General features: G+C 40.1%; 43 protein-coding genes, 1 tRNA gene and 4 pseudogenes. 37 read left to right on the forward strand and 11 right to left on the reverse strand.

Annotated features, from left to right (window positions below):
* Both QZ114_RS01290 and QZ114_RS01295 read right to left on the reverse strand, forming a co-directional pair.
* Positions 1-269: pseudogene (locus QZ114_RS01290) on the reverse strand (IS630 family transposase); the annotation flags it as partial.
* Positions 270-379: 110 nt separating this feature from the next.
* Positions 380-2,011 (reverse strand): Na/Pi cotransporter family protein, encoded by a 1,632-nt coding sequence (locus QZ114_RS01295; protein ID WP_295498796.1) that lies wholly within the window; start codon positions 2,009-2,011, stop codon positions 380-382.
* Positions 2,012-2,295: 284 nt separating this feature from the next.
* On the opposite strand from QZ114_RS01295, the gene rpmH reads away from it, so the two are divergent.
* Positions 2,296-2,430: a 50S ribosomal protein L34 gene (gene rpmH / locus QZ114_RS01300; RefSeq protein ID WP_000831905.1), complete on the forward strand. Its 135-nt coding sequence runs from the start codon at positions 2,296-2,298 to the stop codon at positions 2,428-2,430.
* 136 nt (positions 2,431-2,566) lie between these two features.
* Complete coding sequence (locus tag QZ114_RS01305) at positions 2,567-4,531, forward strand: peptide ABC transporter substrate-binding protein (RefSeq protein WP_295498799.1); 1,965 nt, start codon at positions 2,567-2,569, stop codon at positions 4,529-4,531.
* Positions 4,532-4,817: 286 nt separating this feature from the next.
* Here QZ114_RS01305 and QZ114_RS01310 read toward each other — a convergent pair whose 3' ends face one another.
* Positions 4,818-6,662, reverse strand: coding sequence for an APC family permease (locus QZ114_RS01310; RefSeq protein WP_295498802.1), 1,845 nt, complete (start codon positions 6,660-6,662; stop codon positions 4,818-4,820).
* Between the two features lie 157 nt (positions 6,663-6,819).
* Here QZ114_RS01310 and QZ114_RS01315 point away from each other — a divergent pair, with 157 nt between their 5' ends.
* The 17 genes from QZ114_RS01315 (at position 6,820) to QZ114_RS01395 (ending at position 22,736) form a co-directional block, all read left to right on the forward strand.
* Positions 6,820-7,593, forward strand: coding sequence for a TatD family hydrolase (locus QZ114_RS01315; RefSeq protein ID WP_295498805.1), 774 nt, complete (start codon positions 6,820-6,822; stop codon positions 7,591-7,593).
* On the forward strand, positions 7,593-8,159 hold the full coding sequence (gene rnmV, locus QZ114_RS01320; protein ID WP_153192791.1) for a ribonuclease M5: 567 nt from the start codon (positions 7,593-7,595) through the stop codon (positions 8,157-8,159). Before QZ114_RS01315 ends, rnmV begins: the two co-directional genes overlap by 1 nt.
* A 131-nt stretch (positions 8,160-8,290) precedes the next feature.
* On the forward strand, positions 8,291-9,709 hold the full coding sequence (locus tag QZ114_RS01325; protein WP_295498810.1) for a hypothetical protein: 1,419 nt from the start codon (positions 8,291-8,293) through the stop codon (positions 9,707-9,709).
* Positions 9,710-10,010: 301 nt separating this feature from the next.
* Positions 10,011-10,883: a 16S rRNA (adenine(1518)-N(6)/adenine(1519)-N(6))-dimethyltransferase RsmA gene (gene rsmA / locus QZ114_RS01330; protein WP_295498813.1), complete on the forward strand. Its 873-nt coding sequence runs from the start codon at positions 10,011-10,013 to the stop codon at positions 10,881-10,883.
* 1 nt (position 10,884) lies between these two features.
* Positions 10,885-11,763 (forward strand): ribosome small subunit-dependent GTPase A, encoded by an 879-nt coding sequence (gene rsgA / locus QZ114_RS01335; RefSeq protein WP_295498918.1) that lies wholly within the window; start codon positions 10,885-10,887, stop codon positions 11,761-11,763.
* A gap of 10 nt (positions 11,764-11,773) precedes the next feature.
* A complete protein-coding gene (gene rpe, locus QZ114_RS01340; RefSeq protein ID WP_295498816.1) occupies positions 11,774-12,430 on the forward strand; it encodes a ribulose-phosphate 3-epimerase in 657 nt (218 codons plus the stop codon).
* Positions 12,393-13,055 carry a thiamine diphosphokinase gene (locus QZ114_RS01345; RefSeq protein WP_295498819.1) on the forward strand — a complete coding sequence of 221 codons (663 nt, stop codon included), beginning with the start codon at positions 12,393-12,395 and terminating at the stop codon, positions 13,053-13,055. The genes rpe and QZ114_RS01345 overlap by 38 nt, the downstream gene beginning before the upstream one ends.
* A 1-nt stretch (position 13,056) precedes the next feature.
* The gene (locus QZ114_RS01350; protein WP_295498823.1) at positions 13,057-14,313 is read left to right on the forward strand and encodes a DNA recombination protein RmuC; all 1,257 of its coding nucleotides are present in this window, start codon (positions 13,057-13,059) and stop codon (positions 14,311-14,313) included.
* Positions 14,303-15,244 carry a 3'-5' exoribonuclease YhaM family protein gene (locus QZ114_RS01355; RefSeq protein ID WP_295498826.1) on the forward strand — a complete coding sequence of 314 codons (942 nt, stop codon included), beginning with the start codon at positions 14,303-14,305 and terminating at the stop codon, positions 15,242-15,244. Before QZ114_RS01350 ends, QZ114_RS01355 begins: the two co-directional genes overlap by 11 nt.
* A gap of 120 nt (positions 15,245-15,364) precedes the next feature.
* Complete coding sequence (gene purR / locus QZ114_RS01360; RefSeq protein WP_295498829.1) at positions 15,365-16,192, forward strand: pur operon repressor; 828 nt, start codon at positions 15,365-15,367, stop codon at positions 16,190-16,192.
* A gap of 66 nt (positions 16,193-16,258) precedes the next feature.
* A complete protein-coding gene (locus QZ114_RS01365) occupies positions 16,259-17,509 on the forward strand; it encodes a diaminopimelate decarboxylase (protein WP_295498833.1) in 1,251 nt (416 codons plus the stop codon).
* Between the two features lie 125 nt (positions 17,510-17,634).
* Positions 17,635-18,429: a pyruvate formate-lyase-activating protein gene (gene pflA / locus QZ114_RS01370; protein WP_295498837.1), complete on the forward strand. Its 795-nt coding sequence runs from the start codon at positions 17,635-17,637 to the stop codon at positions 18,427-18,429.
* A gap of 282 nt (positions 18,430-18,711) precedes the next feature.
* A complete protein-coding gene (locus QZ114_RS01375; protein ID WP_295498840.1) occupies positions 18,712-19,422 on the forward strand; it encodes an ABC transporter ATP-binding protein in 711 nt (236 codons plus the stop codon).
* A 1-nt stretch (position 19,423) separates the two neighbouring features.
* Positions 19,424-20,209: an ABC transporter permease gene (locus QZ114_RS01380; protein WP_295498843.1), complete on the forward strand. Its 786-nt coding sequence runs from the start codon at positions 19,424-19,426 to the stop codon at positions 20,207-20,209.
* 1 nt (position 20,210) lies between these two features.
* On the forward strand, positions 20,211-20,930 hold the full coding sequence (locus QZ114_RS01385) for an ABC transporter permease (protein ID WP_295498846.1): 720 nt from the start codon (positions 20,211-20,213) through the stop codon (positions 20,928-20,930).
* 61 nt (positions 20,931-20,991) lie between these two features.
* Positions 20,992-21,678: a response regulator transcription factor gene (locus QZ114_RS01390; RefSeq protein ID WP_295498850.1), complete on the forward strand. Its 687-nt coding sequence runs from the start codon at positions 20,992-20,994 to the stop codon at positions 21,676-21,678.
* On the forward strand, positions 21,648-22,736 hold the full coding sequence (locus QZ114_RS01395; protein WP_295498853.1) for a sensor histidine kinase KdpD: 1,089 nt from the start codon (positions 21,648-21,650) through the stop codon (positions 22,734-22,736). Before QZ114_RS01390 ends, QZ114_RS01395 begins: the two co-directional genes overlap by 31 nt.
* Positions 22,737-22,911: 175 nt before the next feature.
* Here the strand turns inward: QZ114_RS01395 and yidC are convergent, their stop codons facing one another.
* Together yidC and QZ114_RS01405 are read right to left on the reverse strand one after the other, a co-directional pair.
* Positions 22,912-23,838: a membrane protein insertase YidC gene (gene yidC / locus QZ114_RS01400; protein ID WP_125409770.1), complete on the reverse strand. Its 927-nt coding sequence runs from the start codon at positions 23,836-23,838 to the stop codon at positions 22,912-22,914.
* A 77-nt stretch (positions 23,839-23,915) separates the two neighbouring features.
* Complete coding sequence (locus QZ114_RS01405; RefSeq protein WP_001174612.1) at positions 23,916-24,194, reverse strand: acylphosphatase; 279 nt, start codon at positions 24,192-24,194, stop codon at positions 23,916-23,918.
* 33 nt (positions 24,195-24,227) lie between these two features.
* On the opposite strand from QZ114_RS01405, the gene QZ114_RS01410 reads away from it, so the two are divergent.
* The 11 genes from QZ114_RS01410 (at position 24,228) to QZ114_RS01460 (ending at position 33,037) form a co-directional block, all read left to right on the forward strand.
* Positions 24,228-24,968, forward strand: a complete 741-nt coding sequence (locus QZ114_RS01410) for an RNA methyltransferase (RefSeq protein WP_295498865.1) — start codon at positions 24,228-24,230, stop codon at positions 24,966-24,968.
* A gap of 54 nt (positions 24,969-25,022) precedes the next feature.
* Complete coding sequence (locus QZ114_RS01415) at positions 25,023-25,706, forward strand: Bax inhibitor-1/YccA family protein (protein WP_295498868.1); 684 nt, start codon at positions 25,023-25,025, stop codon at positions 25,704-25,706.
* A 110-nt stretch (positions 25,707-25,816) separates the two neighbouring features.
* On the forward strand, positions 25,817-26,809 hold the full coding sequence (gene asnA, locus QZ114_RS01420) for an aspartate--ammonia ligase (RefSeq protein ID WP_045612763.1): 993 nt from the start codon (positions 25,817-25,819) through the stop codon (positions 26,807-26,809).
* A gap of 64 nt (positions 26,810-26,873) precedes the next feature.
* A complete protein-coding gene (rsmD, locus tag QZ114_RS01425) occupies positions 26,874-27,413 on the forward strand; it encodes a 16S rRNA (guanine(966)-N(2))-methyltransferase RsmD (RefSeq protein ID WP_295498873.1) in 540 nt (179 codons plus the stop codon).
* Entirely contained in the window at positions 27,403-27,891 is a 489-nt protein-coding gene (gene coaD, locus QZ114_RS01430; RefSeq protein WP_295498876.1) for a pantetheine-phosphate adenylyltransferase, read from the forward strand. The genes rsmD and coaD overlap by 11 nt, the downstream gene beginning before the upstream one ends.
* Positions 27,875-28,912, forward strand: coding sequence for a SepM family pheromone-processing serine protease (locus tag QZ114_RS01435; protein ID WP_295498879.1), 1,038 nt, complete (start codon positions 27,875-27,877; stop codon positions 28,910-28,912). Before coaD ends, QZ114_RS01435 begins: the two co-directional genes overlap by 17 nt.
* 56 nt (positions 28,913-28,968) lie before the next feature.
* Positions 28,969-29,199, forward strand: coding sequence for a DUF1146 family protein (locus tag QZ114_RS01440; RefSeq protein ID WP_295498881.1), 231 nt, complete (start codon positions 28,969-28,971; stop codon positions 29,197-29,199).
* 23 nt (positions 29,200-29,222) lie between these two features.
* The gene (murA, locus tag QZ114_RS01445) at positions 29,223-30,506 is read left to right on the forward strand and encodes a UDP-N-acetylglucosamine 1-carboxyvinyltransferase (protein WP_295498884.1); all 1,284 of its coding nucleotides are present in this window, start codon (positions 29,223-29,225) and stop codon (positions 30,504-30,506) included.
* Positions 30,499-30,687 carry a DNA-directed RNA polymerase subunit beta gene (locus QZ114_RS01450; RefSeq protein WP_295498921.1) on the forward strand — a complete coding sequence of 63 codons (189 nt, stop codon included), beginning with the start codon at positions 30,499-30,501 and terminating at the stop codon, positions 30,685-30,687. The genes murA and QZ114_RS01450 overlap by 8 nt, the downstream gene beginning before the upstream one ends.
* Positions 30,688-30,725: 38 nt before the next feature.
* On the forward strand, positions 30,726-31,550 hold the full coding sequence (locus QZ114_RS01455) for a DNA/RNA non-specific endonuclease (protein WP_295498887.1): 825 nt from the start codon (positions 30,726-30,728) through the stop codon (positions 31,548-31,550).
* 155 nt (positions 31,551-31,705) lie between these two features.
* Positions 31,706-33,037: a hemolysin family protein gene (locus QZ114_RS01460; protein ID WP_295498890.1), complete on the forward strand. Its 1,332-nt coding sequence runs from the start codon at positions 31,706-31,708 to the stop codon at positions 33,035-33,037.
* Between the two features lie 219 nt (positions 33,038-33,256).
* Here the strand turns inward: QZ114_RS01460 and QZ114_RS01465 are convergent.
* Positions 33,257-33,327, reverse strand: a tRNA-Cys gene (locus QZ114_RS01465).
* A gap of 155 nt (positions 33,328-33,482) precedes the next feature.
* On the opposite strand from QZ114_RS01465, the gene QZ114_RS01470 reads away from it, so the two are divergent.
* The 5 genes from QZ114_RS01470 (at position 33,483) to QZ114_RS01490 (ending at position 39,973) form a co-directional block, all read left to right on the forward strand.
* Positions 33,483-35,471 carry a peptide ABC transporter substrate-binding protein gene (locus QZ114_RS01470; RefSeq protein ID WP_295498893.1) on the forward strand — a complete coding sequence of 663 codons (1,989 nt, stop codon included), beginning with the start codon at positions 33,483-33,485 and terminating at the stop codon, positions 35,469-35,471.
* A 66-nt stretch (positions 35,472-35,537) separates the two neighbouring features.
* Positions 35,538-37,034, forward strand: a complete 1,497-nt coding sequence (locus QZ114_RS01475; RefSeq protein ID WP_295498896.1) for an ABC transporter permease — start codon at positions 35,538-35,540, stop codon at positions 37,032-37,034.
* Positions 37,034-37,960 (forward strand): oligopeptide ABC transporter permease OppC, encoded by a 927-nt coding sequence (gene oppC, locus QZ114_RS01480; protein WP_295498898.1) that lies wholly within the window; start codon positions 37,034-37,036, stop codon positions 37,958-37,960. The genes QZ114_RS01475 and oppC overlap by 1 nt, the downstream gene beginning before the upstream one ends.
* 8 nt (positions 37,961-37,968) lie before the next feature.
* Positions 37,969-39,036 carry an ABC transporter ATP-binding protein gene (locus QZ114_RS01485; RefSeq protein ID WP_295498901.1) on the forward strand — a complete coding sequence of 356 codons (1,068 nt, stop codon included), beginning with the start codon at positions 37,969-37,971 and terminating at the stop codon, positions 39,034-39,036.
* A gap of 10 nt (positions 39,037-39,046) precedes the next feature.
* Positions 39,047-39,973: an ATP-binding cassette domain-containing protein gene (locus QZ114_RS01490; RefSeq protein ID WP_295498904.1), complete on the forward strand. Its 927-nt coding sequence runs from the start codon at positions 39,047-39,049 to the stop codon at positions 39,971-39,973.
* A 161-nt stretch (positions 39,974-40,134) separates the two neighbouring features.
* Here QZ114_RS01490 and gatB read toward each other — a convergent pair whose 3' ends face one another.
* From gatB to gatC, 3 genes are read right to left on the reverse strand one after another with little or no spacing between them, the layout of a single operon-like run.
* A complete protein-coding gene (gatB, locus tag QZ114_RS01495; RefSeq protein ID WP_295498907.1) occupies positions 40,135-41,577 on the reverse strand; it encodes an Asp-tRNA(Asn)/Glu-tRNA(Gln) amidotransferase subunit GatB in 1,443 nt (480 codons plus the stop codon).
* Complete coding sequence (gatA, locus tag QZ114_RS01500; protein WP_295498910.1) at positions 41,577-43,043, reverse strand: Asp-tRNA(Asn)/Glu-tRNA(Gln) amidotransferase subunit GatA; 1,467 nt, start codon at positions 43,041-43,043, stop codon at positions 41,577-41,579. Before gatA ends, gatB begins: the two co-directional genes overlap by 1 nt.
* Positions 43,043-43,345, reverse strand: coding sequence for an Asp-tRNA(Asn)/Glu-tRNA(Gln) amidotransferase subunit GatC (gatC, locus tag QZ114_RS01505; protein WP_000705419.1), 303 nt, complete (start codon positions 43,343-43,345; stop codon positions 43,043-43,045). Before gatC ends, gatA begins: the two co-directional genes overlap by 1 nt.
* 212 nt (positions 43,346-43,557) lie before the next feature.
* On the opposite strand from gatC, the gene QZ114_RS01510 reads away from it, so the two are divergent.
* Both QZ114_RS01510 and QZ114_RS01515 read left to right on the forward strand, forming a co-directional pair.
* Complete coding sequence (locus QZ114_RS01510) at positions 43,558-45,102, forward strand: peptide chain release factor 3 (protein ID WP_295498916.1); 1,545 nt, start codon at positions 43,558-43,560, stop codon at positions 45,100-45,102.
* Between the two features lie 82 nt (positions 45,103-45,184).
* Positions 45,185-45,346 (forward strand): annotated as a pseudogene (locus tag QZ114_RS01515) (UDP-galactopyranose mutase); the annotation flags it as partial.
* A gap of 303 nt (positions 45,347-45,649) precedes the next feature.
* Here the strand turns inward: QZ114_RS01515 and QZ114_RS01520 are convergent.
* Positions 45,650-46,683 (reverse strand): annotated as a pseudogene (locus QZ114_RS01520) (IS3 family transposase); the annotation flags it as partial.
* 4 nt (positions 46,684-46,687) lie between these two features.
* Positions 46,688-46,836: pseudogene (locus QZ114_RS01525) on the reverse strand (transposase); the annotation flags it as partial.

The following is a 46,836-nucleotide window of genomic DNA, read 5'->3' on the forward strand; positions in this document are numbered from 1 at the left end:
AGTAGTTGGATGACAGCCAAATTCAGAAGCTATTTCAGTCAAATAAGCGTCTGGATTGTCAGTAAGATAGTTTTTAAGTCTATCTCTATCAACCTTTCTTGGTTTTGTTCCTTTAACTTGATGGTTTAGCTCTCCTGTTTTCTCTTTTAGCTTTAACCAGCCATAAATGGTATTACGTGAAATTTGGAAAAGGTGTGATGCTTCTGTTATACTACCTGTTCGCTCACAATAAGCGAGAACTTTTTACGAAAATCTATTGAATATGCCATAAGAGTATTATACCACATTATGTACTATTTTTGGTTCAGTTTGCTATAGTAAACCAACTCTTGATAAGGAGAAGAAAAAAGCCATCCTATCTAGGATAGCTTCTTGGATATTAGATTTGTTCAGCGATGACCTTTTCAGCTAGATTCATAGCGTGGTCAGACACTCGAGTGTAGTGGGAAATGATGTCGATAAAGTTGACCCCAGCTTGTGTTGAACACTCGCCCTTGTTAAGGCGTTTGATATGGGTCTTTCTGAGAACACGCTCTATATTGTTGATTTCTTTATGGCGTTCAATCAGACTTTGAGCTTTTTCGATATCATTGTTTTCAACGCTATCAAGGGCATCCTTGATAAAGTCAGTGGTTTTTTGATAGATATCAGCCAATTCTTCCAAAGCAGCTTCAGAGAACTCAACATTTTTACGTTGAAGATAGTCAGTCAGGTTGAGAAGGGCTTCTGCGTGGTCCCCAATTCTTTCCAAATCACGGGATGAATCTAGGATATTGGTCAGCACTTCACTTTCTTTCTGACTAAGGGCCTCACTTGAAAGAGTAATCAGGTAACGAGTTAATTTTTCATCAATGGTATTGATGGCTTCTTCTGTCTTGTGTCCTTTTTCAGCAACCTTTTCATTAAGGTCAATGATATAGTTATAAGAAAGGTCAAAGGCTTTAGAAGCATAATTTCCTAAGTGAAGGAGTTCTTTCTTGGCATTTCCGAGAGCGATTGATGGAGCTTGTTTAATCAAATGCTCATCTAGGTAAAGCGGCTCGTACTTCACAACTTCATCTTCACCAGGAATGAGCTTGGTTACAAAGAAAGCCAAGGCTCCGATGAAGGGAAATTGTACAATGGTGTTACTTACGTTAAAGGCACCGTGAGAGAAGGCAATAGTCATCTCAGGTGAGAGATGAAGGAGTGCCTGGAAGTACTCAATCATTGACGTAAATGGGCCTAATAAGATTAAGCAAAGAATAGTTCCTAAAACGTTAAAGGTAACGTGGGTTGCAGCAACGCGCTTCGCAGAGACATTGGCTCCAGCAGCCGCGATGATAACGGTTAAGGTTGTCCCGATATTATCTCCGAAGAGAACTGGCAGAGAACCTTTAAGGTCAAGGAATCCACCTGCATAGAGACCTTGCAAAATCCCGATTGTCGCAGAAGAAGCTTGGATGAGAACGGTAATCACTGCACCAGCAAAAACTCCTAAAATAGGATTTTGTCCCAAGGTTACCATATATTCCTTAAATTGTGGTAAATCTTTAAGAGGGCTCATACCAGCACTGATGAGGTTGAGGGCGTAGAAGATTCCCCCCACACCAAACAGGATGCGTCCGATATTGTTTGCTGTTCTGTTTTTTGTAAAGAAGAGGAACATGGTTCCAAGGAAAATCAGGGGTAAAGCATACTCACCAAGCTTGAAACCGATGATAAAGGAAGTAACAGTGGTTCCGATGTTGGCACCCATGATAATTCCGATAGCCTGTCTAAGGGTTAGAAGGCTAGCGCTGACCAGTCCAACCGTGATAACTGTAACCCCTGTACTTGACTGAATCAGGGCAGTTACGACAATCCCAACTAGAACACCTAAAAATGGATTGCTGGTGTACTTGTCAATGTAAAAACGAAGGCGATCTCCAGCAGCTTGTTGCAAACCGTCTCCCATGGTCTTGATACTATATAAAAATAGTCCCAGACCACCTAAAAAATGAAATAAAATTTCCTGCCAATTAATGGACATTTCTTTTTCCTCCGAAAAATAATAACGGAATATCTCCTATTCTATTTTAAAGTATAAAAGTAAATCTAACAAGTGTTAGGGTAATATTTAGTAAGAAAAATCTTAAGTAGGGAGATATTGTAGTTATTGGTATAGGAGAGGGTTTACATTTGAAAAAGCTGGAAACATTTGCCTAGAGCTATTGACAAAAGTGAAAGAATCAGATAGAATAGTAAAGTATGTTTAGTAACTGATCACTTTATAGCCGGCTAAACGAATACAAAATCTATGAGGAGGTATTCATCGTGAAACGTACTTATCAACCAAGTAAACTTCGTCGTGCGCGCAAACACGGATTCCGTAACCGTATGTCAACTAAAAACGGTCGTCGCGTATTGGCAGCTCGTCGTCGTAAAGGACGCAAAGTTTTGGCTGCATAATCCAAACGAATTCTATCAAAAATCAGTAGGAACTCGAGTCTACTGATTTTTATTTTTGTAAAAAAGTACAAAAAGCTTTATATTTTCGCTTGAATAGTGTATAATATTTCATATACTGTAAAATTGGAGAATAATCATGAAGAAATCAAAAGTTGTGCTGTTTGGAGCTATGGCTTTAACAGCAGGTCTATCTCTAGCAGCTTGTGGCTCATCTCAATCAAGCAATGCGGATAAGACTTACTCTTATATCTTTGTCAATAATCCAGATACCTTGGATTATATTACCTCTACACGAGATTCTACATCTAGTATCACAACCAACTTGATTGATGGTTTGTTGGAAAACGATCAGTATGGCAATCTTATCCCATCTATGGCTGAGTCATGGACAGTGTCAAAAGATGGATTGACCTACACTTATAAAATCCGTCAGGGGGCTAAATGGTACACTTCTGAAGGAGAAGAGTATTCGGATGTAACTGCTCATGACTTTGTGACAGGTCTCAAGTATGCGGCTGATAAAAAAGCTGAAAACTTGTACTTAGTACAAGACTCTATCAAGGGGCTGGCAGACTATGTTGAAGGGAAATCATCTGATTTTGGAACTGTTGGTATTAAAGCGGTGGATGATTACACACTACAATACACCCTCAACCAACCTGAGACTTATTGGAACTCTAAAACAACAGCAAGTATCCTTAGTCCTGTAAACGAAGCTTTCTTGAAGTCTAAGGGAGATGACTTTGGAAGTGTGACACCATCAAGCATCTTGTCAAATGGTCCTTACTTGTTTAAGTCCTTCACATCAAAATCTTTGATTGAATTTGACAAAAATCCTAATTACTGGGATAAGGACAATGTTAAAATCGAGAAAGTGAAGCTCTCTTTCTTTGACGGTTCTGATCAAGATAGTATTACAAGAGGATTTTTGGAAGGCAACTACACAGATGGTCGTATCTTCCCAACAAGTTCAGTATTTGCTGAACTCAAGAAGGGTAATGAGGATAAGATTACCTATACACCACAAAACTCAGTTACTTTCTACTATCTTTTCAACGTTAATCGTCAAAGCTACAAGCAGACTATGAAACAGTCTGATAAGGAAAAGACAGATTCACGCGCAGCTATGCAAAATAAAGATTTCCGTCAGGCTATCAATTTTGCCTTTGACCGTCATGCCTATGCAGCGCAGACAAATGGTGAAGATGGAGCAGACCGTATCTTACGTAACACAGTTACACCAAGTAACTTTGTCCAAGTTGGCGATAAGAACTTCGGTGACATTGTCAATGAGAAAATTGTCAACTACGGCAAAGATTGGGCAAATATCAACCTAAACGATGGTAAGCAAGCCTTCTTGAATCCTGATAAGGCTAAAGAGAAGTTGGCTAAGGCCAAAGAAAGTCTGCAAGCTCAGGGAGTAACCTTCCCAATTCATTTGGATATGCCAGTTGACCAGACTGCTAAGTTGGATGTGCAACAGGCTGGTTCCTTCAAGCAAACAGTAGAAGCTACTCTTGGTAAGGAGAATGTAGTCATCGATATTATCCAACTTTCTCCAGATGAAAAAGACCAAGCAACCTACTTTGCAGATACAGCAGAACAAAAAGACTACGATATTGACGTCTCAGGATGGGGTGGAGACTACTCAGATCCGAAGACTTATCTAGCTATCCTTGACCCAGAGACAGGTTCTCAGTTGAAAAACATGGGCTTGTCTGAAGGAAAAGACAAGGAAGTAAAGGACAAGATTGGTCTTGCTGACTACAAGAAACTCTTGGATCAAGCAGACGCTGAAATCACAGATACTCAGGCTCGCTATGAAAAATATGCTGAAGCCCAAGCTTGGTTGACAGATAGCGCCCTCTTCCTACCAGTTCAAAGTGGCGGAGCCAACCCAATATTCCGTAAGACTGTACCATTTACAGGCCCATTCTCATTTGTTGGTCATAAGGGAAATGCGGACAACTATAAATATGTTGAATTGCAAAAAGAGCCAGTAACTGCTAAACAGTACCAAGAACTCTATGAAAAATGGCTGAAAGAAAAAGCTGAGTCAAATAAAAAAGCTCAGGAAGATTTAGCTAACCACATTCAATGATATTCCTAGTCACGCTTTTCAGTTAATACTCTTCTAAAATCTCTTCAAACCACGTCAGCGTTGCCTTACCGTAGGTATGTTACTGACTTCGTCAGTTCTATCTGCAACCTCAAAACAGTGTTTTGAGCTGACTTCGTCAGTTTCATCTACAACTTCAAAGCAGTGCTTTGAGCAGCCTGTGGCTAGCTTCCTAGTTTGCTATTTGATTTTCATTGAGTATAAGCATAGTGACTGGATTCAGAAAAAGGCCCTACCAGCGCTTCTTGGTTCTGGTAGGGCCTTTTCTTTATTCTTTTAAGTGATAAGAGTAGCTAGCGACAACGACGTCTTGGTGCCAACGAAAGGCGTATTTGAGTTTGAGACTCATCTGATTGTGCAGGATATTTTGCCAGGGTTTATTAGGGATAAACTGAGGGACGAGGACAGTGACTGTATAGTTTTTTTTCTGAGCTTCCTCGGAAATCCGTTTGACATACTTGACAGTAGGGGTGATGATGTCGCGATAGCTGGTCTTGATGTTTTTCAGAGTAATGGTTGGGAAGTAATCGGCAAATTCTTGGAGAATTTCTTGATCTTTTTCTACTGTTTCCTTGGTAGAAATATGCATAGCTAGGACTTCGTCACCGATACTTTGAGCGTAGTTAATGGCTCCGACGCTGACTCGGGTGACATTTCCTACTAGAACCAGAACCAGATTGCCGTCGTAAGTACGTTTTTCGATTCCTTCATAGAGTCGCAGTTGTTGGGCTACTTTTTGGTAATGACTGTGAATTGCCAAAAAGAGTAGGGTGAGTACGAGAATAATCGGGAAGAAAGGCCAGATATCACTGAGACGGAAAAAGAGCAAGATTAGTACAATCGCGTAGCAAATGATTGCCCCAAGGATATTAGCAAGAGCAGGTTTTAAGAAATTTGCTCCTTTTTCCTTTTTCCAATGACGAACCATCCCAGTCTGAGATAGGGCGAAGGGAACGAAGACCCCGATAGTATAAAGAGGAATCAAGCGTTCTGTATTGCCATTAAAAATGAGAAGAAGAATCATAGCCCCAAAAGCCAGAGTTAAAATTCCATTGGAGTAGCCTAGGCGGTCTCCTTTTTCCATAAAGAGATGGGGCATGTATTTGTTTTTAGCCATATTGTAAGCCAGCATAGGGAAGGCCGAAAAGCCAGTATTTGCAGCTACGGCCAAAATCAAGGCTGTGGAGAATTGGAAGGTATAATACCCAAGGTGGCCTAAGAAGGAATTACCAAGGATGCCTTGAGCCATCTGTGAAAGAATAGTTTCTCCGTGTTGAGGCATAATCCCCATCCAGTAGTTTAGGAAGGTGATACCAGCAAAAAGAAAACCTAAAATCAGTGACATAATGGTCAAGGTTTGAGCGGCATTCTTTTCTTTTGGAGCCTTGAAAAATGGAACGGCATTTGAAATAGCTTCAACCCCTGTCAAAGAGGCAGATCCGCTGGTAAAAGCTCTTAGAATGAGAACGATAGACAGGCTCGGAACAGCATGCCCAATAGGTGAAGTAGCCTGATAGCTGAGAGAACCTGTCACTAGCTGAAAGATTCCGTAGAGCAAGAGAAAGATAGTGCTGATGATAAAGAGGTAGACAGGAATCATCAGTGAGCTGGCAGATTCTTTAAGTCCTCGCAGGTTCATGAACATCAGCAAACAAACGAGAAAAATGGAGATGTGAAGATTGTATGGATGAAGGGCAGGGAGGGCAGCTGTAATGGCATCTGCGCCAGATGCTACAGAAACAGCTACGGTCAGCATATAGTCAACCAGAAGGCTGCCTCCAGCAATTAAGCCTAGCTGGGGAGATAGATTTTCTCGGGTTACCATATAGGCCCCTCCCCCTTGAGGGTAAGCATGGATGATTTGACGGTAGGAAACGGTCAGACTAGCTAGGAGCAGGAGGACAAAGAGGCCAATAGGAAGGCTCCACCATATAGCTAGAGGAGAGAGACTAGTCAAGACCAGGACTACTTGCTCAGGTCCATAGGCAATGGAGGACAGAGCGTCGCTTGACAACATGGCTAGTGCCTGCATTTTTCCCAGTAGTCCCCCTTCGCCTTCGGTTAAGGATTTAAGAGGACGACCGATAAAGGTCTGTTTTAATTTTGTAAACATAGTTGTTTCCTTTGTTGAAAAATTCAATAAGTGTTATTATACTGCTTTGGAAAAAGAGCGTCAAGAGATGATGATGGGTTTTAGAATATTTTTTTCAGATGAGGAGAGAGGTCAGTTTTTTTGCTATAATAGTAGATAGAAAACGAGGTTAGAAGAGATGATTTTTGATACACATACACACTTGAATGTAGAAGAATTTGCAGGTCGTGAGGCAGAAGAAATTGCCTTGGCCGCTGAGATGGGTGTGACACAGATGAATATTGTTGGTTTTGATCAACCGACGATTGAGCGCGCCTTGGAGTTGGTGGATGAGTATGACCAACTTTACGCGACTATTGGTTGGCATCCGACAGAAGCTGGAACTTATACAGAGGAAGTCGAGTCTTACTTGCTAGATAAGTTAAAACATCCTAAGATTGTGGCATTAGGTGAGATTGGTTTAGATTACCACTGGATGACAGCGCCAAAAGAAGTGCAGGAGCAGGTTTTTCGTCGTCAGATTCAGCTATCTAAGGACTTGGATTTGCCTTTTGTTGTCCATACCCGTGATGCGCTGGAAGATACCTATGAGATTATCAAAAGTGAGGGCGTTGGTCCTCGAGGTGGTATCATGCATTCATTTTCAGGGACGCTTGAGTGGGCAGAGAAGTTTGTTGCGCTTGGTATGACCATTTCCTTCTCAGGAGTGGTGACTTTCAAGAAGGCAACTGACATCCAAGAAGCAGCTAAAGAGTTACCTTTGGACAAGATTTTGGTGGAAACGGATGCGCCTTACTTAGCACCTGTACCAAAGCGTGGTCGCGAAAATAAAACAGCCTATACTCGCTATGTAGTGGACTTTATAGCTGACTTGCGTGGGATGACGACCGAGGAGTTAGCGGCAGCAACGACTGCAAATGCAGAGCGAATTTTTGGATTGGACAGTAAGTGATGAAAGAAAAAATTTCTCAAGTCATCGTGGTTGAAGGTCGCGATGATACGGCCAATCTCAAACGTTATTTCGATGTAGAGACCTATGAGACACGAGGTTCTGCCATCAATGACCAGGATCTAGAGCGGATTCAGCGCCTGCACCAACGTCATGGAGTCATTGTCTTTACAGACCCAGATTTTAATGGGGAGCGGATTCGTCGCATGATTATGACAGCTATTCCAACAGTTCAGCATGCCTTTCTCAAACGAGATGAAGCTGTTCCCAAGTCCAAGACCAAGGGGCGTTCTTTGGGAATTGAGCATGCCAGCTATGAAGACCTGAAAACGGCTCTAGCTCAGGTGACAGAACAATTTGAACATGAAAGTCAGTTTGACATCAGTCGTAGCGACTTGATTCGCCTTGGTTTTCTAGCAGGGGCAGATAGCCGTAAGCGTAGAGAATATCTGGGAGAGGCTCTCCGAATCGGCTATTCTAACGGTAAGCAACTCCTCAAGCGCCTAGAGTTGTTTGGGGTTACTTTAGCAGAAGTAGAAGAAGCTATGAAATCTTATGAGAATAGCTAAGCAGGCCCCAAATGTAAGGGGAATGTGTTACAATAGAAGTAATATCATAGAATCCTACTATATATGATGGCATGAATTATAAAAAGATAATTGATAAGATTAACAATTGACTGACGATGATGAGGAGAAGTATGGAAATCTTTGATTTTTTAAAAAAAACAAAAGAGACTGAAGAAACAGAAGTAACTAAAGAAATTGAAGAGATTAAAAGTGAAATCTGTTTGGGTGTTTTAGACTTATTTCCGATGAAGGAAAGCAATCAACTATTGATTGTTGGTAGCTTGGAAGGAAGTTTAAAAAGGGGTGATTGTTTGCAGTTTTGCAATCCGGATCAAGGAATGGCCTCCCTTGGAACTCTAGTAGTTAAGAAACTCAGCAGTCAACAAAAGGATAGAGATTTTCTGACGGATGAACCTTTAGCCCATCTAGTGGTGGATATGGATTCTTCCTTGACCAAACTCAAAAAGGGGAGTGTGCTTTATAGCTCAGGTGTTGATGAAGAGAGTCGCTTATCTGCTTATACAGATACTATTTACCGTGCTTTTGTTGCAATCCAAAAGGGACAGTTGACCAATGAAGATTACTTGGCAGCTAGCCTTGAAGACAGTGTTGAGATTATGCGTCTCTTTTTATGGAAATGCCGTCAGGAACAGGAAACTGAAAGCGAAGAAAGCTATCAGATCAATGCACGAAAATTAGAGCGTTTGGCAGAAATTGTTAGGGATAAGTTGTTAGAAGCAGATTCCATTTATGCAGTTTATTCTGAAAAAACGGGCGAACCTTACCTCTTTTCAACTACTTATGACAGAGGAGAAGATGGTTATTTGTGTACAGATCCAATGATCATGCTTTTTACCCCACGTTGGTACCATCAGTTTAAGGAAACGATTGATAGTCGACCAAACTCTACTGTGAAGTTGATTGAAAATACCGCAGATAAAAAAGGCATTGAAAACTTTCTAGGTACAGCCTTTTATTTGAATGGTGCTTTAGGAGTGATCTTTAATACTAAGGAAGTTAGCATCAGTTGTTCTGTCTTGGTTCAAAAACCAGATTTTTCAGGATTACCAGAAACACAAGTGCCTCTGATGAATCCGGAGCTTGTAAGATGGATGCTTTTAATGGGGCAAATGGATAAACCAAGTAAGGAAGATGAGAAGTTGATTTATAGTCTCTATTACAAGTTCTTCTCAATAGCTCTACCCAAAGCAAAATTTTTACTTCCCTTGGATGCAACATCCGGATTTCCAAAAAAAGATCAAGAAATACACTCTTTTGTTTTAGAAAAAGACTCAAATGTCAATATTCCATGTAGAGATGGGGAAAATGGACGAAATTCGGTTCCAGTTTTCACAGATTGGAAACGTTTCAGAATGGTCTTTGATGAAAAGTGGAATGGAATGGTTGAAAAAGCAGGGGCTATGATTGAGGTCTTTGACTACGCCATTAATCCAACCGAATACTTGGAAGCAGGTGCCTATGTTAGCAAAGAATCTTTTGATGAGATGAAAAAACTGACTGATAAGCTTGAAGATAGAGATGAAAAATAAAAATAATTATCGATAGAAGGTCTATCTGTATGAGGATGATGTCTTTACTCATTAAATAGGGCTTGATATTTCAAAGCAGAAGTCAGTTGAGGAATTATGTATTGTTCTTCATATAGATAGTTACTTTACATAGATTGGACAGAATGACTTCTTCGACATGGTGGGCGGGCAATAGCAATAGAAAACGGAAACAAAAGAACTGACGAATTCAAATATCTTTTTAAAAGTGCTCATTTATCAGAGCTCAGGAAACAGTGAGTTTGTATAGATATATCGTCGTTCATATTAGAAAAGAGAATAAATGAGAATTGCAGATTATAGCGTGACCAAGGCAGTGCTGGAGCGTCACGGTTTTACCTTTAAAAAGTCCTTCGGACAAAATTTCTTGACGGATACCAATATCCTACAAAAAATCGTGGATACGGCTGAGATTGATGACCAGGTCAATGTTATCGAAATCGGGCCAGGTATTGGTGCCTTGACGGAGTTTCTGGCTGAGCGTGCGGCTCAAGTCATGGCCTTTGAGATTGACCACCGTTTGGTGCCAATCCTAGCTGATACCCTGCGTGATTTTGATAATGTGACCGTAGTCAACGAGGACATTCTCAAGGTTGATTTGGCGCAACATATCCAGAATTTCAAAAATCCTGATTTGCCAATCAAGGTCGTAGCTAATTTGCCTTACTACATCACGACGCCTATTCTCATGCACTTGATTGAGAGTGGTATTCCTTTTAGTGAGTTTGTAGTCATGATGCAAAAAGAAGTGGCGGACCGCATCTCAGCTCAGCCTAATACAAAGGCTTACGGTAGCTTGTCGATTGCGGTTCAGTATTACATGACCGCCAAGGTTGCCTTTATCGTGCCGCGTACGGTCTTTGTGCCAGCGCCAAATGTGGACTCAGCGATTTTGAAAATGGTGCGTCGATCAGAACCAGCTGTAGCAGTGAAAGACGAGAACTTCTTCTTTAAGGTTTCCAAGGCTAGTTTTACCCATCGCCGCAAGACCTTGTGGAATAACTTGACAGGTTACTTTGGCAAGACTGAAGAAGTTAAGGACAAGCTGACCAAAGCTCTAGACCAAGCGGGCTTGTCACCAAGTGTGCGTGGGGAAGCTCTCAGCTTGGCAGAATTTGCCAGTCTAGCAGATGCACTTAAAGGGCAAGGATTCTAAGATGCAGGGACAAATTATTAAAGCCTTAGCTGGGTTCTACTATGTGGAAAGTGAGGGTCAGGTTTTTCAAACACGCGCGCGTGGGAATTTCCGTAAAAAAGGCCATACCCCTTACGTTGGGGATTGGGTAGATTTCTCTGCCGAGGAAAATTCTGAAGGTTATATCCTCAAGATTTACGAGCGAAAAAACAGCTTGGTCCGTCCGCCCATTGTCAATATCGACCAAGCTGTGGTCATCATGTCGGTCAAGGAACCTGATTTTAACAGCAATTTGCTGGATCGTTTCTTGGTTCTTTTGGAACACAAGGGCATCCATCCCATTATCTATATTTCCAAGATGGACTTGTTAGAGGAGCGAGGAGAGCTAGATTTTTACCAGCATACCTATAGTGCCATTGGCTATGATTTTGTGACCGGTAAAGAGGAACTCCTACCTTTGTTAACAGGCAAGGTTACAGTCTTTATGGGGCAGACTGGTGTTGGGAAGTCAACTCTTCTCAATAAAATCGCACCAGACCTTAATCTTGAAACAGGAGAAATCTCAGACAGTCTGGGTCGTGGGCGCCATACCACTCGAGCAGTTAGTTTTTATAATCTCAATGGAGGTAAAATCGCAGACACACCAGGTTTTTCATCATTGGATTATGAAGTAACAACGGCTGAAGACCTCAATCAGGCTTTTCCAGAAATCGCCACTGTCAGTCGAGAATGTAAATTCCGCACTTGTACCCATACCCATGAGCCGTCCTGTGCAGTGAAGTCAGCAGTGGAAGAAGGGACCATTGCGTCCTTCCGTTTTGACAATTACCTGCAATTCCTCAGTGAGATTGAAAATCGCAGAGAAACCTATAAAAAAGTCAGCAAAAAAATTCCAAAATAAGGAGAAACCTATGTCTCAATACAAGATTGCTCCGTCAATTCTGGCAGCAGATTATGCCAACTTTGAACGTGAAATCAAACGCCTAGAAGCAACTGGGGCAGAGTATGCCCATATCGATATCATGGATGGCCATTTTGTACCGCAAATCAGCTTTGGTGCTGGTGTGGTCGAAAGTCTTCGTCCCCATAGCAAAATGGTCTTTGACTGCCACTTGATGGTGTCAAACCCTGAGCATCATCTAGAGGATTTTGCACGTGCAGGAGCTGATATCATCAGCATTCATGTTGAAGCAACACCTCATATCCACGGGGCTCTTCAAAAGATTCGTTCTTTAGGAGTTAAGCCTTCAGTTGTCATCAATCCTGGCACACCAGTTGAAGCCATCAAGCATGTACTTCATCTAGTTGACCAAGTCTTGGTCATGACGGTCAATCCTGGCTTTGGTGGTCAAGCCTTTCTACCTGAAACCATGGACAAGATTAGCGAGTTGATGACTCTTCGTCAGGAAAAAGGTTTGAACTTTGAGATTGAAGTGGATGGTGGGATTGACGATCAAACCATTTCTCAAGCCAAAGAAGCTGGTGCTACAGTCTTTGTAGCTGGATCCTATGTCTTTAAGGGAGATGTCAATGAACGAGTTCAAACCCTCAGAAAACAACTGGACTAGAGTTGCGGTTTTTGCCGGCGGAGACCGTGGGTATTACAGGACGGATTTTGATTCATTTGTTGGAGTTGACCGTGGATCGCTTTGGGTTTTGGGAGAGGATCTTCCTTTGGCATTAGCAGTTGGTGACTTTGACTCTGTGACGGAAGAAGAGCGTCAGTTGATTCAAGAACACAGTACGGACTTTAAACAAGCTCATCCAGAGAAAGATGATACGGATTTAGAATTGGCTCTCTTAATCGTCTTTGAGAAAAATCCTCAGGCTCGGATTACAATCTTTGGAGCCCTAGGTGGTCGGATTGATCATATGCTGGCCAATGTCTTTCTACCTAGCAATCCCAAGTTGGCTCCCTATATGCGTCAGATAGAGATTGAGGATGGGCAAAATTTGATTGCCTATTGTCCAGAAGGTACCAGTCAGCTACATCCCCGTTCAGACTACGACTATCTTGCCTTTATGCCAGTTCGAGATAGCCAGTTGACCATTCTTGGGGCCAAGTATGAGTTGACAGAGGAAAATTTTTTCTTTAAAAAAGTGTATACTTCTAACGAATATATAGATAGGGAAGTTACCGTGACTTGCCCAGATGGCTATGTGGTCGTGCTGCATAGCAAGGACAGGAGGTAGGATGGAAAGTTTACTTGTTCTATTATTGCTTGTCAACCTAGCTGGCCTCTTTCTGATTTGGCAAAGGCAGGATAAGCAGGAGAAACATCTCGGCAAGAGCTTGGAGGATCAGGCAGATCATCTGTCAGACCAGTTAGATTACCGTTTTGAGCAATCTAGACAAGCTAGTCAACTTGACCAAAAATACCTGGAAGTAGCTGTTAGCGACCGCTTGCAGGAGGTTCGTATTGAACTACATCAAGGTTTGACCCAGATTCGTCAAGAAATGACTGAGAATCTCCTCCAAACCAGAGATAAGACGGACCAACGTCTGCAAGCTTTGCAGGAATCTAATGAGCAACGTTTGGAGCAGATGCGCCAAACTGTCGAGGAAAAGTTGGAAAAAACCTTGCAGACCCGTCTACAGGCTTCCTTTGAGACGGTTTCCAAGCAATTGGAATCGGTCAATCGAGGTCTCGGTGAAATGCAGACAGTTGCGCGTGATGTCGGTGCCCTCAATAAGGTTTTATCTGGTACCAAGACACGCGGAATTCTAGGGGAACTACAATTGGGACAAATCATCGAAGATATCATGACACCTGCCCAGTATGAAAGAGAATTTGTAACAGTCGAAAATTCTAGCGAACGTGTAGAATATGCCATTAAGTTGCCTGGTCAAGGGGACCAAGAATATGTTTACCTACCAATTGATTCCAAGTTTCCGCTGGCAGATTATTACCGCCTAGAAGAAGCTTATGAAGTAGGTGACAAAGAAGAAATTGAACGTTGCCGTAAGTCTCTCTTGGCCAGTGTCAAACGTTTTGCTAGAGATATCAAGAGTAAGTATTTGGCGCCACCAAGAACGACTAATTTTGGAGTTTTGTTTGTACCTACAGAGGGACTTTACTCAGAAATTGTCCGTAATCCAATCTTTTTTGACGATTTGAGACGGGAAGAACAGATTATTGTAGCTGGGCCAAGTACTCTTTCTGCCCTTCTTAATTCCCTATCAGTTGGTTTTAAAACCCTCAATATTCAAAAGAGTGCTGACCATATTAGCAAAACGTTGGTTAGTGTTAAGACTGAGTTTGGCAAGTTTGGGGGGATTTTGATTAAGGCACAAAAACATCTCCAACATGCCTCTGGCAATATTGATGAATTATTAAACCGTCGTACTACAGCTATCGAGCGGACTCTCCGTTACATGGAAATCTCAGAAGGTGAGCCTGCGCTTGATTTACTCCATTTCCAAGAAGATGAGGAAGAATATGAAGATTAGTCACATGAAAAAAGATGAGCATTTCGAAGGCTTTTATCTAATCAAGTCAGCAGAACTTAGACAGACTCGTGCTGGGAAAAATTACTTGGCCTTTACTTTTCAAGACGATAGTGGTGAGATTGAAGGAAAATTATGGGATGCTCAACCTCACAATGTTGCTGCTTTTACTGCAGGGAAGGTTGTTCACATGCAGGGACGCCGAGAAGTATATAACAACACTCCTCAGGTCAATCAAATCACTCTTCGTCTACCACAGGCTGGAGAACCCCATGATCCAGCGGACTTTAAGGTTAAATCACCTGTAGATGTCAAGGAAATCCGTGAGTATATGGCCCAGATGATTTTCAAAATTGAAAATCCTATTTGGCAGCGAATTGTCCGAAGTCTTTATGCCAAGTATGACAAGGAATTTTACTCTTATCCAGCTGCTAAGACTAATCACCATGCTTTTGAGACAGGACTTTCCTACCATACAGCTACTATGGTTCGCTTGGCAGATGCCATTAGTGATATCTATCCTCAGCTAAACAAGAGCTTGCTTTATGCAGGAATCATGTTGCATGATTTGGCTAAAGTTTTAGAACTCAGTGGTCCAGATCAGACTGAGTATACGGTGAGAGGCAATCTCATTGGTCATATCTCTTTGATCGATAGTGAAATTACCAAGACAGTTATGGAACTCGGAATCGATGATACCAAGGAAGAGGTTGTTCTTCTCCGTCATGTCATTTTGAGTCATCACGGTTTGCTAGAATATGGTAGTCCTGTTCGTCCGCGCATTATGGAAGCCGAGATTATTCACATGATTGATAATCTGGATGCCAGCATGATGATGATGTCAACTGCTCTTGCTTTGGTTGATAAAGGAGAGATGACTAATAAAATCTTCGCTATGGACAATCGTTCCTTCTATAAACCTGATTTAGATTGATAAATTTACTAAATTTACAAATTAAGAAAAATGAGCATTTTGTGGCTAAGAATGTTCGTTTTTTATATGAATATGGTATAATGGGTATAGTATAAAAATTAAATGGAATGGGAAATAGAAATGAAATTACGAAGAAGTGATCGGATGGTTGTGATTTCCAACTATTTGATTAATAATCCTTATAAATTAACTAGCCTTAATACTTTTGCCGAAAAGTATGAATCAGCTAAATCATCTATCTCAGAAGATATTGTCATTATTAAACGTGCTTTTGAGGAAATTGAAATCGGTCATATTCAGACTGTTACAGGTGCAGGTGGTGGAGTTATCTTCACACCATCTATCTCAAGTCAGGATGCCAAGGAAATGATTGCAGATTTGCGTGACAAGTTATCAGAGAGTGATCGTATCCTCCCAGGTGGCTACATTTACTTGTCTGATCTCTTGAGTACACCAGCCATTTTGAAAAACATTGGTCGTATCATTGCCAAGAGCTTTATGGATCAAAAAATTGATGCGGTGATGACGGTTGCTACAAAGGGGGTTCCACTTGCTAATGCAGTAGCTAATGTTCTTAACGTTCCATTTGTCATTGTTCGTCGAGACTTAAAGATTACCGAAGGTTCAACTGTCAGCGTCAACTATGTATCAGGTTCAAGTGGTGACCGCATTGAGAAAATGTTCCTTTCAAAACGTAGTCTCAAGGCAGGTAGCCGTGTCTTAATTGTGGATGACTTCTTGAAAGGCGGAGGAACTGTCAATGGGATGATCAGTCTTTTGCGTGAGTTTGATTCAGAATTGGCAGGTGTAGCGGTCTTTGCGGACAATGCCCAAGAAGAACGTGAAAAGCAGTTTGACTACAAGTCGCTCTTGAAGGTAACCAATATTGATGTCAAGAGCCAAGCCATTGATGTTGAGGTTGGTAATATCTTTGACGAAGATAAATAAGAGATAGAACTAAAGGTTGGAACGCTTGTCCCAGCCTTTCTTTGCAAATAGAATAGAAGGAAACTTATGAAAACACCATTTATCAATAGAGAAGACTTAGAAGCGATTGTTGCCGAGTTCCCGACACCCTTTCACTTGTATGATGAGAAAGGGATACGTGAAAAAGCACGAGCTGTCAATCAAGCCTTTTCGTGGAACAAGGGCTTTAAGGAATATTTTGCTGTTAAAGCTACTCCAACCCCAGCTATCTTGAAAATCCTTCAAGAAGAAGGTTGTGGTGTGGACTGCTCTAGTTATGTAGAGCTTTTGATGAGTCATAAACTGGATTTCCCTGGTTCTGAGATTATGTTCTCTTCAAACAACACGCCAGACAAGGAATATGCCTATGCACGTGAATTGGGTGCGACCATTAACTTGGATGCTTTTGAAGATATTGAACATCTGGAGAGAGCAGCAGGTATTCCAGAAGTTATTTCTTGTCGTTACAATCCTGGCGGTGTTTTTGAACTAGGAACAGACATCATGGACAATCCTGGAGAGGCCAAGTTTGGCATGACCAAGGACCAGCTCTTTGAAGCTTTTGCCATCTTGAAGGAAAAAGGAGCTAAGACCTTTGGGATTCACTCCTTCCTAGCATCTAATACTGTTACTCATCTCTATTATCCAGAGTTGGCTCGTCAGCTTTTTGAATTGGCTGTTGAAATCAAGGAAAAGTTGGGCATTTCGCTAGACTTTATCAATCTTTCTGGCGGTATTGGTGTCAATTATCGTCCAGACCAGGAGGCAAATGATATTGCCTTGATTGGTGAGGGGGTTCGTAAGGTTTATGAAGAGGTTCTTACGCCAGCAGGCCTTGGTCAGGTCAAGATTTTCACCGAATTGGGTCGCTTTATGCTAGCCCCTCACGGTGCTTTGATTACAAGAGTTACCCATAAGAAGAAAACTTATCGTACCTATCTAGGGGTGGATGCATCAGCAGTCAACCTCATGCGTCCAGCCATGTATGGAGCCTACCACCATATCACCAATCTGACACATCCAGATGGATTAGCTGAAATAGTAGATGTAGTCGGTTCTCTCTGCGAAAACAATGATAAATTTGCAGTGAATCGCGAACTGCCTCATACAGAAATCGGTGATTTGCTGGTAATTCATGATACAGGTGCCCACGGTTTTTCAATGGGCTATCAGTACAATGCCAAACTTCGTTCTGCGGAAATCCTTTATACCGAAGAAGGAAAAGCCCGCCAAATCCGCCGTGCAGAGCGCCCTGAGGATTATTTTGCAACCTTGTATAGTTTTGATTTTGAAGAATAATCTGAGAATTAATTGAAAATGAAATTGAAAAACAGATTGCTTTCTAAAAAATAGGCAAAAATCTTGTTTTTCTTTCAAGTCGTGATATAATAAAACTATAAAACGTTTTCAAGGAAGGTAACGATATGTCTGAAGAAACAATTGATTATGGACAAGTGACAGGAATGGTGCATTCGACAGAAAGCTTTGGGTCAGTAGATGGGCCTGGTATTCGCTTTATTGTCTTTTTGCAGGGCTGTCACATGCGTTGCCAGTATTGCCACAACCCAGATACTTGGGCGATGGAGTCCAACAAATCACGTGAACGGACGGTAGATGATGTTTTGTCAGAGGCCTTGCGCTACCGTGGTTTCTGGGGGAATAAGGGTGGTATTACAGTCAGTGGAGGAGAAGCTCTCTTGCAGATTGATTTCCTGATTGCCTTCTTCACCAAGGCCAAAGAACACGGAATCCACTGTACCTTGGATACCTGTGCCCTTCCTTTCCGTAATAAACCACGTTACCTTGAGAAGTTTGACAAACTCATGGCTGTTACTGACTTGGTTCTCTTGGATATCAAGGAAATCAACGAAGAACAGCACAAGATTGTTACCAGCCAAACCAATAAAAATATCTTGGCCTGTGCCCAGTATCTATCAGATATTGGAAAGCCTGTCTGGATTCGCCACGTGCTAGTTCCGGGATTGACAGATAGAGATGATGACTTGATTGAACTTGGTAAGTTCGTCAAGACCCTTAAAAATGTTGATAAGTTTGAAATTCTGCCTTATCATACTATGGGAGAATTCAAGTGGCGTGAATTGGGAATCCCTTATTCGCTCGAAGGGGTTAAACCACCAACAGCAGACCGCGTCAAGAACGCTAAAAAACTCATGGATACCGAAAGTTATCAAGACTATATGAAACGTGTACATGGATAAAAAAGAAGCCTGATGGGAACATCGGGCTTTTAAGTTTACACAAATATATATAATTAAATAAAACAAAATTTTATACTCTTCGAAAATCTCTTCAGACCACGTCAGCTTCCATCTGCAACCTCAAAACACTGTTTTGAGCAGCTTGCGGCTAGCTTCCTAGTTTGCTCTTTGATTTTCATTGACTATTAAATCTTTTGATTCTTGAAATTCTGAAAAAAATCCGAAAAAGAATGTGTAAGATATAGTCACTTTTAGAAATATTAAATAGAATAGGAGAACATGATGGAACAAAGTATTACTATTAAAAATTTATGTAAGTCATATGGCCAAACTCAAATTTTAAAAGATATTTCTTTTGAAGCAAAAGCAGGTAGAGTGACTGCTTTCCTGGGTCCAAATGGAGCTGGAAAAAGTTCAACCTTACGTATTTTATTAGGATTAGACAAAGCAACATCTGGTCTTACCAAAATTGGAGATCAAACTTATAAGGAATTAAAATTTCCTCTAAAGATTGTAGGAGCTTCATTTGACAGTGTAGGAGCTCCTGATGATCGGACTGTTTATCAACATTTGAAAATTGTTGCTGCGAGTAATGGGATATCCAGTCAGCGAATTGATCAAGTCTTGGATATGGTGGATATTAGCCATAAGAAAAAATCTAAAATTGGGAAATTATCATTAGGAGAAGGACAACGATTAGGAATTGCAACAGCTCTATTAGGAAATCCTCAATATCTGATATTGGATGAACCGACAAATGGATTGGATCCAAGAGGAATTCGGTGGTTTAGAGAGTTTATAAAAAAACAAGCTCAAGAAGGGAAGACCGTCTTACTGTCATCTCATATATTATCGGAAGTGGAAGCAGTAACAGATGATGTAGTTATCATAAATAAAGGAAAAGTTCTTATAAAAGGGACTTTACAAGAAGTGATGAAAAATCTTTCTTCACTAGAAGAAGTCTTCTTTAGTTTAACAGAGGGAGGAAAGTGACATGGCACTTATATACTCTCTTCATTCTGAAATATTGAAATTGCTTTATAGGAGAGCTACTCATGTTGTATTATTCTTGATACTGGTATTTCAAACGTTTTTAGCAAATATTGGTGCTTCTCAAATTGTTTCAGTTGGTATCCATGCTACACCAGAGACAAATCCAGAATTAGCAGAAGCTATACCTCCTATTGAATTTTTAGGTTTTGATGTCACTTTATTTGGTGTTTTTATTATGATTATCCTAGGCTCAATTTACGGAGCCGAGGAGTATAAAGGCTCTGCTATTCGTACAAGCCTCCTCTCTATTACAAATCGAGGTACTTTCCTAGTTTCAAAAACATTAGTTTGGCTTGTATTTTCTTTTTTCATTTCCTTTCCATCAATATTCCTTACGATTAACATGACACATTATGTTTTAGGACAAGATGGTTTATTGCTTTTTTCACTAAATGGAACAGTTTGGTTCTATATATTTTTAGCCAGTATAGCTTGGACTTTGTTGGGACTGCTAGCCTATATTATGGCTTTGACATTTAAAACAGCCATTGTTCCTCTATTATTTTTGCTTCCCCAAGTCTACAATTTAGGAACATTCTTAGCAAACTATATATTGGTTGCAAAATTTCTTCCAGTTGCATTGGGGCAAGGATTGATTGCTACATCTCCTCAAATTTTAGAGCATAATAGTTTACAACATATTTTATTTTTACTTTGTTGGAACTTTTCATTCTTGGCTTTAGCAATTTACCGCTTACTTAAGTCAGATATCGGAGGAGGTGAATAAGTTGAAAGAGCAACTTAAAAGTGAGTATCTCAAGTTTATGATGAATCCTTGGCACTGGTTGATTATAGGTGCTCTATTACTGTGTGTTCCGGCGATGGTTATTTTTTTAAATAGTAAGCCAGACCAGTTGACCCTACAGTTTGTTTTGGAACAGCTACTGCAAAGTCTCTATTTAGGACAGGCAGGTTTCATTAGTCTAGCGGTTCTATTTATAGGTCAAGAATTTACAGGTTCTAGCCTTCGTACCAGTTTTCTTACATGTCCAAATCGTTTGAAATTTATAATCTGTAAACTAGCTATTGTATTATGTATGGAAATTGTATTATTGGTTGCTGTAATATCATTATGCATACTAATCGCGCAAGGATACTACAATATCAATCTTTTGAGTAATATTAAACATGTTCTAACAATTCTATTTCCAGCTTGTATTTCTATTCTAACCTTCGCTCTTTTAAGTGGTATTTTTGTATTTATTTCCCAGTCTTTTATCTTAATTTTGGGAATCAGTTTATCCCTTTTATTAGGGTTGGGACAAATGTTATTACAATTCAGTTCTTTTTTTAGAAATTTACCATTACTGGCTAGTATGAATTGTTTTTATACCCATCCCTTGTCGCTTTATTATCCAGTGTGGCAAGGTTTAGGGATACAAATAGTTTGGTTATTAATTGTTTTTCTATTTGCTACATTGATAATTATAGGAAGAAATGTAGGCTAAAGACAGGGGTTATCCTGTCTTTTTCTCAGTTAGTGCTATAATATATTCAGGAGGGTGAGTTATGGCTTATAAAATTTTGGTGGTAGATGATGATCTTGCTATTCTTCGTCTAATAAAAAAAGTACTAGAATATGAAAAATATGAAGTAGTCATACGAAATAAGATAGAAGAGATTGATCTTTGTGATTTTACAGGATTTGACTTGATTTTATTAGATATTATGATGCCTGTTAGTGGTTTAGAAATCTGTCAGATGATTCGCGAGCAGATAACTGTTCCTATCTGTTTTATAACTGCCAAGGATATGGATGAAGATTTAGTAGCTGGAATTAATGCAGGTGCTGATGATTATATTATGAAGCCCTTTAGTATGCAAGAATTGTTAGCACGTGTTAAAATGCACTTGCGTCGTGAAGAACGGACTAAAGGAAATATTCATCAAATAAAGATTGGGAAGCTTATACTATATACGGATAGTAAGGAACTATTTGTAAACGATGATAAGATTGCCTTGACAAGGAGGGAATTTGACATAGTAAATCTTTTGGCAAGCACCCCAAGTAAAATATATTCTATTGAGGAAATTTATAATTATCTATATCCACAAAGTTCAGAAGCGCTTTTACGTTCGGTTTCAGAGTATATTTATCAAATTCGTCAAAAGCTGAAACCTTATCAATTAAATCCAATTAAAACCTTGTACGGTGGAGGATATCAATGGGTAGAATCAAAAGTTTTAGACAATTAATTCGAGAAACCTGTTGGAGAATTATTTGGCAGTTTAGTCTTGGCTTATTAATGGCCTATCTTATTCCCTTAGCTTCAGTATCTATACAAATAAATGAAGATGGGAAACCTTTAAACAATAGTGGTGTTCTATCAATCTTTTTTAATGTGTCATCATGGATATATATTTGTGTTTTATTGATTATTCTAATAAGTTATCACATTGGAAAATTGTTGAAAAAACTGAGTTATGAAATGACTTTGATTTATGAAAATAGTATGTGGTTGGAGAGGGAATGTACAGAAAGTTTAACGGTTAAAGAATTTCGTGAGACAGGAAATCGGATTATTGTGATGCAAGATAGAATTCGACAATTAATAGTTGATGAGAAAGAACAGAAAGAAGATTTGATGTTTCAGGTTTCGGCAGCTTCTCATGATTTAAAGACTCCCTTAACCATTATTAAGGGGAATGTAGAATTTTTGCAGGCGATAACTGAAAACGACCAATCTCAAGAATGCTTAGCAGATATAGAAAGAGCTAGTCAACAGTTACTAGATTATTTCAATCAATTGATTCACTACTCTAAAACCTATTATGATGATGAGACAGGTTGGACGGAGTATTCCTCTTCAGATTTTATCAATGAATTAGAGAAAGAAGTTTCTTTTTTGATAAAAAATCAGATGAAGTTTTCTTTTGAACAAAATGTGAAAGGAACTGAAAACTATTATATAAATCCATCTCTTCTGATTCGTGCCATACAAAATATTTTAACAAATGCTTTGGAATACGCTGATAAACAGAATCCTAAAATTAACATTAGGGTAGAGCAAGAGGGGAAGGAATTGAAAATAGGTATATGGAATAATGGCTCTGAATTTCCAGAGGAAGTTTTAAATAATTTTGGAAAGCTCTTTTATCGTATGGATAAAGCTAGATCGTATAAAGAGCAACATTATGGTATTGGACTTAGTTTTGTATGTAGAGTTGCAAAACTGCACAAAGGCCGAGTTGAGCTTAGAAATAGAGACTCGGGAGCAGAAGTTTTAATAACTGTGAATTGTATTAAATCATAGTGAGTTACTTGTTAATTTATGATTGAATCGTTTTTATATGTGAGCTTTTAAATTATTTAACGTTTTCGATTAGTATAAGATGTAACGGTAGATAACAAAAACGAATGATGATATCTAGTTGATGAAAACTATTTATCATTCATTCGTTTTTTTAATTATTGTAATTTACGTAGCTTTATCTCGAACGTTGTTTTCCAGCGTTGCGATTTTTGTGTTTTTTCTTGCTTGTAATAGCAGTTGGTTGTTCAGGGGTAACGTCTTTTCGTCCACTTGGTGTAGAGAAAGCATTTGCTTTTGGTGGGTTCTTTGCCAGTTCTTCACGGACTTTTTTGCGAAGTTTTGGACGAACGATATAGTTGACGATAAACTGTTGGAGAATCATCATGAAACCACCGACAACCCAGTAAAGTGTGACACTGGCTGGTGAAATAAGGGAGAAGCCGACAATTGTGATTGGGCTCACGTAAGCCATTTTCTTGATTTGATCTCTTTGCGTTTCATCTTCTACTCCGTGAAGTGAAAGGAGCGATTGAAGATAGTAAAGGACACCTGCGCAGGCAACCAAAATCATACTTGGAGAACCTAGAGGAATCCCTAGGTAGCTTGCTTGAGCAACCCCTTCAGTATGTTGGGCAGCAAAGTAGATAGCAGAGAAGAAAGGCATTTGAAGGAGGATAGGGAAGCATCCTACACCACCAAACATGCTGATACCGTGCTCTTTTTGAGCTGCAAAGAGAGCTTGTTGGGCTTCGAGTTTTTCTTCTTGAGTTGTTGCTTCCTTGAGACGAGTTTGATGTGGCTCAAGGACATGCTTGAGGGCGTTCATCTTTTCAGAGTGAAGCGTCGCCTTCCATGATTGGTAGATACCAAGTGGCAAGATAATCAAGCGCACGATAATGGTTACGATAATGATAGCCATACCAAAGCCTAGACCTTGATCGGTAGCGAAGTACTTGATAGCTTCAGCCATAGGCGCTCCGAAAGTATTCCAAATAAATCCTGTTGGCTCTCCTGTTGCTTTATCGACGCTAACACAGCCAGTCAAGACAAGCAACATAGCCACTCCCATAGCCGAGAGTGCAAAACGTTTAATAGATTTCACTGTTTTTATTCCTTCTTAAAAAATTATACCTTTCTATTCTACTGTTTTTTTACAAAATATACAATAGTTCTAGAGACTTAATTTGCGATTTTAAAGTCAGGGTAGGGAGGGAAGTTGCTCAGTTTGACATCTAAGTAGCTGACTTTTGAAAAAGGTGTGGGTCCTTTGCGGATTTCTTGGATAAATTTTGCCATGATAGCAGATGAGTCTGCTTGGGCTAAGATTTCGACTGTGCCATCGTCGTTATTCCATACTCGGCCTGTGATGCCACCAATTTCAAGTGCCAGGCTGTAAACACCCCAACGAAAGCCGACTCCCTGTACCCTACCTTGGGCAATCATTCTAACCTTTTGCATACCAAACCCCTTTGATTGTGTTATAATATTTCTATGACTATTATAACCTCAAAAGCCAATTCTGTGGTAAAAAATGCCAAGAAATTACACCAAAAAAAATACCGCAAGTCTGCCTATTTGATTGAAGGCTGGCACTTGTTTGAAGAAGCTGTTCAAGCTGGAGTGATGATTGAGAAAATCTTTGCCCTAGAAAATTACCGAAACCAGTTAGCTGCTTTTCCGCAAACTGTCTGGGTTTCAGAGGATATTTTGCTAGATTTGGCAGATTCTCAGACTCCTCAGGGAATTGTTGCGGTAGTTCAAAAAGAAGAAGTAGGGCAAGCTGACTTGAGTCAGGGCAAGTTCTTGTTTTTGGAAGATGTGCAAGATCCTGGTAATGTGGGAACGATCATTCGAACTGCAGATGCAGCAGGTTTTACTGGAGTGATTGTTTCAGAAAAGTCGGCAGATATCTATAGTCTCAAGACCTTACGTTCCATGCAAGGCAGTCATTTCCATCTGCCCATTTACCGGATGTCTAGTCAAGCGCTTCTTAAGGAGACCAAAGAGGCAGCTATCCCTGTGCTAGCAACAACCCTATCTAAAGATTCTGTTGATTACAGAGAACTGCCTCCTATAGAAAATTTTGTACTAGTCATGGGAAATGAGGGCCAAGGAATTAGTCCCCTCATGGCTGAAAGTGCAGACCAGTTGGTCCACATTAGTATGAAGGGGCAGGCGGAGAGTTTGAATGTTGCAGTTGCAGCTGGTATTTTGATTTTCCATTTAAGCTAATTTTAACTTTCTTTGTTATAATCAAGGAAAGACATTCATATAAAAGGAGAAAAGATGAATCACACTATTATTCACGACCGCGCAGGTCTCAATCAATTTTACGCTAAGGTTTATGCCTTTGTTGGTCTGGGAATCGGACTATCTGCTTTGGTATCAGGCCTTATGTTGACGGTCTTTCAGTCTCAGTTAGTTTACTTTTTGATGCAGGGGCGTCTCTGGTTGACCATTGCAACCTTTGCGGAACTAGCCCTAGTCTTTGTTGCCAGTAGCATGGCTTCAAAGAATAGCCCAGCGGCTCTTCCAGTATTTTTACTTTACTCAGTATTAAACGGCTTTACCCTCAGTTTTGTGGTGGCCTTCTATACTCCAGGTACAGTTTTATCTGCCTTTGTATCGAGTGCCCTTCTCTTTTTTGTCATGGCGGCAGTTGGTATCTTCACCAAGAAAGATTTGAGTGGCCTTGGTCGAGCGATGATGGCAGCTCTCATTGGTTTACTGATTGCAATGGTTGTCAATATTTTCTTGGCTAGTGGTTTCTTTGATTATATGATTAGCGTAGCCATGGTCTTGGTCTTCTCTGGGCTGATTGCTTGGGACAACCAAAGAATTCGCTATGCTTATGAACAATCGCAAGGTCGTGTAGCGACAGGCTGGGTTGTGTCAATGGCTCTCAGTATCTATCTTGATTTTATCAATCTTTTCCTAAGTATTTTACGTATCTTTGGCCGTAATGACTAAAAGGTCTATGAAATCAGTGTTTTAAGTGACACTGATTTTTTTTAATTTTCTCTTTTCTTTTCTTGAAAATAGGTGTATAATGCTTTTAATTAATTTTTGAGGAGTAGCCTATGAAGAAAAGTTTTATTCACCAACAAGAAGAAATTTCCTTTGTCAAAAACACTTTTACCCAGTATTTGAAAGATAAACTAGAAGTTGTCGAAGTTCAAGGTCCTATCTTGAGTAGGGTCGGTGACGGGATGCAGGACAACTTATCAGGTGTGGAGAATGCCGTATCGGTCAAGGTTCTCCAAATCCCTGATGCTACTTATGAAGTGGTGCATTCGCTTGCCAAATGGAAACGCCACACTTTGGCTCGTTTTGGTTTCGGTGAAGGTGAAGGTCTTTTCGTTCACATGAAGGCCCTTCGCCCAGACGAAGATTCGCTGGATGCGACTCACTCTGTTTATGTTGACCAGTGGGACTGGGAGAAGGTTATTCCAAATGGACAACGCAACATTGCCTACCTAAAAGAAACAGTTGAGAAGATTTACAAGGCCATTCGCCTGACTGAGTTAGCTGTTGAAGCCCGCTATGACATCGAGTCTATCTTGCCAAAACAAATCACTTTCATCCATACAGAAGAGTTGGTAGAACGCTACCCAGACTTGACACCGAAAGAGCGTGAAAATGCTATCTGTAAAGAATTTGGAGCAGTCTTCTTGATCGGTATCGGTGGTGAATTACCAGACGGTAAACCACACGATGGACGTGCACCAGACTACGATGACTGGACAAGCGAGTCTGAAAATGGCTACAAGGGTCTGAATGGCGATATTCTTGTCTGGAATGAGTCTCTAGGTGGAGCCTTTGAGTTGTCTTCTATGGGAATTCGTGTAGATGAAGAAACGCTTCGTCGTCAGGTTGCCATCACAGGTGATGAAGACCGCTTGGAATTGGAATGGCACAAGGCTTTGTTGAACGGCCTATTCCCATTGACAATCGGTGGAGGAATTGGACAATCTCGTATGGCTATGTTCCTACTTCGTAAGAAACATATCGGAGAAGTGCAAACAAGTGTTTGGCCTCAGGAAGTCCGCGATACTTACGAAAATATTTTATAGAGAATCGAACCGCAAGGTTCGGTTTTCTTTCTCTTTTTGCCTATAATTTGGTATAATAAACGGTATGAAAATCGTATCAGGAATCTATGGGGGATGTCCCCTCAAGACACTAGAAGGAAAGACGACAAGACCTACTTCGGATAAGGTTAGGGGAGCTATTTTTAATATGATTGGTCCCTACTTTGAAGGGGGACGAGTCTTGGACCTTTATGCAGGTAGTGGTGGTTTATCTATCGAGGCAGTCTCACGTGGCATGTCCAGCGCTGTTTTGGTGGAGCGAGACCGTAAGGCTCAGACCATCGTGGCTGAAAATATCCAGATGACCAAGGAAGTTGGAAAATTTCAACTCCTCAAGATGGATGCAGAAAGGGCATTGGAGCAGGTATCTGGGGAATTTGACCTCATTTTCTTAGACCCTCCCTATGCCAAGGAACAAATCGTATCAGATATTGAAAAAATGGCTGAGAGAGAGCTTTTTTCTGAAGATGTTATGGTGGTTTGTGAGACAGATAAAATGGTAGAACTTCCAGAAGAAATTGCCTGTTTGGGTATCTGGAAGGAAAAAATTTATGGAATTAGTAAGGTGACAGTCTATGTCAGATAAGATTGGCTTATTCACAGGTTCATTTGATCCTATGACAAATGGGCATCTGGATATCATTGAACGGGCGAGCAGACTTTTTGATAAGCTCTATGTCGGTATTTTTTTTAATCCCCATAAACAAGGATTTCTTCCTATCGAAAATCGTAAACGGGGGCTAGAAAAAGCTTTAGAGCATTTGGAAAATGTTGAAGTCGTGTCTTCTCATGATGAATTGGTAGTTGATGTTGCAAAAAAATTGGGTGCTACTTTCCTAGTACGAGGTTTGAGAAATGCGTCGGATTTGCAATATGAAGCCAGTTTTGATTACTACAACCATCAGCTGTCTCCTAATATAGAGACCATTTATTTACATAGTCGACCTGAACATCTCTATCTCAGTTCATCCGGTGTTAGAGAGCTTTTGAAGTTTGGTCAGGATATTGCTTGCTATGTTCCCGAGAGTATTTTGGAGGAAATAAGAAATGAAAAAAAAGATTAGATGGCCCTTATATGTCATTCTTGCTCTTATAGTTACTTTTTTGGCTTTTGTAGTGCCACTGCCCTATTATATAGAAGTTCCAGGTGGTTCTGAAGATATTCGACAAGTCCTCAAGGTCAATGACACAGAAGATAAGGAAGCTGGTGCCTATCATTTCGTTACGGTTGGTGTCCAACATGCTACTTTAGCCCATATGATTTATGCTTGGTTGACGCCTTTTACAGATATTCGTAGTGCTCAGGATACCACTGGTGGGTCTTCTGATGCGGAATTTATGCGTATCAATCAATTTTATATGCAGACATCGCAAAATATGGCCAAGTATCAAGGACTAAAAACAGCTGGTAAGAATATTGAACTTAAATACCTTGGGGTTTATGTCTTGACTGTGACGGATAATTCAACCTTTAAAGGGATTCTCAACATTTCTGATACGGTCACAGCAGTCAATAATCAGACCTTTGATAGTTCCAAAGACTTGATTGATTATGTTAATTCTCAAAAATTAGGGGACTCAGTTAAAGTGACCTATGAAGAGGATGGGCAAACCAAGTCTGCAGAAGGAAAAATCATTACTCTAGAAAATGGCAAAAATGGGATTGGAATCGGCTTGATTGACCGTACGGAAGTGACCAGTGATGTCCCAATTCGCTTTTCAACAGCTGGTATCGGCGGTCCAAGTGCAGGTCTCATGTTTAGTCTGGCTATCTATACCCAAATAGCTGACCCTGGCCTTCGTAATGGCCGTATTGTTGCCGGTACAGGTACCATTGACCGCGATGGTCATGTGGGGGACATTGGAGGTATTGATAAGAAAGTTGTAGCTTCGGCTAGACAAGGCGCCGCTATTTTCTTTGCCCCTGATAACCCTGTTAGCGAAGAGGAACAAAAAGCGCATCCAGATGCTAAAAACAACTATCAAACAGCCCTGGAAGCGGCTAAAACAATTAAGACAGATATGAAAATTGTTCCCGTTAAAACTTTGCAGGACGCCATTGATTACTTGAAAAACAATCCCTAATTTTAAAGGGATTTTTCAAACTAGCGAACTAGGAGAGAAGATGGTATAATAGTCAGATGGTTCAATTATTATTCACTCTAAGTAGTCATATGCTCTTTATTTATTTTAGTTTTTACCTGTTAAAAGACCTTGTTAGATGGGAAAAACTATTAAAAGTTAATGCTGATAATACAAGAAAGGTTCTTTTGTTGGTAGCTTTCCTTAGTGTTATTATGGGCTATATCTTGAGTTCCTTCTTTATTAGCTTATATCAATTATGGCAAGAAGCGATTAGAGGACTGTTATAAAATTAAAAGCAAAGGAAATGGGTATGGAAAAAATTGTGGTTCAAGGTGGTAATAATCGTCTAGTCGGCAGTGTTACCATAGAAGGAGCAAAAAATGCAGTATTACCCTTGCTAGCTGCAACTATTTTAGCTAGTGAAGGAAGTACTGTTTTGCATAATGTTCCAATTTTGTCAGATGTGTTCACAATGAATAAAGTAGTTTCTGGATTAAATGCTAAGGTTAAATTTGATCAAGAAGCACACATAGTCGAGGTGGATGCGACAGGTGAAATTACTGAAGAGGCTCCTTATAAATATGTTAGCAAGATGCGTGCCTCTATTGTTGTATTGGGTCCCATCCTTGCTCGTGTAGGACATGCCAAGGTATCTATGCCAGGTGGTTGTACCATTGGGAGTCGGCCGATTGATCTTCACCTAAAGGGGTTGGAAGCGATGGGTGCTCAAATTACTCAGACAGCTGGATACATTGAAGCCAAGGCTGAGCATTTACATGGAGCTCATATTTACATGGACTTTCCAAGTGTAGGAGCTACACAAAACTTGATGATGGCAGCGACCTTGGCTGATGGCACAACGGTTATTGAAAATGCTGCGCGTGAGCCAGAGATTGTAGATCTAGCGATTCTGCTAAATGAAATGGGAGCTAAGGTCAAGGGTGCAGGTACGGAGTCTATTACCATTATGGGTGTAGATAAGCTTTATGGAACAAGTCACCATGTGGTACAGGACCGAATCGAAGCGGGTACCTTTATGGTAGCTGCAGCAATGACCGGTGGGGATGTTTTAATTCGAGACGCAGTTTGGGAACACAACCGTCCTTTAATTGCAAAAATGCTTGAGATGGGTGTTGAAGTAGTTGAAGAAGACGAAGGGATTCGTGTTCGTTCTCAACTTGAGAATCTTAAAGCTGTTCATGTGAAAACCTTACCACATCCAGGATTTCCAACGGATATGCAGGCTCAGTTTACTGCTTTAATGGCAGTAGCGAAGGGTGAGTCTACTATGATAGAAACCGTCTTTGAAAATCGATTCCAACATTTAGAAGAACTGCGACGAATGGGTTTACATTCTGAGATTATCCGTGACACAGCTCGTATTGTAGGTGGTCAATCTCTACAAGGGGCAGAAGTTTTATCAACAGATCTTCGTGCAAGTGCAGCTTTGATTTTGATAGGATTGATAGCAAAGGGAGAGACAGTGGTTGGTAAATTAGTCCATCTTGACAGAGGTTACTATCGTTTTCATGAGAAATTAGCTAAGCTAGGAGCAAATATTCAGCGAATTGAGGTAACTGATGAAGATGAATAAAAACACTTTTTATGTAGTCCGACGCTTACTTTTACTAATTCTAGTTCTATTTCTAGGACTTTTAGCCCTTGGAATTGGTTTAATGGTTGGATATGGAATATTAGGGAAGGGACAGAATCCATGGGCCATTTTATCTCCAGCAAAATGGCATGAATTGATCAGTAAATTTACAGGAAATTAGGCTGGTTGACCAGTCTTTTTCTAAAGGAAGGGAGAAATATGGATAAAAAAACGAGACAGGTTCTGATTGGATTCTTGTTATTTTTACTTTTATCTGCAGGTAGTTACTACATTAAGCAGATGCAGATAGGGAATCAAACTCCTAAAACTAAACTTAGCCAGAAAAAACAATCCTCTGAAGCACCAAGTCAGGAACTGGCTGAAAGTGTCTTGACAGAAGTAGTTAGGGGACAACTCAAAGGCAGTATTGAATGGAATGGGTCAGGTGCTTTTATTATTAATGGTAATAAAACAAATCTAGATGCTAAGGTTTCAAGTAAACCCTATGCGGATAATAAAACCAAACTGGTCGGCAAGGAAATAGTTCCAACTGTAGCCAATGCCCTCTTATCAAAGGCTACTCGTCAGTATAAAAATCGTGAAGAAACAGGAAATGGTTCAACATCTTGGACACCTCCAGGTTGGCATCAAGTCAAGAACTTAAAGGGCTCATATACCCACGCAGTCGACAGAGGCCACTTGTTAGGCTATGCCTTAATCGGTGGTTTAGATGGTTTTGATGCTTCAACTAGCAACCCTAAAAATATAGCTGTCCAAACGGCCTGGGCCAATCAGGCTCAAGCTGAGGATTCGACAGGTCAAAACTATTATGAAAGTATGGTACGAAAAGCCTTGGACCAAAACAAGCGTGTCCGTTACCGTGTAACCCTTTATTACGCTTCAAACGAGGATTTAGTTCCTTCAGCTTCACAGATTGAAGCCAAGTCCCCAGACGGAGAATTGGAATTTAATGTTCTAGTTCCCAATGTTCAAAAGGGGCTTCAACTGAATTACCGAACTGGAGAAGTCACTGTTACTCAGTAAAAGATAACATAAACTCCTATGTCACTTGTAGATGTAGGAGTTCTTCTTTTACTAGTTTCAGCAGGGTTGGAATAGATACTAAGAAAAAAATAATATGTACTGGACTAGATTTTGTGATATAATGAAAAATAAGTTACTATTTTAGGAGAAGAACTATGGAAGACCCAAGTAGTCAGAATTTGTTGCTACAATTTGTATTATTGTTTATCTTGACCCTACTCAACGCTTTTTTCTCAGCCACAGAAATGGCGATGGTTTCCCTAAATCGATCACGGGTAGAACAGAAAGCAGAAGAAGGGGATAAACGCTATATTCGCTTACTCAAAGTGCTGGAAAATCCAAATCATTTTTTATCCACTATTCAAGTAGGAATTACTTTGATTACTATCTTGTCAGGGGCTAGTTTAGCAGAAACTCTTGGACGAGAAATTGCATCTTGGATCGGTAATAGCGAAACAGCCTATGCTATGGCGAGTTTTCTATCACTAGCATTTTTGACCTATATTTCCATCGTTTTTGGAGAATTGTATCCGAAGAGAATAGCTCTGAATTTAAAAGATTCCTTGGCTATTCGTACAGCTCCAGTCATCATTGGTTTAGGCAAAATTGTCAATCCTTTTGTCTGGCTCCTATCTGCATCAACCAATCTCTTGAGTCGTTTAACACCTATGACATTTGATGATGCAGATGAAAAGATGACGCGAGATGAGATTGAATATATGTTGACAAACAGTGAAGAAACACTTGATGCAGATGAAATTGAAATGTTGCAGGGGATTTTTTCACTTGATGAACTCATGGCTAGAGAAGTTATGGTCCCACGTACAGATGCTTTTATGGTAGATATTCAAGATGATACTCAAACCATTATTCAAAGTATTTTGAAACAAAATTTTTCTCGTATTCCGGTTTATGATGGTGATAAGGACAATGTAATTGGATTAATTCATACCAAAAGTCTTCTTAAGGCAGCATATGATGATGGATTTAACAATATTGTCTGGAAAAGAATTTTACAAGATCCTCTTTTTGTTCCTGAAACGATTTTTGTTGATGATCTATTAAAAGAGCTTCGCAATAGTCAGAGACAGATGGCAATTCTCCTTGATGAGTACGGTGGAATGGCTGGCTTGGTAACGCTTGAAGATCTCCTAGAGGAAATTGTCGGAGAAATTGATGACGAAACAGACCGGGCTGAAGTTTATGTTCATACGATTGGTGAGAATACATATATCGTCCAAGGGACAATGACCTTGAATGACTTTAATGATTACTTTGATGTCGAGCTGAATAGTGATGATGTGGATACGATTGCAGGATTTTATCTAACGGGTGTTGGAACGATACCAACTAACGAAAAACTTAGTTATGAGTTGGTTAGCAAAAACAAACAGTTGCTCTTAACCAATGATAAGGTGAAGAATGGACGTGTTACTAAGGTGAAAGTACACATCACTGTACTAGAGTTAGAAGAAGAAATAGAGTAAACTAGAGGCTTTTGTCGCAATGTGCGACAAAGCTTTTTTCAATTTGATAGTCAGTTTAAAAATGATTGAGCTAGGTCCTTCTTTATTGTGTTCTTTTTGGATCTCTAATTCGCCCCAAAAGTTTTTTAAAGTTATCTTTATTTAACAGAAGTTAAAAACAAAAAAAACCGTAAAATCGGGTTTTCTTTTCGGATAAAATTCTATAAATTACTATAAAAAAGGCGGTAGACGGATTTGAACCGACGATCAAGCTTTTGCAGAGCCGTGCCTTACCACTTGGCTATACCGCCGCAACTCTTATTATTATACCTTGAAAAAGATTTTCAGTCAATAGTTTTTTTAATTTTTATAGAAATAAGCCTAAATATTCTGAAAATTCGTTTACTTTTCTTAAAATCTATGATATAATTGATAGCGACATATATTTTATAAGAGGAGTGGAAAAATGAAAAAAAGTCAAGTGCTTGCTGTAGCGGGAACTACCTTATTAGCGTCAGGAGTTCTAGCTGCGTGTTCAAACACTAGTTCAAATAATGCTAAACTAGCAAAAGATTACCAATATGTTTATCAAACAGATCCAGAAACCTTGGATTATATCGTGAGCAATATCGATTCAACATCATTCATCACAACAAATGCTGTAGATGGTTTGTTGGCTAACGATAAATATGGTAATCTGGTTCCTTCTATCGCTGAATCATGGACAGTTTCAAAAGATGGTTTGACTTATACCTATAAAATTCGTAAGGATGCTAAATGGGTAACTGCAGAGGGAGAAGAATACGCTCCTGTAACTGCTAAAGACTTCGTTACTGGTTTGAAACACGCCGTAGATGGAAAATCAAAAGGGCTTTCAATCGTTAGCTCTTCTATTAAGGGATTAGAAGCATATATCAAGGGTGAAACAAAAGACTTTTCAACGGTTGGTGTAAAAGCACTTGATGATCAAACTTTAGAATATACCTTGAATCAACCAGAAACTTTCTGGAATGACAAGACAACTAGCGGTGTCATGATGCCAGTTAATGAAGAGTTTTTAGCTTCAAAAGGTGAAGGTTTTGGTGCTCCAACAGATGCTAACTCGATCCTTTATAACGGTCCATTTGTCTTGAAGGCTGTAACTCCTAAATCATCTATCGAGATGGCTAAAAATGACGCATACTGGGACAAAGAAAACGTAAAAATTGAGAATGTTAAGTTCACTTTCTGGGATGGTAAAGATCAAGATGTGATTGCTAAAGGTTTTGCTGATGGTCAATATAGCAAGGCTCGTATCTTCCCTACAAGTTCTACATATGAAAAATATGCAGCTGACTTTAAAGACAATATTTACTTTAACGAACCAGGTGCTGGTGTTGCAACTGTCAGCTTGAACTATGGCCGTACAACCTATAACCACACTGCCAAAACAAGTGATGCCCAAAAGACATCTACTCAGAAAGCATTGCTAAATAAGGAATTCCGTCAAGCCTTGAACTTTGCAGTGGACCGTGCTTCTTATTCAGCTCAAACAAATGGTACTGATGGAGCTGCAGTAGCCATCCGTAATACGTTTGCACCTTATAATCTTCAAGTTGGTAAGAAAACATTTGGTGAATTGGTACAAGATAGCTTGGCTAAGACAAATTCTTCTACTTGGTCAAACGTATCTCTAGCAGATTCTCAAAATGGCCTTTACAATGAAGAAAAAGCTAAAGAAGTCTTTGCTAAAGCAAAATCAAGCCTACAAGCTGAAGGTGTTGAATTCCCAATCCACTTGGATGCCTTGGTTATCCAAGAATCAACAGCGGTTGTAAACCGTGTTCAATCATTGAAACAATCAATTGAAAAAGTATTGGGTTCAGATAATGTTGTTGTAGACTTACAACAAATGACTCAAGCAGAAGCTTTACCAATTTCATTTAGCGCTCCAACAGCTAAAGAACAAGACTGGGATATCCATACCTTGCTAGGATGGAACCCTGACTATCAAGACCCTTCTACTTTCTTGGATCAATTCGTCCTTAAGGGAGGAAGTACTCGTCTTTACCTTGGTATTGACCAAAACACAGATGCATCAGTAGTAAGCAAACTTGGTTTAGCTGACTATGGAAAATTACTTGATGACGCAAACAGCGAAAACCAAGATGTTCAAAAACGTTATGAAAAATACGCGGTGGCACAAGCTTGGTTGACTGATAATGCTTTGACAATTCCAGTAATGGCTTCTCCTAAAGAAACAGCCGTTTCATATGTTTCAAAAGTTCTACCATTTAGCTCTTCATATTCAGTAGCCGGCCTTAAAGGAGAAAATTCAGGATACTTGAAGTACACTGAAGTTGGTGAAAAAGCAATCACCAAAGAAGAGTATGAAAAAGCTCGTGAAAAATGGTTGAAAGAAAAGACTGAGTCAAACGAGAAAGCTCAAAAAGAATTGGCAAGTCATGTGAAGTAAATAATTTTCAATAGAACTTTCTCTCCATGAGGAGAAGGTTCTTTTGGGATTTTTAAAGGAAATGATATGAAAAAATATATTTTTATGCGTGTTTTGCGGTCATTGGTTTCTATCTTCTTAGTAACAACTTTGACTTACACGATTATCTATACAATGGTTCCTCGAAAATTGATTTTTAAACAGGATACCAACTATAACAAGATTGCGACAACGGCTGATAAACGTGATAACTATGAGAATACTGTTTATGAGCGTATGGGCTATATCGAGTACTACGATACCAAAGAGTTGCAAGAAAAAGCTAGTCAGATGGATGCTTCTGTAACAGTTGACGCTAATGAAAGTAACAAGGCTATCTACGAAAAATATATCAAACAAATTGGTAATGGTTGGACTTTGGGAGAATTTTCTGAAAGTGGGCAATTCTATGCTACTCGTGAAATTCCAATTTTTGAGCGTGTTTTCAAGTTCTATGCTAATTTAATTGATATTGACCATACAAATAAAATTCAAGATCCTGAAAATCCAGATTTGAAACGTTATCTTCGTTTTGAGAATGATCCTGCTGTAGGCTGGTCTCTTGTGGGTTCAGGAACAAAACACAAATATCTTTTGTATTTTAATGGACAGTTCCCGTTTGTACATCAAAATTTTGTAAATGTTAACTTGGGTGATTCTTATCCAACATATGCGAATAGTCCAGTATTACAGGTTATTACACAAGGTCAAGGGCAAACTAAGACATCACAAGTGCAATTTCCAACCGGTAAGAAAACTTCTTCTGTAAATATATATTCAAGAACGTATAAATCACCTAGTCAGGCTGATTCACGTGAAGTTGCCAACTATGGAAAAGATGACCCATATACTGCAACTGAAAGTAACTACCAATATCCATCGATGATTGCTAGCTCTGCAGTTGTCGGCTTGATTGGTTTGGTTATTTCCTATGCAATCGCAGTACCGCTAGGTTCAGCTATGGCACGTTTCAAGAACACATGGATTGATAGCTTTTCTACTGGAGGATTAACCTTCTTACTTGCTCTTCCTACCATTGCTTTGGTTTACATTGTTCGTTTGGCAGGTTCTTCTATTGGTTTACCAGATTCATTCCCTATCTTGGGTGCTGGAGATTGGCGTTCTTATGTGTTGCCAGCGGTTATCCTTGGATTACTTGGTGCTCCTGGGACGGCAATCTGGATTCGTCGTTATATGATTGACTTGCAGTCACAGGACTTTGTTCGTTTTGCTCGTGCAAAAGGTTTGTCTGAAAAAGAAATTTCTAATAAGCATATCTTTAAAAATGCCATGGTACCATTGGTATCAGGTATCCCTGGTGCAGTTATCGGGGTTATCGGTGGTGCTACATTGACGGAAACAGTCTTCGCTTTCCCAGGTATGGGTAAAATGTTAATTGATTCTGTCAAAGCTTCGAACAACTCTATGGTCGTTGGTTTGGTCTTCATCTTTACATGTATTTCTATCTTCTCTCTTCTTTTGGGAGATATTTGGATGACTATTATTGACCCACGTATTAAGTTGACTGAGAAAGGAGGCAAATAATGTCTACAATTGATAAAAGTAAATTTCAGTTCGTAAAACGTGATGATTTTGCCTCTGAAGCCATTGATGCTCCAGCTTATTCATACTGGGGTTCAGTATTTAGACAATTTATGAAGAAAAAATCAACAGTCATTATGTTAGGAATTTTGGTAGCCATTATTTTGATGAGCTTCATTTACCCAATGTTTTCGAAGTTTGATTTTAATGATGTCAGCAAGGTAAACGACTTTAGCGCTCGTTATATCAAACCAAATGCAGAGCATTGGTTCGGTACAGATAGTAATGGTAAATCTCTCTTTGACGGTGTTTGGTTTGGGGCTCGAAATTCTATTTTGATTTCAGTTATCGCTACAGTGATTAACCTTGTTATTGGTGTCTTTGTTGGTGGTATTTGGGGGATTTCAAAATCGGTTGACCGTGTCATGATGGAAGTTTACAACGTTATCTCAAACATTCCATCTCTTTTGATTGTCATTGTCTTGACTTATTCAATCGGTGCTGGGTTCTGGAATTTGATTTTTGCCATGAGTGTAACAACATGGATTGGAATTGCCTTCATGATTCGTGTGCAAATCCTTCGTTACCGTGACTTGGAATACAACCTTGCTTCACGTACCTTGGGAACACCAACTTTAAAGATTGTAGCCAAAAATATCATGCCACAATTGGTTTCAGTCATTGTTACTACCATGACACAGATGCTTCCAGCATTTATCTCTTACGAGGCTTTCCTTTCTTTCTTTGGACTAGGTTTGCCGATTACAGTGCCAAGTTTGGGACGTTTGATTTCCGATTATTCACAAAACGTAACAACAAATGCTTACTTGTTCTGGATTCCTTTGACAACCCTTGTCTTGGTATCCTTATCCCTTTTCGTAGTTGGTCAAAACTTAGCAGATGCTAGTGATCCACGTACACATAGATAGGAGTAGAAATGACAAAAGAAAAAAATGTAATTTTGACTGCTCGCGATATTGTCGTGGAATTTGACGTTCGTGACAAAATTTTAACAGCTATTCGCGGAGTTTCTCTCGAGTTACTTGAAGGTGAAGTTTTGGCATTGGTTGGGGAATCAGGTTCAGGTAAATCTGTTTTGACAAAGACTTTCACAGGTATGTTGGAAGAAAATGGTCGTATTGCGCAAGGCAGTATCGACTACCGTGGTCAAGATTTGACGAAACTAACTTCTCATAAGGATTGGGAACAAATTCGTGGTGCTAAAATTGCTACCATTTTCCAAGACCCAATGACTAGTTTGGATCCTATTAAAACAATTGGTAGTCAAATTACAGAAGTTATTGTGAAACACCAAGGTAAAACAGTTAAGGAAGCAAAAGAATTAGCGATTGATTACATGAATAAGGTAGGGATTCCAGAAGCGGACAGACGTTTTGATGAATATCCTTTCCAATATTCTGGAGGAATGCGTCAACGTATCGTTATTGCGATTGCTCTTGCCTGTCGTCCTGATGTCTTGATCTGTGACGAACCAACAACAGCCTTGGACGTGACTATCCAAGCACAGATTATTGATTTGCTCAAATCCTTGCAAAACGAGTACCATTTCACAACAATCTTTATCACCCACGACCTTGGTGTGGTAGCAAGTATTGCAAATAAGGTAGCGGTTATGTATGCGGGCGAAATTGTTGAATATGGAACGGTTGAAGAAGTTTTCTATGACCCTCGTCACCCCTATACTTGGAGCCTCCTTTCTAGCTTACCTCAACTTGCTGATGATAAAGGAGAATTGTATTCTATCCCTGGAACACCTCCGTCTCTTTATACTGAGTTAAAAGGGGATGCCTTTGCCTTGCGTTCTGATTATGCAATGCAGATTGATTTTGAGCAAAAAGCTCCTCAATTCTTAGTTTCAGAAACTCATTGGGCAAAAACTTGGCTTCTTCATGAGGATGCTCCAAAAGTAGAGAAACCAGCTGTCATCGCAAATCTTCATGAAAAAATTCGTGATAAAATGGGATTTGCCCATCTAGAAGGTTAGGAGGAAGGAAATGTCTGAAAAATTAGTAGAAATTAAAGATTTAGAAATTTCCTTCGGTGAGGGAAGTAAAAAGTTTGTTGCCGTAAAAAATGCTAACTTCTTTATCAACAAGGGAGAAACTTTCTCGCTTGTTGGAGAATCTGGAAGTGGAAAAACAACTATTGGCCGTGCAATTATTGGTTTAAATGATACTAGTAATGGGGATATCATTTTTGAAGGCCAAAAAATCAATGGGAAGAAGTCTCGTGAACAAGCTTCTGAGTTGATTCGTAAAATTCAAATGATATTCCAAGACCCAGCTGCAAGTTTGAATGAACGTGCTACAGTGGATTATATTATTTCTGAAGGTCTTTATAATCACAATCTGTTTAAAGATGAAGAAGAACGGAAAGAAAAAGTACAACATATTATTCGTGAAGTTGGACTTTTGGCAGAGCATTTGACGCGCTATCCACATGAGTTCTCGGGTGGACAACGGCAACGTATTGGTATTGCTCGTGCCTTAGTTATGCAACCAGATTTTGTTATTGCGGACGAACCAATCTCAGCCTTGGACGTTTCTGTTCGTGCTCAAGTTCTAAATTTACTTAAGAAATTCCAAAAAGAACTTGGTTTGACCTATCTTTTCATCGCTCACGACTTGTCTGTTGTACGCTTTATCTCAGATCGTATTGCAGTTATTTACAAGGGTGTGATTGTGGAGGTTGCAGAAACGGAAGAATTGTTTAATAATCCAATTCATCCATATACACAAGCCTTACTTTCAGCTGTACCAATTCCAGATCCAATCTTAGAACGTAAGAAGGTCTTAAAAGTTTATGATCCTTCTCAACATGATTATGAGACTGATAAACCATCCATGGTTGAAATCCGTCCAGGACATTATGTTTGGGCTAATCAAGCGGAATTGAATCGCTATAAACAAGGTATACGCTAAACTTGGTTTTATAATTTCCAAGAAAATTTTTCTGGGAATTATAAACCTTTTTTTGGCCTTTGACAACTGTAGTTGATAGGAAACTCATAATTTGAAAAGTAGAAAAAACCATCTAATGCAGCCCTTGAGAATAGGACTTTAGATGGTTTTTATAGTACTGTTTAGTTTTCTTTTAATTTAGTTAATTCCTGTGCAAGTAGTTTAAGGGCGACTTGTGGGTTGGCTTGGCCTTTGGTTGCTTTCATAAGGAATCCTGTAAAGGCCTTGTCTGCGTTACGTTTTCCTGACTTGAAGTCGGCAACAGCAGCTTCGTTATCCGCAAACACCTGGTGAATGATTGGAATCAAGACAGCTGGATCTGAGATTTGAACCATACCTGCTTTTTCTACGTATTCACGCGCGCCGCCACCATTTTTAGCTAGGTGGACAAAGACTTTCTTAGCGATTTTAGAAGAGATAGTGCCGTCTTCGATAATAGCAATCATTTCAACCAAGTTTTCTGGTGTCAATTCGATTTGTTCAAGTGTCTTACCTTCAGCATTCAAGAATTGAGCGACTTCCCCTTGGAGCCAGTTAGAAACTTGTTTGGCATCACCGCCTAGGGCAACAGCTTTCTCAAAGAAGTCAGAAGTGACTTTATTTGCAGTCAACTGGCTAGCATCGTAGTCTGACAAGCCAAGGTCAGATACGTAACGTGCACGGCGTTCTTTTGGAAACTCTGGCAATTCAGTCCGTATTTCCTCAATCCACTCGTCAGAGATTTCAAATAGGGGTAGGTCTGGTTCTGGGAAGTAGCGGTAGTCTGCAGCCCCTTCCTTGACACGCATGAGGATGGTTGCTTTGTTAGCTTCATCGTAACGGCGTGTTTCTTGGCGGATTTGACCACCTGAGCGAAGGATTTCAGCTTGACGTTGAACTTCGTATTCAAGACCTTTACGAACGTTTGAGAAGGAGTTGAGGTTCTTCAACTCAGTTTTGGTACCGAATTTCTCTTGACCATACGGACGAAGAGAGATATTGGCATCCACACGCATAGAACCTTCTTCCATCTTAACGTCAGAAATACCAGAGTACTGGATGACTTCCTTGAGGGCTGTTAGATAAGCGTAGGCTTCTTCTGGCGAACGCATGTCGGCTTCAGATACAATCTCAATCAAGGGCACCCCTTGGCGGTTGAGGTCGACATAAGAGTAGCCGTCTGTACCGTGGGTGTTTTTACCAGCATCTTCTTCTAGGTGGGCACGTTCGATACCGATTTTCTTGGTCGTACCGTCTTCTAGCTCGACTTCAATCCAGCCGTTATAACCGATTGGCTCATCAAACTGAGAAATTTGGTAAGCTTTAGGATTATCAGGGTAGAAGTAGTTCTTGCGGTCAAAGTGCATCTTTTTGTGGATGTCCATGTTGAGGGCAAGAGCGGCTTTGATACCAGCATCGACTACACCCTTATTGAGAACTGGCAGAACTCCTGGGAAAGACCAGTCAATCACGTTAGTGTTGGCGTTTTGGTCATTTCCAAAGTGGGCAGAAGTAGGTGAAAAGATTTTTGAATTGGTGTTGAGCTCTACGTGGACTTCAAGTCCGATGACTATTTCAAAGTTCATTAGTTGTCACCTCCAAAAATCACGGGTTGTTGTTTGTGGTAGTCAGTTGTCGCCTCAAAAGCAGCGGCAGCTTGGTAAATGGTTTCCTCAGAGTACTTAGGGCCAATCAATTGTAGACCGACTGGTAGACCTTGAGAGAATCCAGCAGGAATCGAAATTCCTGGTAGACCAGCTAAGTTGACTGGGATGGTCAAAAGATCAGCCAAGTACATGGCAACTGGGTCGTGGTTAAGTGAGTCCAAGTCATAAGCAACACTTGGTGCAGTTGGTCCCAAAATCAAGTCGTAATCCGCGAAGACTTTTTCGAAATCTTGAATGATGAGGGTACGGACTTGACCAGCTTTCTTATAGTAGGCGTCATAGTAACCTGATGAAAGGCTGAAAGTACCCAGCATGATACGACGTTTTACTTCTTCACCAAAACCTTGGCTACGGCTGTTTACATAGATTTCATCAAGGTTGGTTGCATCTTCTGCGCGGTAGCCGTAACGGATACCGTCAAAACGTTGCAAGTTTGATGAAGCTTCAGATGAAGCGATTATGTAGTAAACGGCAACTCCATATTTAGAGTGAGGAAGGCTGACTTCTTCGACAATAGCACCAAGTTTTTCAAAGTGTTTAGCGGCATTCAGAATGGTTTCCTTAACCTCTGGGTCAATTCCTTCACCGAGGTATTCCTTAGGCAAAGCAATTTTCATGCCTTTAATGTCTTGCCCGATTTTTGAAGTAAAGTCGGCAATGCGGATAGGGGCTGAAGTTGAGTCTTTAGAGTCTTCACTAGCAATCGCATTGAGCAAGAGGGCGTTTTCCTTAACTGTTGGTGCGAAAGGTCCGATCTGGTCTAGCGAGCTACCAAAGGCAATGAGACCGAAACGTGAAACTGTTCCGTAGGTTGGTTTGAGACCAACAATCCCATTGAAGGCAGCAGGTTGGCGGATAGAGCCACCAGTATCAGAACCAAGTGACAAGCGGACTTGCCCAGAAGCTACAGCTGCGGCAGAACCACTTGACGAACCACCAGGGACCTTGCTGTGGTCCCAAGCATTTTTAGTGGCACCATAGTGAGAAGTCTCACCAGAACCACCCATGGCAAACTCGTCCATGTTGGTCTTTCCAACTACAATCATACCTTTAGATTTTGCATTGGAAACAGCAGTCGCATCAAAGATAGGCTCGTAGTTGTAGAGCATTTTTGAGGCTGCAGTTGTGAGAATACCGTCTGTAGAGATGTTATCTTTAACTGCAAGTGGAATTCCTGAGAGGACATTATCAGCGTCAATTCCTGCTTCATCAATGGCTTTGGCTTGAGCAAGAGCCTGCTCTTCGGCGATAGTAATAAAAGCGTTAATAGCTGTTTCGCGAGATTTGATATCTTCAAGCGTAGCTTGTGTCAATTCTGTTGCTGAAATTTCCTTATAAACAAGGAGATTGTGCAAGTCTTCAATCGTTTTATTGTTGAAAGTCATTAGGCATCTCCTCCATCATCTAGGATAGCTGGCACTTTGATATAGTAGTTGTCTTTTTCAGGTACGTTTTTAAACAAGCGATCACGGTCTGTTCCTTCTTCGGCCACATCAGGTCGGAGAACGGTTTTACGGTCAGCCATGGTTGTAGTAGGTGCGACACCAGTAGTGTCGACTTCGCCCAGCAATTCAACCATGTCAACAATCTTAGACAAGGTAGTCGCAAAGGCAGCAGTTTCTTCTTCAGAGAATCTTAATTTTGAAAGATTGGCAACGTGTGTTACCTCTTCTTGCGTAATTTTCATCTTGCATCCTTTCGTGAAATGATGATTTTTAGTCTGTTCTATTTTACCATATTTTCCTATAAATAAGGGAGGGGGAGCTGAAAAGAAATAGAAATTGAAAAAAATGCTAAAATCCGATATAATGAAGTGTTGAAAGGAATGGTACAATCCAATGTAAAAATCATTCTTAGCTATCGAAACAAGAAAAATAGAGAATCAAAGAAAGAGAACTTATGAATATTCAAGAAGAAATTAAGAAACGTCGTACCTTTGCCATTATCTCTCACCCGGACGCGGGGAAAACAACCATCACTGAGCAACTGCTCTACTTTGGGGGCGAGATTCGTGAGGCTGGTACCGTAAAAGGAAAGAAAACAGGGACTTTTGCCAAGTCTGACTGGATGGATATCGAGAAGCAACGTGGGATTTCGGTTACTTCATCTGTGATGCAGTTTGACTACGATGGTAAGCGCGTGAATATCCTTGACACACCAGGACACGAGGATTTCTCAGAAGATACCTATCGTACCTTGATGGCGGTGGATGCTGCGGTCATGGTTGTGGACTCTGCCAAGGGTATCGAGGCGCAAACCAAGAAATTATTTGAGGTTGTCAAACACCGTGGCATTCCGGTCTTTACCTTTATGAACAAGCTAGACCGTGACGGTCGTGAACCACTAGACCTCTTGCAAGAATTGGAAGAAGTTTTGGGAATTGCTAGCTATCCGATGAACTGGCCAATTGGGATGGGGAAAGCCTTCGAGGGCTTGTATGACCTTTATAATCAACGCCTGGAGCTCTACAAAGGGGATGAGCGTTTTGCTAGTCTAGAAGATGGGGACAAGCTTTTTGGTAGCAATCCTTTCTACGAGCAAGTCAAAGATGATATTGAACTTTTAAATGAAGCTGGAAATGAGTTTTCAGAGGAAGCTATTCTGGCTGGAGAATTGACGCCAGTCTTCTTTGGTTCAGCTCTTACTAACTTTGGTGTGCAGACCTTCCTTGAAACATTCCTCAAATTTGCTCCAGAACCACATGGACACAAGAAAACAGATGGCGAATTTGTGGATCCTTATGACAAGGATTTCTCAGGATTTGTCTTTAAAATCCAAGCCAACATGGACCCTCGTCACCGTGACCGTATTGCCTTTGTCCGTATCGTATCAGGAGAATTTGAACGTGGTATGAGTATCAACCTACCTCGCACTGATAAGGGTGCCAAACTTTCAAATGTTACTCAGTTTATGGCGGAAAGTCGTGAAAATGTGATCAACGCTGTAGCAGGAGATATCATCGGGGTTTACGATACTGGTACATATCAAGTTGGGGATACCTTGACAGTTGGAAAAAACAAGTTTGAATTTGAACCCTTGCCAACCTTTACCCCTGAGATTTTCATGAAAGTTTCTGCCAAGAACGTCATGAAGCAAAAATCCTTCCACAAGGGAATCGAGCAATTGGTACAAGAAGGAGCCGTTCAGCTTTATAAGAATTACCAAACAGGTGAATACATGCTAGGCGCTGTCGGTCAACTCCAGTTTGAAGTCTTTAAGCACCGTATGGAAGGCGAGTACAATGCGGAAGTGGTCATGAGCCCAATGGGTAAAAAGACCGTTCGTTGGATCAAGCCTGAGGACTTAGATGAACGGATGTCATCAAGTCGCAATATCTTGGCCAAAGACCGTTTCGACCAACCAGTCTTTCTCTTTGAAAATGATTTTGCCCTCCGCTGGTTTGCAGATAAGTATCCAGACGTAGAGTTGGAAGAGAAGATGTGATTCAGTAAGTCTACTTGATTGCAAAGCAATCTAAGTAGGTTACGAGATTGGGCAAAAACTAGCTTCCCAATAAAACTATACAGTAAATAATGATCGTAATAATCATTTGTATAAATCATATAAAAAATTGGCTGATGAGCAGGGGAATGTTATCTTTGGTGGTCGTTTAGGACACTATCGTTGTTATGATATGCACCAAGTAATTGGAGCAGCGTTGCAGTGTGTAAGAAATGAGTTAGATTAAATAAAGTAAGATTCCAGTAACAAGGTATCTAAAATTCAAAATTGGGATGTTCAAGGATTTTGCCTACTTTATAAACACTTTGAGAACGGTAAACTAACTTGGAAAAGTATATAAAAGAATGTTAAAGCTCTAATACCAGCATAAGTAGACTATCTTATGAAAAGCTTTTCCATTACTTCGAAAATAAATCCTGCAATATAGGCTGGGCAACAATTTCAGGAGAAAATGAAGTAAATCTTCCTACAATAAAACGCATATTACCAAAAGTTTTCTGTACTGACCCCAAAAAGTTAGACAATTAATTTATCCGAAGGATTTAGTTCTGTATTGCACAGGGCTAAGTCCTTTTAGTTTTACCTTAATTCGTTTATTGTTGTAGTAATCAATATAGTCTACAATAGCTTGTTCCAATTGCTTAAGCGACTGAAACGACTTCTCATAACCGTAAAACATTTCCGATTTCAGAATCCCAAAGAAGGACTCCATCATACCATTGTCTGGGCTGTTCCCCTTACGTGACATGGATGCTTGAATTCCCTTACCCTCTAGAAACTGATGATAAGAATCGTGTTGATATTGCCAGCCTTGGTCACTATGGAGAATCGTATTCTCGTAGTGCTTCTCTGTGAATGCCTGTTCCAACATTGTTTTTACTTGTTCTAAGTTGGGTGAAGTTGAAAGATTATAGGCGATAATTTCGCTATTAAAGCCATCTAAAACTGGTGATAAGTAAAGCTTTTGAGTACTTGCTGGAATGGCAAATTCTGTCACATCTGTGTAGCACTTTTCCATTGTTTTAGAGCCTTCAAATTGACGTTGAATGAGATTCTCTGCCTTCTTACCAACATCTCCTTTATGAGAAGAATATTTTCGTTTTTGTCGCATTTTAGCTTGTAAATTGAGTACTTTCATCAATCGTTGAACTCTTTTCTGATTTACCAGATAACCACGATTTCTTAGTTCTAAATGAATCCGACGATAACCATAATTTCCCTTGTGCTCGATAAAAATGGATTGAATTTCAGCTTTAAGCTCTTGGTCCTTATCTGGTTTATCTAGCTGTTTCAAGTGATAGTAGTAGGTCGAACGAGCTAGTTTAATGGCTTTTAGAAGAATATCTAACGAAAACTCAGTCATTAATTCTTGAACAATTTCTGTCTTTCTTCTTTCTCTTTTTTCTCCTTCAATCGGAGTTCTCTCAACTTTTTTAGGATGGCATTCTCCGCTCTCAAGTACTCATTTTCTGCTTGAAGACGTTCTAATTCTGTCCTCTCTTCAGGTCTCTTTTTTGGCTTACGTCCCGTTTTAGGTACTCTCCCTCTTGTTTTCTCAACAATATAGTTAATTGAAACAAGAGCAGGACAAAAGGGTCTCGAAAAAAGTATTACAACTCGGTAATACCTTTTGAGGTGCTTTTGATATGAGCCCATGTTTTCTCAATAGGATTGTACTCAGGTGAATAGGGAGGAAGAGGTAAAAGTTTATGCCCA

It is taken from the genome of uncultured Streptococcus sp. (assembly GCF_901875575.1).
In the GTDB taxonomy this organism is placed as follows: Bacteria; Bacillota; Bacilli; order Lactobacillales; family Streptococcaceae; genus Streptococcus.

Bases quoted from the DNA above. Each gene is read 5' to 3' on its own strand.
- purR (WP_295498829.1), top strand. From the start codon at position 15,365: ATGAAATTACGAAGAAGTGATCGGATGGTTGTGATTTCCAACTATTTG.
- QZ114_RS01390 (WP_295498850.1), top strand. From the start codon at position 20,992: ATGGCTTATAAAATTTTGGTGGTAGATGATGATCTTGCTATTCTTCGT.
- QZ114_RS01310 (WP_295498802.1), bottom strand. From the start codon at position 6,662: ATGTTTACAAAATTAAAACAGACCTTTATCGGTCGTCCTCTTAAATCC.
- coaD (WP_295498876.1), top strand. From the start codon at position 27,403: ATGTCAGATAAGATTGGCTTATTCACAGGTTCATTTGATCCTATGACA.
- QZ114_RS01305 (WP_295498799.1), top strand. From the start codon at position 2,567: ATGAAGAAATCAAAAGTTGTGCTGTTTGGAGCTATGGCTTTAACAGCA.
- gatA (WP_295498910.1), bottom strand. From the start codon at position 43,043: ATGACTTTCAACAATAAAACGATTGAAGACTTGCACAATCTCCTTGTT.
- QZ114_RS01325 (WP_295498810.1), top strand. From the start codon at position 8,291: ATGGAAATCTTTGATTTTTTAAAAAAAACAAAAGAGACTGAAGAAACA.
- gatC (WP_000705419.1), bottom strand. From the start codon at position 43,345: ATGAAAATTACGCAAGAAGAGGTAACACACGTTGCCAATCTTTCAAAA.
- QZ114_RS01455 (WP_295498887.1), top strand. From the start codon at position 30,726: ATGGATAAAAAAACGAGACAGGTTCTGATTGGATTCTTGTTATTTTTA.
- QZ114_RS01490 (WP_295498904.1), top strand. From the start codon at position 39,047: ATGTCTGAAAAATTAGTAGAAATTAAAGATTTAGAAATTTCCTTCGGT.
- oppC (WP_295498898.1), top strand. From the start codon at position 37,034: ATGTCTACAATTGATAAAAGTAAATTTCAGTTCGTAAAACGTGATGAT.
- rsmD (WP_295498873.1), top strand. From the start codon at position 26,874: ATGAAAATCGTATCAGGAATCTATGGGGGATGTCCCCTCAAGACACTA.
- QZ114_RS01510 (WP_295498916.1), top strand. From the start codon at position 43,558: ATGAATATTCAAGAAGAAATTAAGAAACGTCGTACCTTTGCCATTATC.
- QZ114_RS01485 (WP_295498901.1), top strand. From the start codon at position 37,969: ATGACAAAAGAAAAAAATGTAATTTTGACTGCTCGCGATATTGTCGTG.
- QZ114_RS01345 (WP_295498819.1), top strand. From the start codon at position 12,393: ATGAACGAGTTCAAACCCTCAGAAAACAACTGGACTAGAGTTGCGGTT.
- pflA (WP_295498837.1), top strand. From the start codon at position 17,635: ATGTCTGAAGAAACAATTGATTATGGACAAGTGACAGGAATGGTGCAT.
- QZ114_RS01355 (WP_295498826.1), top strand. From the start codon at position 14,303: ATGAAGATTAGTCACATGAAAAAAGATGAGCATTTCGAAGGCTTTTAT.
- QZ114_RS01460 (WP_295498890.1), top strand. From the start codon at position 31,706: ATGGAAGACCCAAGTAGTCAGAATTTGTTGCTACAATTTGTATTATTG.
- rnmV (WP_153192791.1), top strand. From the start codon at position 7,593: ATGAAAGAAAAAATTTCTCAAGTCATCGTGGTTGAAGGTCGCGATGAT.
- asnA (WP_045612763.1), top strand. From the start codon at position 25,817: ATGAAGAAAAGTTTTATTCACCAACAAGAAGAAATTTCCTTTGTCAAA.
- QZ114_RS01395 (WP_295498853.1), top strand. From the start codon at position 21,648: ATGGGTAGAATCAAAAGTTTTAGACAATTAATTCGAGAAACCTGTTGG.
- QZ114_RS01450 (WP_295498921.1), top strand. From the start codon at position 30,499: ATGAATAAAAACACTTTTTATGTAGTCCGACGCTTACTTTTACTAATT.
- QZ114_RS01415 (WP_295498868.1), top strand. From the start codon at position 25,023: ATGAATCACACTATTATTCACGACCGCGCAGGTCTCAATCAATTTTAC.
- QZ114_RS01410 (WP_295498865.1), top strand. From the start codon at position 24,228: ATGACTATTATAACCTCAAAAGCCAATTCTGTGGTAAAAAATGCCAAG.
- rsmA (WP_295498813.1), top strand. From the start codon at position 10,011: ATGAGAATTGCAGATTATAGCGTGACCAAGGCAGTGCTGGAGCGTCAC.
- QZ114_RS01350 (WP_295498823.1), top strand. From the start codon at position 13,057: ATGGAAAGTTTACTTGTTCTATTATTGCTTGTCAACCTAGCTGGCCTC.
- rsgA (WP_295498918.1), top strand. From the start codon at position 10,885: ATGCAGGGACAAATTATTAAAGCCTTAGCTGGGTTCTACTATGTGGAA.
- QZ114_RS01435 (WP_295498879.1), top strand. From the start codon at position 27,875: ATGAAAAAAAAGATTAGATGGCCCTTATATGTCATTCTTGCTCTTATA.
- murA (WP_295498884.1), top strand. From the start codon at position 29,223: ATGGAAAAAATTGTGGTTCAAGGTGGTAATAATCGTCTAGTCGGCAGT.
- QZ114_RS01365 (WP_295498833.1), top strand. From the start codon at position 16,259: ATGAAAACACCATTTATCAATAGAGAAGACTTAGAAGCGATTGTTGCC.
- QZ114_RS01295 (WP_295498796.1), bottom strand. From the start codon at position 2,011: ATGTCCATTAATTGGCAGGAAATTTTATTTCATTTTTTAGGTGGTCTG.
- QZ114_RS01470 (WP_295498893.1), top strand. From the start codon at position 33,483: ATGAAAAAAAGTCAAGTGCTTGCTGTAGCGGGAACTACCTTATTAGCG.
- QZ114_RS01315 (WP_295498805.1), top strand. From the start codon at position 6,820: ATGATTTTTGATACACATACACACTTGAATGTAGAAGAATTTGCAGGT.
- QZ114_RS01380 (WP_295498843.1), top strand. From the start codon at position 19,424: ATGGCACTTATATACTCTCTTCATTCTGAAATATTGAAATTGCTTTAT.
- QZ114_RS01475 (WP_295498896.1), top strand. From the start codon at position 35,538: ATGAAAAAATATATTTTTATGCGTGTTTTGCGGTCATTGGTTTCTATC.
- QZ114_RS01375 (WP_295498840.1), top strand. From the start codon at position 18,712: ATGGAACAAAGTATTACTATTAAAAATTTATGTAAGTCATATGGCCAA.
- QZ114_RS01440 (WP_295498881.1), top strand. From the start codon at position 28,969: ATGGTTCAATTATTATTCACTCTAAGTAGTCATATGCTCTTTATTTAT.
- QZ114_RS01405 (WP_001174612.1), bottom strand. From the start codon at position 24,194: ATGCAAAAGGTTAGAATGATTGCCCAAGGTAGGGTACAGGGAGTCGGC.
- rpe (WP_295498816.1), top strand. From the start codon at position 11,774: ATGTCTCAATACAAGATTGCTCCGTCAATTCTGGCAGCAGATTATGCC.
- gatB (WP_295498907.1), bottom strand. From the start codon at position 41,577: ATGAACTTTGAAATAGTCATCGGACTTGAAGTCCACGTAGAGCTCAAC.